This is a genomic window from Rhodovulum sp. DZ06, from assembly GCF_050586345.1.
Classification (GTDB): Bacteria; Pseudomonadota; Alphaproteobacteria; order Rhodobacterales; family Rhodobacteraceae; genus JBOCEF01.
Window position 1 is genome coordinate 1 of sequence record NZ_JBOCEF010000034.1, and the last position, 53,872, is coordinate 53,872.

A 53,872-nucleotide genomic window follows, 5' to 3' on the forward strand; every position below is an offset into this window, starting at 1 on the left:
CCCCCCCCCCCCCCCCCCCCCCCCCCCCCCCCCCCCCCCCCCCCCCCCCCCCCCCCCCCCCCCCCCCCCCCCCCCTTGGGCGCCGCGGCCCCCGGCCGGGCGCAACCCGCCCCACGCAAAGGGGCGCAGCCGAAGCCGCGCCCCCCTCATCTCTCGCTCAAGCCCCGCTCAGGCGGCCGAGCCGAGTTCCATGTACCGCTCGAGGTGGTAGTCGGCGTCGCCCAGCTGGTGGTCGATCATGGTGATCCGCTTGGCGTAGTGGCCGACGGCGTATTCCCAGGTCATGGCGATGCCGCCATGCATCTGGATCGCCTCTTCCGCCACCAGCTTGCCGACGCGGCCGATGGTGTTCTTGGCGGCCGAGACGTTCTTCTCGCGCACCACCCGGTCCTGGTCAAAGCGCCCGGCGGCGTTGATCAGCGCCGAGGTGGCCTGCTCCATCTCCATGAACACGTCCGCCATCCGGTGCTGCAGCACCTGGAACCGGCCGATGATCACCCCGAACTGCTTGCGCTGCTTGAGGTAGTCGAGGGTCATGTCCCGCGCGACGGTCATCGCGCCCACGGCCTCGGCGCAAAGCGCGACGCAGCCGATGGCCAGCGCCTTCTCCAGCGCCGGGAAGGCGCCGCCCTCGGGGCCGACAAGCTCGCCGGTCGCGCCGGTCAGCACCACCTCGGCCACGCGGGTCCCGTCGATGCCGGGAACCTCGCGGATCGACACGCCCTCGCCCTTCGGATCGACGAGGTAGACGGAGATCCCGTCCTCGTCCCACAGGTCCCCGCCGGTGCGGACCGTGACCAGGATCCCGTCCGACGTCCCGCCGTTCAGCACCGCGGTCTTGGTCCCGTGGATCTTGCCGTCCGACAGGTGGGCCGAGACCTCGGAGGCCTCGTAGCGCGAGGTCGGCTCGTAATGCGCCAGCGTCAGCTTCTTCGCGCCGCCGACGATCTCCTCGATCATCGCCTTCTGCGCGTCGCTCCCGATCTCGGCCAGCACCGTGCCCGCCATCAGGTTGGCCAGCACCGGCTCCACGACCAGCGCCTTGCCGAGCTCCTCGAACACCACCGCGACGTCGAAGGCCGCGCCGCCGAAGCCGCCGACCTCCTCGCCGAACAGCGCGCCGAGGATCCCGAGCTCGGCCATCTGGCCCCAGACCTCGTCGGAATACCCGGCGTCGGTCTCGGCGATTTCCAGCCGTTTCTCAATGGGATAGGTGTCCCGCAGGAAGCGCGACAGGGTGTCCGCCAGCATCCGGCGGTCTTCGGTATGGTTGAAGTCCATCTTGTTCTCCTCCCCGGTCCGGGCGGGGGCGGCCGGGCCGCCCCGCGCGCCTCAGAGCCCCAGGATCGCCTTGGTGATGATGCCGCGCTGGATCTCGTTCGAGCCGCCGAAGATCGAGATCTTGCGGTTGTTGAAGTAGCTCTTGGAGATGCCCTGGGCGTAGTCCGGGCCCATCCAGCTCTCGTTCGAGCCTTCTTCCAGCGCCTCGGACACGAAGGGGATCGCGTGCGGCCCGAGGGCCTGGCGCGCGAGCACGTTCAGCTCCTGCCGGATCAGGGTGCCCTTGACCTTGAGCATCGAGGATTCCGCCCCCGGCGCGCCGCCGGCCTGGGCCTTGGCGAGGATGCGCAGGTTGGTGGTCTTCATCGCCTCGAGCTCGATCTCCACCTGCGCCATGCGGGCGGCGAAGATCGGGTCCTCGGCCAGCGGCTTGCCCTTGCGGGTCTGCTGCTGGGCGATCTTCTTCAGGCTCTCCATCGCGGCGTTGGAGTTGCCCACGCCCGCGATGCCGGTCCGCTCATGCGTCAGCAGGTACTTGGCGTAGGTCCAGCCCTTGTTCTCCTCGCCCACGAGGTTCTCGGCCGGGACCTTCACGTTGTCGAAGAACACCTCGTTCACCTCGTGCTCGCCCTCGAGCAGGATGATCGGGCGCACTTCGACGCCGGGGGTGTTCATGTCGATCAGAAGGAAGGAGATGCCTTCCTGCGGCTTGCCCTCCTTCGAGGTGCGCACGAGGCAGAAGATCCAGTCGGCGTGCTGGCCGAGGGTCGTCCAGGTCTTCTGACCGTTGACGATGTAGTGGTCGCCCTCCTTCACCGCGGTGGTCTTGAGGGAGGCGAGGTCCGACCCGGCGCCCGGCTCGGAATAGCCCTGGCACCACCAGTCGGTGCCGTCGAGGATGCGCGGCAGGTAGTGGCGCTTCTGCTCCTCAGACCCGAAGGCCAGCAGCACGGGCGCGAGCATCCCGAGGCCGAACGGGATGATCCGCGGGCCGCCGCGCAGGTTGGAAATCTCGTCGAAGATGTGCTTCTGCACCGGCGTCCATTCGCAGCCGCCGTATTCCTTGGGCCAGCCCGGGGCCAGCCAGCCGACGGAGTTCAGGGTGGCGTGCCACTCCTCCATGTCCGCCTTGGTCAGGGTCTTGCGCGCCTTGACCTTGTCCAGCAGGCGCTGGGGGGCTTTCTCGTCGAAGAATTTCTCGACCTCGGCTTTGAAGGCGAGTTCTTCCTGGGTGTAGTTCAGGTCCATCTTGTCCTCCCGTCTCAGGCGGAAATCCCGCGCCCGGTGATACGGACGCGGGGGGCTGGCCGGATCAGGCTCAGAAAATCTCGAACAGGCCCGCGGCGCCCTGGCCGCCGCCGACGCACATGGTGATGACGGCCCACTTGGCGCCGCGCCGCTTGCCCTCGATCAGCGCGTGGCCGGTCATCCGCGCGCCCGACATGCCGTAGGGGTGCCCGATCGAGATCGAGCCGCCGTTGACGTTGAGCTTGTCGTAGTCGATGCCGAGCGTGTCGGCGCTGTAGAGCACCTGGCTGGCGAAGGCCTCGTTCAGCTCCCACAGGTCGATGTCGTCGACCTTCAGCCCCGCGCGCTCCAGCAGGCGCGGGACGGCGAAGACGGGGCCGATGCCCATCTCGTCCGGCTCGCAGCCCGCGACCTGGAAGCCGCGGAAGGCGCCGAGGGGGTTCAAACCGCGCTTCTCGGCCTCCCTGGCCTCCATCAGGATGCAGGCCGAGGCGCCGTCCGAAAGCTGGCTGGCGTTGCCCGCGGTGATGAAATGCTCCTCGCCGCGCACCGGGGTGAGGCCCGCGAGGCCCTCGAGCGTGGTCGAGGGGCGGTTGCACTCATCCTTCGACAGCGTGACCTCGTGGTAGGAGACCTCCTTCGTCTCCTTGTCCATCTTCGCCATGGTGGTGGAGATGGGCACGATCTCGTCGTCGAACTTGCCCGCCGCCTGCGCCGCCGCGGTCAGCTGCTGCGAGCGCAGGGCGTATTCGTCCTGCCGCTCACGCGATACGCCATAGCGGTGGGCGACGTTGTCCGCCGTGTCGATCATCGGCAGGTAGACGTCGTCCTTGTGCTGCTCCAGCCACGGGTCCTTGCGGTTCTTGCCCGACATGTTGGCCTGGACGAGCGAGATGGAATCCAGCCCCCCCGCGGCCATGACGGGCGAGCCGTTGACGATGATCGCCTGCGCGGCCATCGCGATGGCCTGGAGGCCCGAGGAGCAGAACCGGTTGACCGTCCCGCCCACGGTGGTGACGGGCAGGCCCGCGCGCAGGGCGATCTGGCGGGCGATGTTGCCCCCGGTGGCCCCTTCAGGCAGGCCGCAGCCGATGATGCAATCCTCGACCTCGGCGCCCTCGACGCCCGACCGCTGGACGGCGGCGGCCAGGGCGTGGCCGCCCATGGTCGCGCCGTGGGTGATGTTCAGCGACCCGCGGAACGCCTTGCCGATCGGCGTGCGCGCGGTGGAAACGATGACGGCCTCACGCATTGTTCAGATCCGCGAATTTCTTGCCTTCCTCGACCAGCTGCACCAGGAGCGGCGCAGGCGTCCAGAAATGGCTGTCCTCTTTCTCGAACTCGCGGATGTCGGCGAGGATCTTGTCCAGGCCCACCTCGTCCGCGTAGTGCATCGGCCCGCCCCGCCAGCGCGGGTAGCCGTAGCCGAAGAGCGCGGTCATATCGACGTCGAGCGGGCGCAGCGCGATCCCCTCGCCCACGACCTTGGCCGCCTCGTTGGTCATCGCCGCGATGTAGCGGCGCATGATCTCTTCCTTGGTGAACTCGCGCGGCTCGACGCCGAGCTTCTCCCGCTCCGCCTCGATCAGCGGCATGATGCCCGGGTTCGGCGGGCCGGAGCGCGCGCCGCCGGCATAGTCGTAGAAGCCGATCTCGGTTTTCTGACCCAGCCAGCCCTTGTGGTACATCTCGTCCAGGAAGCCCGCGCCGTAGCGCACGTTGGGGTTCCGGTCGGCGGCCTTGCCCTGGCGGTTGAAGTAGCCGATGTCGAGCCCCGCGAGGTCGCCCATCTGGAACGGGCCCATCGGGTAGCCGAACTCGCGCACCGCCTCATCGATCAGGTACGGCGAGGCGCCGTCCTCGACCATGTAGTTGGCCACGGTCATGTACTTGGCCAGGATCCGGTTGCCGATGAAGCCGTCGCAGACGCCGGAGCGCACGGCGACCTTCTTCATCATCCGGCCCAGCGCGAAGCCGGTCGCGGCGACCTCGGGCAGGGTCTTTTCGCCCACCACCACTTCAAGCAGGCGCATGATATGGGCGGGGGAGAAGAAGTGCAGGCCGAGCACGTCCTGCGGGCGGGACGTGGCCGCCGCGATCTCGTCGATATTGAGGTAGGAGGTGTTGGAGGCGAGCACCGCGCCGGGCTTGGCGATGGCGTCGATCTTGCCGAAGACCTCCTTCTTCACCTCCATCTTCTCGAACACCGCCTCGATGATCAGGTCGCAATCCGACATCGCGGCGTAGTCGTCCGAGAAGGTCATCTTCGAGGCGATCAGCCCGTCCAGCGCCTCCTGCGTCATGCGGCCCTTGGCGACCGAGGACGCGTAGTTGCGGCGCAGGTTGGCCTCGCCGCGGGCGACGGCCTCGGGGTTCATCTCGACCATCACCACCGAGAGGCCGGCGTTGAGCGCCGCCGCGGTGATGCCCGCGCCCATGGTGCCGCCGCCGATCACGCCGATCTGCTTGAGCGGGCGCGGCTCGACCTTCGCCTCGGGCACCTTGGCCACGGCGCGCTCCGAGAAGAAGGCATGGACCATGCCCGCGCGCTGGCTGGACATGTGGCACTTCATGTAGTGCTCACGCTCATGCTTCATGCCCTCGTCCACGGGCATCAGCGCGCCCTCGGCGGCGTTCACCGCCTCGACGAAGTTCATCAGGCCGCGGGCCTTCTTGGCGGCGGCGGCGCGGGCGGCGTCGAACCAGTCCTTGCCCGGGTTCTCCAGCGGCAGGTCGGTGGTGCGGCGGACCCCGGCGCCCTCTTCGAGCAGCTTCTTCGCATAGGCGATGCCGGCGGCCTTGGCGTCGCCGCTCTCGTCCACGACGTCGATCAGGCCCATGCCGAGCGCCTCGGGCGCCTTCACGTGGCGGCCGGAATGCACGATCTCGAGCGTTTTCTCGAAGCCGATCAGCTTCGGCGCGCGGATCATGCCGCCGGCGCCGGGGAAGATGCCGAGATGGATCTCCGGCAGGCCCACTTTCGCGGTGTTCTGCGCGATGCGGTAATGGGCGCCCATGGAAATCTCGAGGCCGCCGCCGAGCGAGGTGCCGTGGATCGAGGCGACGACCGGCTTGGTCGCGCGCTCGATCCGGGTGGCGACGTCGGGCAGCGCGGGGCCGGTCGGCGGCTTGCCGAACTCGCTGATGTCGGCGCCGGCGGGGAAGGTGCGCCCTTCGCCCACGATCACCGCGATCTTCGCCGAATCGTCGGCGTCGAACTGGTCCATCGCGTCCACAAGGCCCTGGCGCACGCCCTGGCCGAGCGCGTTCACCGGGGGATTGTCGATGGAAATCACGGCGATGTCGCCGTCCTTCGCGTAGCTCACCGGTCCGCTCATCTCGCTCCCATCCCTTTTGCAGCATCCGGCCGGGGGTCCGGCCTCGTTTTGCTTTGCGGTTCTGCGTTTCGCAGATTGACGGCGAGTTTTAGAGAAGACGGCGCAGGACGCAAGGGTGGTTTTCGCATCGCCCGGGACCGGAGCGTCGCAGCAGGGCGCCGCGCACGTCAGCACCACCTTCGAAAGAAAGCGTCCCGCGCGCAACAGGCGGCGTCGCGAAATTGCGCGCCGGGGCGCGATAAGATCATTTCGGAAGGGGGAAGGCCGCCCCGGCCGGGGCGGCGCGGATCCGCTCCTCGGGCGGAAGGCCGCCGGGGGCGGGCCCGGAGGGGCGATGCGGGGGGACTGAAGCGGACCTGTCTGGCCCCCCACGGCCACGACCCGACTTCACGAAGGCGGCCGCGCGCACTTCCACGACCACGTCCCCGCCGCATCATCCGTTCTGGAGGGGAGGCGAAATCCGGCGCGCGACGCGGTAATGCATCAAGCGGCGACTCGGCTTCGGCCAAAAGACGCACTTCGGCGCCCGGGACTCGGAACATACAGCGCCCGGCCCGCAGGGCAAGGCACAAGTAATTGAGTTTGCGTGTAAATTCCGGACACCTGTTTACCCGGGATTTACCATGACCGCGAAACGGTCCCGGCGCCGCCCGCTGGGCGGCGCCGGGGGACGCGCGGGATCAGTAGCGGTAGTGGTCCGGCTTGTAGGGGCCTTCCACGGTCACGCCGATATACTCGGCCTGCTCGGCCGACAGCTCGGACAGCGCGGCGTTGAGCTTGGCGAGGTGCAGGCGCGCGACCTTCTCGTCGAGGTGCTTGGGGAGCACGTAGACCTGGTTCTCGTACTGGTCGCCGCGGGTCCAGAGCTCGATCTGCGCCAGCACCTGGTTGGTGAAGGACGCGGACATCACGAAGGACGGGTGGCCGGTGGCGTTGCCGAGGTTCAGCAGCCGCCCTTCCGACAGCAGGATCATGCGCGCGCCCGACGGCATCTCGATCATGTCCACCTGCGGCTTGATGTTGGTCCACTTGTGGTTCTTCAGCGCGGCGACCTGGATCTCGTTGTCGAAGTGGCCGATGTTGCCGACGATCGCCATGTCCTTCATCTCGCGCATGTGCTCGATGCGGATCACGTCCTTGTTGCCGGTGGTGGTGATGAAGATGTCGGCCGTCGGGGCCACGTCTTCCAGCGTCACCACCTCGAACCCGTCCATGGCGGCCTGCAGCGCGCAGATCGGGTCGATCTCGGTGACCTTCACGCGGGCGCCGGCGCCGCGCAGGGACGCGGCCGAGCCCTTGCCCACGTCGCCATAGCCGCAGACCACGGCGACCTTGCCGGCCATCATCACGTCGGTGGCGCGGCGGATGCCGTCCACGAGCGATTCCTTGCAGCCGTACTTGTTGTCGAACTTGGACTTGGTGACCGAGTCGTTGACGTTGATCGCCGGGAAGGGCAGGCGGCCCTTCTCCATCAGCTGGTACAGGCGGTGGACGCCGGTGGTCGTCTCCTCGGACACGCCCTTGAGCATGTGGCGCTGCTTGACGAACCAGCCCGGGTTGGCGGCCATGCGCTTCTTGATCTGGGCGAAGAGGGCGACCTCTTCCTCGGACTGCGGGTTGTCGAGCAGCTCGGTCTCACCCTCTTCGACGCGGGCGCCGAGCAGGATGTAGAGCGTGGCGTCGCCGCCGTCGTCCAGGATCAGGTTCGCGCCGCCCTCGGGGAAGTCGAAGATCTTGTCGGCGTAGTCCCAGTACTCCTCCAGCGTCTCGCCCTTGATGGCGAAGACCGGGATCCCGGCGGCGGCGATGGCCGCGGCGGCGTGATCCTGGGTGGAGAAGATGTTGCACGAGGCCCAGCGCACCTCGGCGCCCAGCGCCACGAGGGTTTCGATCAGCACCGCGGTCTGGATGGTCATGTGCAGCGAGCCGGCGATGCGCGCGCCCTTGAGCGGCTTGCTGTCGCCGTATTCCTCGCGCAGCGCCATCAGGCCCGGCATCTCGGTCTCGGCGATGTCCAGCTCCTTGCGGCCATAGTCGGCGAGCGAGATGTCCTTGACGATGTAGTCGGTCATGAGGGGGCCTCCGGGGGGATTGGGCATGACGGATGGGCCGGGCGGATGCGCCCGGCGGTTGCAGGGGATGTAGCAGCGCAAGGGTGAATGAACAATGCGCCCACGGCGCGCATTCGCCGCGAAACGCGCCAAAGGGCCCCGCGGGACCCTTTTTTCCGGTGTTTCGACGCGCGGCGGGGGGCGCGCCCCGGCTCAGCAGCAGCCGCCCTTCGCCGGTTCCGCCGCCGGGCCGCAGCAGGAGGAGGCCGCCGCCGCCGGCGCCTCGGCCGGCGCGCAGCAGGACCCGGCCGCGGCCCCTTCGCCGGGCGCGCCGAAGGGCTGGTAGGCGGGCGCTTCGGGGAAGGCGCCGCGATGGGGCAGCGGCGGGGTGATCTCGAAATTCGGGGCGAAGCGCGACTGCGCCAGGATCGCCGCGGTGTTGCCGCTGATCGCGATCGGCACGTCCACCGGGAACAGGGTGGAATCGTCGAGGCGCAGCGCCTCCTCGGCCCCGTCGAGCCCGCCGTAATAGCTCGCCGTCTGGCCGTAGGATTCCGCGCCCGGCTCCAGCCCCTCGGCCGCGAACAGCCGCATGGTGACCGAGGCGAAGCGGGCCTCGCCGAGCTTTTCCTCCAGCTTGGGGTTCGACACCGCCAGCGGGCGGCCTTCCAGCGCGCGCGGATCGTCGAAGCCGACGTCGCGGCACAGCGCGAGGAAATCGCCCCAATAGAGCGCCCCCGACAGGCATTCGCCCCAGAGCACCGGGTCCTTCAGCAGCTCTTCCGACATGCGCCGGTCGGCATAGACGTCCGAGAAATGCATCTCGCCGCCCGGTTTCAGCAGGCGGCGGGCGCCCGCCAGCGCCGCGCGCTTGTCCATGCACAGGTTGATGACGCAGTTGGAGACGATGACGTCGAAGCTGCCCGGCTCCAGGTCCAGCTCGTCCAGCTTCTCGAGATACCCGTGCAGGAAGCGGGTGTTGGGATAGCCGAATTTCTCCGCGTGCCAGTCCTGCCGGCGGCGGGCGACCTCGAGCTGCTCCTCGGTCATGTCGACGCCGACCACCTCGCCCTCGGGCCCGACCAGCTGCGCCAGCGCGTAGACGTCGCGCCCCGCGCCGCAGCCGAGATCGAGCACGCGCGCGCCCTTCAGCCCCTCGGGCGCAATCAGCCCGCAGCCGTAATAGCGCGCCAGCACCTCGTCATGGATGTTCGACAGGATCGCCTTCACCCGCGCGGGCATCTCGCCCACCGTGCAGCAGGCGTCGGTCTGAAGGTCGTCCGACCCCTGCAGGGTCTTGCCGTAGTAATCCTGAACCGAACCGTGATCCATCTCGCCTCTCCTTCGCCAGGGGTCCCCCCATCGCTAGCGCGGCGCGGCGTGCGAAGGAAGCGCCCTTCGCGTCACGAAACCGACACGAAAACCGGCCCCCGCGCCGCTCGACAGGGGGGCGCGGCTCTTTTATCTCTGGCCCATCTTCCCCCGGCCCGGAGCCTTCCCGTGACCCAACCCCGCGCCTGGCAACGCATGCTCTCGGGCCGCAGGCTCGACCTGCTGCACCCGTCCCCGATGGACGTGGAGATCGAGGACATCGCCCATGGCCTCGCCTTCGTCGCCCGCTGGAACGGGCAGACCAAGGGGGACTGGGCCTTCTCGGTGGCCGAGCATTCCATGGTGGTCGAGGACATCTTCGCCCGCATGGGGCCTTGCCCGGCGAAATGGCGGCTGGCGGCGCTGCTGCATGACGCGCCTGAATACGTGATCGGCGACATGATCTCGCCGTTCAAGGCGGCGCTGGGGCTCGATTACAAGGCGTTCGAGGCGCGGCTCGAGGCGGCGGTGCATATCCGCTTCGGCCTGCCCGCCTCGCTGCCCAAGACCGTGAAGCAGAAGATCAAGCGCGCCGACCGGGCCTGCGCCTGGCTCGAGGCCACGCAGATCGCGGGCTTCTCGGAGGAGGAGGCGGACAAGTTCTTCGGCAAGCCCCGGTTCGAGGGCTGGCAGGACCTGCGCCTCGCCCCCCTGCCCCCGGCCGAGGCGCGGGCGCGGTTCCTGGCGCGGTTCGAGGCGCTGATCGCCGAGATGGGCGGCCCCGAGGCCCCCGCGCCATGACCCGGGCGGTGGTCGTCGACCTCTCGGCCGTGGTGCTGGCGCTGGCCCCGGACGAGGAGCAGGACGGGGGCCGCGCCGCCCATGCCGCGGCGCTGGTGACCGAGGACGGCCGCCTGCCGACCGTGACCTTCGACCCCGACAGCCAGCGCACGCTGGAGCTGACGCTGCGCGACCGGGTGCGCGCCGATGCGGGGCTGGATCTGGGCTATGTCGAGCAGCTCTATACCTTCGGCGACAGCGCGAGGCGGGCCGAGGGCGGGGACGCCGCCGCCCCCCACGCGGTGTCGATCGGGTACCTGGCGCTCGCCCGCCGCGCCGGGGCGCCGCCGCCGCGCCACGCCTGGTCCCGCTGGGATCGGTACTTCCCGTGGGAGGACCGCCGCCCCGGCGCCGCCCAGCCGCTGGACGCGCTGCGCGCCGCGCTGGCGGACTGGGCCGCGGAGGACCAGGACCGCGCCGACCGCGTGGCCGCCTTCTTCCCCGAGGAAGCCGCCGCCTGGCGGGACGAGCTGGTGCTGGACCGGTACGAGCTGCTCTACGAGGCCGGGCTGGTGGCCGAGGCCTGGCGCGACCGGGGCGAGGAGACCCCCGCCTGGGCCGCGGACGGGGGCGGGGGCGGCCCCGGCGCGCTCTCCACCGGCCGCCCGCTGTGGCGCGACCACCGCCGGATCCTCGCCACCGGCATCGCCCGGCTGCGCGGCAAGCTGAAATACCGCCCCGTGCTGTTCGAGCTGATGCCGCGCACCTTCACCCTGCTCGAGCTTCAGCGCGCCGCCGAGGCGGTGCAGGGCGTGGTGCTGCACAAGCAGAACTTCCGCCGCCAGGTCGAACGCTCGGGGTTGGTGGAGCCGACGGGGACCATGACCTCGCGCCATGGCGGGCGCCCGGCGGCGGAATTCCGCTTCACCGCCGATGCAGGCTGGGAACGGGTGATGACCCCGGTGCGCTTCGGCGGCGCCCGGAAGGGGTGAGACGGGGTGCGGGCGGCCTCGGGGGGCATGAAGCCCCCGCTCGGCCGCCCGGCCGCGCCCGGTGGGCGCGGCGGCGCGTCAGTCCGCCGTCACGCGTTCGTCAGCCCTTGCGGCGCGCGGCGACGCCGAGGCCCGCAAGGCCCAGCAGCATCAGCGGCGCGGCGGCGGGCAGCGGCACGTCGGACACGCCCTCGGCCGAGTATTCCACGAAGTACCCGCGCGTGGCGATCGACTGCAGGTCGTTCCAATTGCCGCCGTTGATATGAATGACATCCTCGTCGCCAAGGTTGTTCGGCTCGTTGCTGTTCCAGCTGGCGTAGGTGGGCGAAGACCCGCCGGTCCCGCCGTTCCAGAACACGTCCCCCGCCTCGGGCCCGTCCAGCCAGGTCCAGACGCCCTCGGTCGCCGCGTCGGAGCCGCCGAGGAAGCCGTCGCCGTTGAGCGTCAGCAGGAAGGCGTTCTCCTCGGCGCTGGTGACGGTGGCGAGATAGCCCGACAGCGGGACCCCGCCGCAGGTGGTGCAGGTCGAGGCCAGCGCGAAACCGCGCGCGTTCTCGAAGAGCGTGACCTGGTCGATATATTCGTACCAGTGGCCATTGCCGGACCATTGCACCGGAACAGCCGCCGCGGGCGTGGCGAGAAGGGCGGCGAGGGCCGCCGCGCAAAGCGATCTGTGCATCAAGGATCCCCCGTGGATGAAAATATGCCCGTGCGCGGCGCCGCGCACGGGTGCTTAATACACCATTCACCAAGCGAAGTCTCGCTGATTCAACCCTGGGTGGAGTCCTCAGGCGTCCGGCCCCTTGGCCTTGCGCCGCGCGCGGGTCTTCTGGAACGCGTCCGAGAAGGCGGCGGCGAGGATGCCCGCCGGCAGCGCCACGATGGCGATCGAGGTCAGCGCCGCGAAGCCGGCGATGATCTTGCCCATCCAGGTCACCGGGTAGACGTCGCCATAACCCACCGTGGTCAGCGTCGCGATGGCCCACCACATGGCGCGCGGGATCGACCCGAAGGCCTCGGGCTGCGCCTCGGCCTCGACGATATAGAGGGCGATGGCCGCGAGGATCAGCACCAGCCCCGCCAGCACCGCGGCCAGGAACAACTCCGTCGACCGCTCGCGCACCGCCGACCACAGCTCCCGCACCGCCTCGCCGACCGAGGAGCTGCGGGTGAGCCAGAAGATGCGGAACAGCCGCGCCAGCCGCAGCACCGCGATCCAGCCCTCGCCCATCCCGAACACGTCGAGCCAGAGCGAGGCGACCGCCACCAGGTCGACCAGGCTGTGCCAGGCGAGGAAATAGCGCATCCGCCCGCCCGGATCGGCATAGAGCGGGTTCTCGGGCTTGGCCCAGAGGCGGGCGGCGAACTCGGCGCTGAAGGCGACGGCGAAGACGAGGTTGAACGACCGGAACAGCGGCGACCAGGCGGCCAGGGTCGGCTCGGTCTCGAGCACCGAGACGGTCACCGAGGCGAGGACCAGCACCAGGATCAGGCGGTTGACGGGCGACACCCCGCCGCCGGTCCAGGCGTCGAGGTCGAGCTGGGTCCAGACGCGGCGTCGGAAGGTCACTTGGACGGTCCTCTCGGGCGGCGGCGCGGCGGCGCAGGCGGGCCGGGCGCCGCGGCGGCATGCGGTGCAGGGGGGCGGAGCGTTGCGCGGCGGCGCGGGCGCGTCAACCACGTGCGGGCCGCGCGGGGGGGCCGCCCGCACCGGCCGCAGGCCCCGCCACGCGGCGCCCCTGCCGGATGCGCCGCGCGGGCGCCCCGTCGCCACGGGCGCGCCGCCGGACGCGCGGCCCCGGCGGCGCGGCCCTGCGCCCTCAGCAGGCCCCCGACAGGTGACCGGCGGCCCCGGGAGATCCCGGCGCAGCGGCGGCGGCGCGGCGGCTCAGCCCTTCCTGCGGGTCGGGGCGGGGGGCGTGCGGCTGGTCAGCCGGGCGATGATGCGCCCGCCCGCGCCCTCGCCCAGGGTGTAGGCCGGGTCCTCGGCCAGGATGCGGTGCAGCTCGGCCCCCGGGCGCCCGGTCTCCAGCGCCAGGCGGTCGAGGCTGCGCCAGGTGAAGCGCCGGTCGCCCAGCGCGGCGTCGAGCAGCGCGCGCAACTCGGGCGCGGGCGCGGCGGAAGCGGGCGAAGGTGAAGGTGAAGGCGCGGTCGGCGACGCGACGCCCGGCGTCCCGCCGGGAAAGGTCGCATCGGCGCCGCGCGCAAGGCCCTGCGGCGGCGGCGCGGGCGCCGGGGCGAAGGGGTCGGGCGCGGAGGAGTCTGGCGCGAAGGGATCGGGCGGCGGGGGCGGCGTCTCCGGCGGGGACCCGGCGGCAGGGTCGGCGTCGCCAGGCCCGCCGCCGCTTTCCTCGCCCGCCGTCGCCCGGGGGTCCGCCTCCTCGAAGGGGATGTGCACCCGCGGATGGCGCGAGGCGCCCTCGACCAGTCCGCGCGCCGAACCGCCGCCCCCCGCGCCCGGCGACGGGGTCCCGGAGGGCGCGGGCGCGGAGGCCCCGCCCCCGGCCGCCTCCAGCCGCGCGCCCAGCGCCGCGACCTGCGCCTCCAGCGCCTGCACCCGCTCGGCCATCGCCAGGGTCTCGTCCTCGACCCGGCCGACCTCGCTGTCGACCTTGGCCTCGACCTTCTCCACCTCGCGCTCGATCTCCACCCCGAAGCCCGAGAACTTGCGCAGCCCCGAGAACATCTCCGGCCGCCGCCAGCCCGCCAGCGCCAGCAGGACAAGAAAAAGGAGGGGCCACCACCCGGGCCCCTCCTTGATCCACAGCGCGTAGTAATCGGTGGCCGGGGCCGCCGCCGTCGCCTTCTGGGCCGCCTCCTGGGCCGCCTCCCCGGCCGCCCCCGCGGCGCTTGCCGCGAGGGCCCCGAGACCGGCGAGCGCCCCGGCCCGCCGCATCAGTCCAGCGCCTTCGCCTGCTCGCGCAGCGCGAATTTCTGGATCTTGCCGGTCGAGGTCTTGGGCAGCTCGCCGAACACCACCGTGCGCGGGGCCTTGAAATGCGCCAGCTCGCTGCGGCAATGGGCGATCAGCGCCTCCCGGGTCACCTCGGCCCCCGGTTTCAGCTCGACGAAGGCGCAGGGCGTCTCGCCCCATTTCTCGTCCGGGCGGGCGACCACGGCGCAGAAGGCGATGGCGGGGTGGCGGTACAGCGTCTCCTCCACCTCGATCGAGGAGATGTTCTCGCCGCCCGAGATGATGATGTCCTTGGACCGGTCCTTCAGCTGGACATAGCCGTCCTTGTGCTTGACCGCGAGGTCGCCGGACCAGAACCAGCCGCCCTTCAGCGCCTTCTCGGTGGCCGAGGGGTTTTTGAAATAGCCCTTCATCACCACGTTGCCGCGGAACACCACCTCGCCCAGCGTCTCGCCATCCGCCGGGACCGGCGCCATCGTCTCGGGGTCCAGCACGTCCAGCGCCTCGAGCGCGGCGTAGCGCACGCCCTGGCGGGACTTGAGCCGCGCCCGCTCGGCCGCCGGAAGGTCGTCCCATTCGGGGTGCCAGTCATTGACCACCGAGGGGCCGTAGACCTCGGTCAGCCCGTAGACATGGGTGACGTTGAAGCCCGCATCGGCCATCGCGGCCAGCACCGATTCCGGGGGCGGGGCGGCGGCGGTCAGGAACTCGACGGTGTGGGGCAGCGGGCGCTTCTCCGCCTCAGGCGCGTTCAGAAGCGTGCTCATGACGATGGGCGCGCCGCACAGGTGGGTGACGCCATGCTCGGCGATCAGCTCGAAGATCGCCCCGGCGCGGACGGCGCGCAGGCAGACATGGGTCCCGGCCTTGACCGAGATGGTCCAGGGGAAGCACCAGCCGTTGCAGTGGAACATCGGCAGGGTCCAGAGATAGACGGGCGCCTTGCCCATGTCGGCCTGGATCACGTTGCCGGTGGCCAGCAGCATCGCGCCGCGGTGGTGATAGACGACGCCCTTCGGGTCCCCGGTGGTGCCGGAGGTGTAGTTGAGGCTGATCGCGTCCCATTCATCCAGCGGCCCGGGGCCTTCGAAACCCGGATCGCCGGTCTCCAGGAACGCCTCGTAATCCTCGGCGTCCCCGGCCGCGTCATGCGTCTCCGGCACCGTGGGGTCGCGCCAGCAGATCACCCGCGGGCTCACCTGCGCCCGGGCCAGCGCCGCCTGCGCCAGCGGCATCAGCTCGGCGTCCACCAGCAGCACCTTCGCCTCGGCATGGTCGAGGATGAAGGCGATCCCGGCGGCGTCGAGGCGGGTGTTCAGCGCGTTGAGCACCGCGCCCAGCATCGGCACGCCGTAATGCGCCTCGAGCATCGGGGGGGTGTTGAGCAGCAGCGCCGAGACGGTGTCGTTGCGCCCCACCCCCGCCGCGTCCAGCGCCGAGGCGAGGCGCTTCGCGCGGGCGTCGAATTCGCGGTAGCTGTAGCGCAGGTCGCCATGGATCACGGCGGTGCGGTCGGGGAAGACCGAGGCGGCGCGGTCCAGCAGGCTGAGCGGCGTCAGCGGCTGGTGGTTCGCCGGGGTGCGGTCGAGGCCGAGCGTGTAGGGAGACGTCATTGCGGCGGATCCTCCTGGCGCGCCGGTCCGGGCCACGGGGGCCCGGCGCGGCGCGCGGTGTTGTGCCCTGGGCCCTGGGGCCATTGGTCTTGCGGCTTGGGCGCGCCGCCGGGCCGGGCCGCGCGCCTGTCGAAACCCATATCAATCCAAGCCGCCCGGCGGCGCAAGAAGGCGGCGCGGCGCAGCCGGGCGGTTCTGCGCGCCGGGGCCGCGCGCAAACCCGCCGGGGCCGCGCGGCGTTGCCCTTCCCCGCCCGTCATTGCATGATCCGGCGAACCGCGGGCCGTGCGCGCCCGCCCCGGACCACGAGCATCAAGAGACGATCCATGCCCAAGGGACTTGAAGGCCGCGTCGCCATCGTGACCGGCGCAGGCGGCGGCGTGGGCCGCGCCACCGCGAGGCGCCTCGCCGCCGAGGGCGCGAAGGTGCTGATCGCCGACCGCGACGAGGCCGAGCTGCGCAGCGTCGCGGTCGAGATCGAGGATGACGGCGGCGAGGCGATCGCCTTTCCCTGCGACGTGACCGAGCCGCTGACCGCCTCGAACATCGTCGCCTCGGCGCTGGACGCCTGGGACCGGATCGACATCCTGGTGAACGGCGCCCGGCAGGTGATCCCCGGCGCGATGATGGAGACGGACCACGACGCGCTGGCCCAGACCTTCGACGTCAACGTGCGCGCCACCTTCCGCCTGTCGCAGGCGGTGGCGAAGCGGATGATCGCCCAGTCCGAGGAGCCGGATTTCGACGGCCGCCCGCCGGGGACGATCATCAACATCTCCTCCATCGCCGCGCGCCGGACCCTGCCCGAGCTGCTGACCTACTCGGTCGGCTGCGCGGCGCTGGACCAGCTGACGCGCTCCATGGCGGTGGCGCTGGCGCCCTACAAGATCCGGGTGAACGCCGTCGCCCTCGGGTCGGTCATGACCCGCAACCTGCGCGAGGCGCTGCGCGACCACACCTCGCTGCGGGCCGAGCTGACCAAGGTCACGCCGCTCGGCCGGGTCGGGGAATCGGGCGAGGCGGCCGAGGCGGCGCTGTTCCTGGTCTCGGACAAGGCGAGCTTCATCACCGGGCAGATCCTGGCCGTCGACGGCGGGCGCACGACGCTCGACCCGCTCGCGACCCCGGCTCTCTAGGCGCCGCCGCGCCCGGCGCGGCGCGGGCGGGCGAGCGGGGGGCCCTGCGCCCCCCCGAGGCCGGCCGCCCCCCGGCGAAACGGTTCCCAGACGCGAAAGGCGCGCGCCGGTCCCCCGGCGCGCGCCTTTTTGATCCCTGCCCAAGGCCCGAAGGCCGGGAAGATCAGGGCTGCTCGTCCTCGTCGTCGCCCCCGCCCTTGGGCAGGTTGAACAGCGCGTCCGGGTCCATCACGTCGCTCGAAGAGCCGCGCGGATCCTCGTCGGCGTCTTCCTCGACCAGGCTGAAATTCTCCAGCTCGGACAGGCGGCCGGGGATGCGCGGCTCGGGCTTGGCCATCAGCGACTCGTCGGTCGACAGAAGGTTCATCCGCTGCTCGGCGGACATCACCTCCTCCTGCTCGCGCCGCTTGCGCTCGGCCGCCTTCTGCACCGCCTCGTCCAGCGCCGCCTGCTTGCACAGGCCCACGGCGACCGGGTCGACCGGCTGGATGTTGGCGCTGTTCCAGTGCTTGCGCTCGCGGATCGACTGGATCGTCGGCTTGGTGGTGCCCACCAGCTTCATGATCTGGCCGTCGGTCAGCTCGGGGTGGTAGCGCACCAGCCAGGCGATGGCCGCCGGGCGCTCCTGGCGCTTGGACAGCGGGGTGTAGCGCGGGCCGCGGCGCTTCTCCTCGCCCTCGGCGGCGCGGGTCTTCTTCAGGCGCAGGCGGCGGGTGGGATCATCCTCGCACAGCTTGATCTCTTCGGCCGTCAGCTGGTTGTTGGCGATGGGATCGAAGCCCTTCATGCCCGGGGCCACCTCGCCGTCGGCGATCCCGTTGACCTCGAGCTCGTGCAGCCCGGTGAAGGCCGCGATCTGGGTGAAGGAGAGGGTGGTGTTGTCGACCAGCCAGACGGCGGTCGCCTTGGGCATCAGAGGCAGCGTCATCGCATCGTCCTTTCGGCAAGAGAATACACGTGTCCCCTCGGGTCCGAAGAACCGGGGCCGGGGGCCGTGGGGCGGTCTTTGGAAAGGGGGAGTCGGCAGTGGATATATTCGAGACGTCCAGCGAAGGAAACCCCTTGGACGCGCGCGAATCACCGATTCAGGGACTCGCCTTTAAACTCAGAGATTCTCAAAGAAATTGAAGGATGGTGGCTTTACGCCAAGGTCATTCATACAGGTAAACAACCGCGTGATTGCGTGCAAACTGTGAAAATGGCGCAAAAAGGAACTTTCCCTTTGCCATGGTACATCTTTTCAGCGCATTTCTCGATCATCGGCCGGCGCGCAGGATGAACGACCGGCAGCACTGGCGACAGTACGTCGCGGGAGGGTAGAGGACGGGCCATGCTCACCACCAGTGACCACAGCGGCGCCGAGGCGCTGCGCAAGATGACCGAAAGCCATGACGAGCGGCTCGCGCTCGCCCGGATGCTGCTCTGGGCCGAGCGGGAGGCCGCGTCCCTCGGGGCCGCCGACGCCGCGGGCTGCATCCGCAAGGCGATCTCGGCGCTCGGCGCCGACTGAGGGCCGCCGGGGGCCGCGCCCCATGTCCGGCGCAGGCCCGGGGGTCGCCCCCCGGACCCATGGCCGTTGCGATCACACGTCCAGCATGATCTTGCCCATGTGGGCCGAGCTTTCCATCAGCGCATGCGCCTCGGCCGCCTGCGCCAGCGGGAAGCTCTTGTAGATCTTCGGCCCGATCTTGCCGGCCGAGATCAGCGGCCAGACCTGCGCTTCCAGCGCCTTGGCGATACGGGCCTTCGATTCCACCGACTGCGGCCGCAGGGTCGAGCCCGTCAGGGTCAGCCGCTTGGCCATCACCAGGTTGAACGCCAGTTCCGCCTTGGGCCCGCCGAGGAAGGCGATGAACACCAGCCGTCCCTCGAGGCCCAGCGCCTTGACGTTGCGCGGGATGTAGTCGCCGCCGACCATGTCGAGGATGACGTCCAGCCCCTTGCCGCCGGTGAAGTCCTTGGCCGCCTCCACGAAATCCTCGTCGCGATAGTTCACCACCCGTTCCGCGCCCAGGTCGGTGCAGAAGGCGGCCTTCTCGGCGTTGCCCACCGTGGTCATCACCCGCGCGCCGAAATGGCTCGCCAGCTGGATGGCGGTGGACCCGATGCCGGAGGAGCCGCCATGGACCAGGAACGTCTCCCCCGCCTCGAGCCGCCCGCGTTCGAACACGTTGGTCCAGACGGTGAAATAATTCTCCGGCAGCGCCGCGGCCTCGGTCATCGACAGGCCCTCGGGGATCGGCAGCGCGTGCTCGGCGGGGCAGGTCGCGTACTCGGCATAGCCGCCGCCGGGCAGCAGGGCGCAGACCTTGTCGCCCACGGCCCAGCGCGAGACGCCGGCGCCGACGGCCGCCACTTCGCCCGCGGCCTCGAGCCCCGGCAGGTCCGAGGCGCCGGGGGGCGGCGGATAGGCGCCCGAGCGCTGGATCGCGTCGGGCCGGTTCACGCCCGCGACCCTGATGCGGATCAGGATCTCGCCCGCCGCGGGGGCCGGGACGGGGCGGGTGCAGGGGACCAGCGCCTCGGGGCCGCCGGGGGTCTGGATCTCCACGGCGGTCATGGTCTCGGGGATCGCGGTCATGGGTCGGCCTCCTGCGACTTGATCGGGGAGGCGCAGCCTGCACCGGGCGGCCTGCGGGGGCAAGACGCTGCGGACCGGCGGCCCGCTGCGCGGAACGGGCCGGGGGGCGCGCGGGAAGGGCGGCGTCGCCCCGCGCCTCAGGCCTTCCTGACGATGGTGAAGAAGTGCCAGTCCTGCGCGTCCACCCAGGCGTAATAGGCGGCGGTGGCGAGGCCTTCCATCTCGGCCGCGCGTTCCCGCGGGCAGAACAGGCGGCACAGGAACCGCACCTTGCCGCCCTCGGTGCTGCGGATATGCACCTCGGGGCAGACCTCGGGCAGGTCGATCGTCAGCCGCGCCTCGATGAACTGGGCGTAGCGTTCGGCCAGCTCGCGGAACTCGGCGCTGGCGTCGTCCAGCGCGGCGCGGATCGCCTCCTGCGCCAGCGGGGCGTCGGGGTGCATTTCCGTGGTGATCGAGAATTCGTGGTGGATGAAGCGCCGCCGGTGACGGTGGTTCACGACCGGCTGGGTCAGGAAGATCGCGTTCGGCACGGTGACGGAGCGGCCCGTCATCGTGAAATCCTCGCGGTCCACCTCCATCAGGGTGGTGGTGACCAGGGTCTGCTCCACCACCTCGCCGGAATGGGGGCCGATCTCGATCCAGTCGCCCGAGGCGAAGCTGCCCGACAGGCCCCGCACCACGCCGCCGGCGAAGCACATGATCAGCTCTTTCGTCGCGATCACGATGGCCACGGCGAAGGCGGTGAGCGAGAGGGCGAATTCCGACAGCTCGGGCGACCACAGCCCCAGCAGCCCCAGCAGGATGGCGATGGAGGTGCCGTTGCGCGCGAACGCGATGCGGCGGCGGTCCACGTCCGACAGGAAGGTCGCCCGCCGATGGACCAGCGAGACGACCAGCCAGCGCGTCGCCAGCATCAGCACGATCAGCGCGCCGGTCAGCACCAGCCGCGCGTCCACGCCGCCGTACCAGTTCAGTTCGGCCTGCACGCCCAGCATTTCGGGCGTGATGATCGAGGCGGTCGGCTCCATGACGGGGTCAGGCCAGCCCGGCTTCGGCCGCGATCTGCGCCCTGGTCTTGCGCGCCCGCTCGGTCGCCGATTTCAGCTGCCCGCAGGCGGCCATGATGTCCTGCCCGCGCGGGGTGCGCACGGGCGAGGCGTAGCCGGCGCGGTTCACGATCTCGGCGAAAGCCTCGATCCGGTCCCAGTCGGAGCGTTCGTAAGGAGAGCCGGGCCAGGCGTTGAACGGGATCAGGTTGATCTTGGCCGGGATCCCCGCGATCAGCTTGACCAGCCGCAGCGCGTCCGCGTCGCTGTCGTTCACGCCCTTGAGCATCACGTATTCAAACGTGATCCGCTCGGCGTTGGACAGCTTGGGATAGTCGCGGCAGGCCTGCATCAGCTTGGCGATGTTCCACTTCTTGTTCACCGGCACCAGCTTGTCGCGCACCTCGTCGGTGGTGGCGTGGAGGGAGATGGCCAGCATGGACCCGATCTCCTCGCCCGCGCGGGTGATCTCCGGGACCACGCCCGAGGTGGACAGCGTGATGCGGCGGCGGGAGATGCTGATCCCCTCGTTGTCCATCGCGATCTTCATCGCGTCGCGCACGTTGTCGGTGTTGTAGAGCGGCTCGCCCATGCCCATCAGCACGATGTTGGAGAGCATCCGGCGCTCATCCGGCCGCTCGCCCGCGCGGGGCCATTCGTCGAGGTCGTCGCGGCAGACCAGGATCTGGTCGACGATCTCCCCGGCGGTCAGGTTGCGCACCAGCTTCTGGGTGCCGGTATGGCAGAACGAGCAGGTCAGCGTGCAGCCGACCTGGGAGGAGACGCAGAGCGTGCCGCGGTCTTCCTCGGGGATGTAGACGGCCTCGACCTCGTGCCCGCCATCGATGCGCAGCAGGTACTTGCGGGTGCCGTCGGTGGACACCTGGCGGGTGACGATCTCGGGGCGCTCGAGGCGGAAATTCTCGGACAGCTGGGCGCGGAAGGTTTTCGACAGGTCGGTCATCTCGTCGAAATCGGCCACGCCGCGGGCGTAGATCCAGCGCCAGACCTGGCCGACGCGCATCTTGAGCTGCTTTTCCGGCACGCCGACCGCGGCGAAGGCGTCCTTCATCGCGTCGCGGGTCATGCCGACCAGGCGCTGCTTGCCCGCGGGCTTGAGGCGCGGGAGCACCTTCACGTCCGGCGCCGCGGCCTCGCCCTGGCCCGGGCGGTCGGGCGCGTCGATGGCCGCGTCGGGCGCCGCCTCGGCGGCCGCGTCGTCACGCGCAGAAGCCTCGGAACGCTCGGTCGCGAAATCCCGCTCGGTCATGGTCGGCTCTCCTCGGCGCAGGCCCTTGGGGGGCGCATGTCGAAAAACGTCAAATGGCCCGCCGGGAGTCCCCCCGGCAGGCCGTTCGCCCGTCCCTTGCCAGCGATCCGCCCCGCGGTCAAGCGCCGGGGCGGCGCCGGATCACTTGCACAGGTCCTGCGCCAGGGTGATCGCGGCGGTGAAGCCGCGCAGCGAGAAGGTGTCCTCGGTCTGCGTCCCGCGGGACGAGACGCCCACCAGCTTGGCGGTGATGCCCTTCTTCATCGCGACGACCATGCGGTCGTCGATCGACGGGTCGTCCAGCCAGGCGTTCTCGCCCTTGGTGAACATCTCGTAGGTCTGGGACCCGATGGTCGCCTTCACCTCCGAGCCGGGCTTGAAGGGATAGCCCGCGACCATGCTGATCTCGTTCTTCACGCCCTGCCCGGGGCGGACCGAGACCATCAGGTAGATGTCGCCGCGGCGCACCTGCACCACCTTGCCGCCCTTGCGGGCGGTCGAGGTGGTCGGCTCGCTCACGATCCAGCAGACCTTGCCGTCCACGTCCGCGGTGAAGATCGACCACGCGTCCTTCGCGTCGACGCGGCTCGCCACCTGCTGCTGCGCCTGCGCCGCGCCCAGCGGGGCCGCGGCCATACCCGCCGCAACCAGCGCGCCCAGGGCGCCGGCGCGGAAAGCGCGGGAAATGCTTGCACTCATCATCGCCTCTTGCTCGTTCTCACCGGCCCTGTCCGGGAAACGGCGCCTGCCGCCGCACCCGCCATGCCCTCGCGTCTTTTCAGCCGTCGCGTTAGGCCGTAACCTAACCCCGAAATCGGGTGCGGCGCCACCCCTTCCCGCCCGCGGACCCGCAGGCGGTGGAAGGGGCGCATCCAGCGCGAAGACTGACCGGTGAAAGACCTGAATTCTTAATGAATGTCCCGATCCCAGGAGGCGCAGCCGGGGGCCCTGAAAAGGACCCCCCGGGATCCCGCGCCGCGGATGCGGCGGCGGACGCCGCGCTCCTCGCGCGGATCGCCGGGGGCGACCGCGCTGCATTCGCCGACCTGTTCGGGCGCTACGCGGGCCGGGTGAAGTCCTTCCTGATCGCCGGCGGCGCCGCCCCGGACCAGGCCGACGAGGTCGCGCAGGAGGTGATGGTCACCGTCTGGCGGCGCGCCGCGCTCTATGACCCCGCCAAGGCCGCGCCCTCGACCTGGATCTTCACCATCGCCCGCAACCGGCGCATCGACATGATCCGCCGCGCCAGGCGGCCCGCGCCGGATCCCGAGGACCCGTTGTTCCAGCCCGAGGCGGAGCCGGACCCGGAGGAGAGCGCCGCCGCCTCGGCCCGCGACGCGCGGGTGCGCGAGGCGCTGTCGGAGCTGTCCGAGGACCAGCGCGAGACGGTGCGCCTGGCGTTCTTCGCCGGGCTGACCCAGACCGAGATCGCCGAGCAGATCGGCGCCCCGCTCGGCACCGTGAAATCCCGGCTGCGTCTTGCCTTCCGCAAGCTGCGCGACGCGCTGGGGGACGAATTTTCCGAGGAACTGCGCGATGACTGACGCCCCCTTCGACGCCCCCTTCTCCGTGCCGCTGGTCGAGACCACGCGCGGCCCGATCACCGAGAACGTCCACCACGGCGCCGCCGTCGTCTGCACCCCCGCTGGCGAGATCGTGATGAGCTGGGGCGACCCGGAACGGACGATCCTGCCCCGGTCGTCCTGCAAGATGCTGCAGGCGCTGCCGCTGGTCGAATCAGGCGCCGCCGACGCGATGGGGCTGGGGGTCGAGCATCTCGCGCTCTCCTGCGCCTCGCACACCGCCACCGCCGCGCACGTGTCCCGCGTGAACGCCTGGCTCGAATCGCTGGGCCTGGCGGAGCCCGACCTGCGCTGCGGCGTGCAGGTCCCGCAGGACAAGGCGGCCCGCGACGCGATGCGCGCGGCGGGCGGGACCCCGGACCAGGTCTGCAACAACTGCTCGGGCAAGCATACCGGGTTCCTCACCCTGGGCCGCCGTCTCGGCGGCGGGGCGGAGTATCACGAGATCGACCACCCCGTGCAGAAGGCGGTGGAGGAGGCGATCCACGAGGCGACCGGCGACCCCGCGCTCGGCTGGGGGATCGACGGCTGCTCGGCCCCGAACCACGCCACGACCCTGCGCGGGCTGGCCGCCGCCATGGCGCGATTCGCCCGCCCCGAGGAGGGGTTCGGCCCCGGCGTGCGCGCCGCGGCCGCGGGCCGGCTGCGCGACGCGATGATGGCCCGGCCGGAGCTGGTCGAGGGCCCGGGCCGCGCCTGTTCCGAGCTGATGAAGGCCGCGCCCGGGCGGCTGGCGGCGAAATCCGGCGCCGACGGCATGTTCACCGCGATCCTGCCCGAAAGCGGCTATGGCGTCGCGGTGAAGATCGACGGCGCCAACGAGGCCGCCGCGGCCTGCGCCATGGCCGCGATCCTGGCGAAGCTGGGGGTGATGGACGCCGCCGACCCGGCGATCCGCCGCTGGACCGCGCAAGAAATCAGAAACCGTCGCGACACCCTCTGCGGCGAGGTCCACCCTTCGGTAACGCTGATAGGCGGCTGACGCAGTCGAATCCGGCTGAAAACCCCCTCCGTTTCAACGCGTGATTCACGCCCTCGGGCCAAGTTCGTCCCCGGGTGCGTGACTGCGTCTTGAAAGGGAGTGATCCGATTATGGAAGTCGTCGAACTGAGCGCCCGCCGTGGGCGGGAGCGTGCAGGCCTGTTCTTCAGCCCCGACGTGCTGGCCGAACTGGGCGCCGCCGTGGGGCCGGACATGTGCCGGGAGATCGTCGAGGACGCCATGCTGATGGTGACCGAGCGGCTGATCTCCATCGACCACGCGCTGCGCCGCGCCGACATGGCGAAGATCGAGCGGCTGTCCGGCGACGTCGCCGCCTCGGCCGCGCGCGTCGGCATGTCCACCGTGGCCGCCCAGGCCGAGGCGCTGCGCGACTGCGCCCGCCGCGCCGACGACGTGGCCTGCGCCGCGGTCGGCGCGCGCCTGCTGTCGACCGGCGAGGCGTCGCTGCTGGCCCACGCCGCCAACTGCGTGGGCTGATCCCGGCCCGCGTCCCCCCCGCCGCCCCGGCCCGCGGGGCCGGTCCGCTCTTTCCCCCCCGCGCGGCGCAAGCGCCCGACCTGGCCCGGGTCCGGCGCGCGCCGCCGGGGGGCCGGACGCCCTCCCCGCCCCTCGCGCAGAGATGAGCGTCCCGCGCCCGCCCCGCCTTGCCCCCGGGGCCGCGACGCGCAAAGCTTCTCCCAACCCCGGCGCCCCCCGGCGCCGCGTGCAGACCGCGCAGACCGCCGCGCACAAGACGGCGACGCGCGTTGGGGGAGAGAGAAGCGCCCATGCCCATCACCACCTGCGTCTTCGACGCCTACGGCACCCTTCTGGATGTCGCCGCCGCCGCCCGCACCCTCGCGGCGCGCCCCGAGGGCGCGCGGCTGGCCGAATGCTGGCCGCAGCTGGCCGAGACCTGGCGCGCCAAGCAGCTGGAATACACCTGGCTGCGCGCGACCGCCGGGGTCCATACCGATTTCCGCTCCGTCACCCGCGACGGGCTCGACTACGCGGCCGAGACCGTGGGCGGGCTGACCGAGGCCGAGAAGACCGAGCTGATGGCCCTCTATGACCGGCTCGAGGCGTACCCCGAGGTCCCGGCGATGCTGGCCGCGCTGAAGGGCCGGGGCCTGCGCACCGCGATCCTGTCCAACGGCTCGCCCGAGATGCTGCGCAGCGCGGCGGATGCGGCGGGGATCGCGGACCGGCTGGATGCGCTGATCTCGGTCGAGGGCTGCGGCGTGTTCAAGCCCAACCCCCGCGTCTACGACCTGGTGGGCCGGCAGTTCGGGACCTGCGCGCAGGAGGTGCTGTTCGTGTCCTCCAACGGCTGGGACGCGGCGGCGGCGAGCGGCTACGGCTTCCGCACGCTCTGGGTCAACCGGATGGGCAAACCGATGGACCGCCTGCCCTGGCGCCCGGACCGGGTGGCGCAGGACCTGACCGGCGTGCCCGCCATCGCGGAGGCGCCGTGATGCCGTTCTTCCACGCCCCCGACGGCCTGCGCCTGCATTTCGAGGATACCGGCAACGACGCGCCCCCGGTCCTCTGCCTCGCCGGGCTGACCCGCAACGTCGCGGATTTCGCGCACCTGCCCGCGCTGCTGCCCGAATACCGGGTGATCCGCCTGTCCACCCGCGGGCGCGGGGCGTCCGGGCACGCGGCGGACCCGGCGACGGAATACCAGGTGGGGGTCGAGGCGGGGGACGCGCTCGCGCTGCTCGACCATCTCGGGATCTCGCGCGTCGCCGTCATCGGGACCTCCCGGGGGGGCATCCTGGGGATGCTGATGCACGCCATGCGGCCCGGCCTGCTCTCGGGCCTCGTGCTCAACGACGTGGGCTCGAAGGTCGAGGTCGCGGGGCTGACGCGTATCGCGGGCTATGCGGGCAAGCAGGTGAAGGCCCCCGATTTCGCCGAGGCCGCGCGGCGGATGCAGGAGGTCCACGCGGCGGACTTCCCCGGCGTGTCCGAGGCCCGGTGGGAGGCGTACGCGCGGGCGATCTACGACGCGGACGAGGACGGGCGGCCGGTCATCTCCTACGACCCCGCCATCGCCGAAATCTCCCTGGCCGGGCTGGCCGAGGCGCCGCCGCAGATCGACCTCTCGGCGCTCTGGACCCCCTGCGCCGGGCTGCCGGTGCTGGCGCTGCGGGGGGCCAATTCGGACATCCTCTCGGCCGAAACGCTGGCGGAGATGGCGGGACAGGAGGGCTGCACCACCGCCGTGATCCCGGATCGCGGCCACGCGCCCTTCCTGGACGAGCCGGAGGCGGCGGCGGCGCTGCGCGGGTTCCTCCCGGGCCTCTGACCGGCCGCCCGGGGGGGGGGAGCGGCCGGGCTTGGGGGGCCAGGGCCCCCGCGCCGCCCGGCCGCGCCGCGCCCGGCAGGCGTTTGCGCGGGGTGGCGCGCGGGGCGCGGGCGCGGCAGAGTGCCGGTCGCGCCCCGCCCCCGGGGCCGCGTCAGCCGCCGGAGCTTCCCATGACCGACATCGCCGCCATCCGCGCCGCCGCCGCGCGGCTCGCCCCCGTCGCCGTGCGCACGCCGCTGCTGGAAAGCCCCTTCCTGGACGAGATCGCCGGGCGCCGGGTGCTGGTGAAGGCCGAATGCCTGCAGCGCACCGGCAGCTTCAAGTTCCGCGGCGCCTGGTCGGCCCTGACCGCCCTGCCCGACGACGCGCGGGCGCGCGGCGTGCTCGCCTATTCCTCGGGCAACCACGCGCAGGGGATCGCCTGCGCGGCGCAGATGCTCGGGGTTCCCGCCGTCATCGTCATGCCCAGCGACGCGCCGGCGCTGAAGCTGGCCAACACCGCCTTCTACGGGGCCGAGGTGGTCACCTATGACCGCCCCGGGGGCGAGAGCCGCGAGGCGATCGGCGAGGCGCTCTGCGCCGCGCGCGGGCTGACCCTGGTGCGCCCCTATGACGAGCCGATGGTGATCGCGGGCCAGGGGACCGTGGGGCTCGAGCTCGCCGCCCAGGCGCGGGAGGCGGGGGTGACCGGGGCCGACGTCTTCGTGTGCTGCGGCGGCGGGGGCCTGTCCGCGGGGGTCGCGCTGGCGCTGGAGGCGGAGGCGCCGGGCCTGCGGATGCGGCCCGTCGAGCCGGAGGGGTTCGACGACATGGCCCGCTCGCTCGACGGCGGGGCGCGGGTGGCGAACCCGGCGCTCTCGGGCTCGATCTGCGACGCGATCCTGACGCCGAGCCCCGGCGAGATCACCTTCCCGATCCTGCAGCGGCTGGCCGGGCCGGGCGTGGCGGTGTCGGACGACGAGGCGCTGCGGGCGATGGCGCTGGCGATGCTGCGCCTGAAGATCACGCCCGAGCCGGGCGGCGCCGCGGCGCTGGCCGCCGCGCTGCGCCCGGGGATGGGCGAATCCCCCGTCATCGCGGTCGTCACCGGCGGCAACGCCGACCCCGCGATGCTGATCCGGGCGCTCGAAACCCTCTGAACCCGCCCCATTTCCGCCCAAATTGGGGCATTTCGGCCTTTGTCACGGGTTGTCACGCGATTTCACGCATTTTCACGCCCCGCGTCACGCGGCCTCGCGATGCTGTCACAGGGCCGTCACGTGCGGGGTGGTTAATGGTTCGTGTTGCACAACGGTGTGTGTGTGACGGCGTCCGAACCGGACGCGGCGCGCATCCCGGACCCGGGGCGAGGCGGGCATTACGGCCCGCACCGTCCATTCAACGGGGATGGGATGAAAAGGCGGTCGATGGGGTTGACCGCGTCCGCGCCGCATCCTCCGGCCCAGGACGGACGGGTCCGCTTCGCCAGGGGTATTTCGTGCGGAGCGGACCCCTTTTTTCCGACCGGCGGTTCAGCTGCCGGTCATCTTTGAGGAAGCATTTCGAGGCATACCTTTCTCACTGTCCCTCGTTCCGAGATCACTGGGGCCGGAATTTTCCCGGCCCCATTTTTTTCGTCGGTTTTCGTCGGGATGGATGGCCGGAGACCGGCGCGGGCGCCGCCTCCCCGGACGGGCGCCCCGACCCCGCCCGCGGCGCGGGACGTCAGCCCAGCGCGTCCGCGGCCCGCCGGGCCAGGCGGTCGTAGATCGCCCGCGCCTCCTCCAGCGCCGCCGGAGAGACGCCCTCGGCCTGCGCCCCGCGGCCGAGCGAGAACGGCTCCTCGTCCGAGCCGCCCTCGACCCCGACGATGCCGGCGAGCCGCTCCCAGACCGAGGGATCCTCGCAGAGCGTCTCGTAACACACGAAGATCGCGTCCGCGGGGGCGGTCTGCTCGACATGGGCGTAGGTCTGTCGCCAGACCTCCAGCCAGTAGTCGAGCGTGCCGGGATCCAGCGCCGCCAGCCGCGCCGCTTCCGCATCGCCGAAGCGGAACGGGCGGTGGTCGCGGCCGAACTCGTGATGGCCGAGCCAGGTCATGTAGGACGCCACGAACGGATCGCCCCGCTGCTGGTCGAGGAAGTTCTCGTGCTGGCGCATCAGCGACCTGGCATGGGTCAGCGGGTCGCGGAACGGCACGAGGATCAGCGCCTCGGGGAAGGTCGCGCGCAGGGCCGGAAGCCGCAGCACGTTGTTGTTGTTCTTCGACAGGTATCGCGACCCGCCGCCGGACTTCAGGATCGCGCCGACATAGGCCGCGAACCGGCCGCGCAGCTCCTCGTCCGGGCGATGCGGCAGAAGGTGGTCGGGGGCGATGTAGCTTTCCCCGTCGAACACCCGCCAGAACACCTCGTCGAGGCTTTCGGGGCTGTCGACGCTGACCTTGATGCGGTCGCCATGGGCGCGCTCGGCGGCCTCGGTCCCGGCCTTCGCGGCGCCGATCTTCGCGCCCCACAGGTTGGGGGCCAGCACGAAGGGCATGTCGCGATAGGTCAGCGACCGGAAGCCCCCGCCGCCATGGATCCGGCGCATCAGGATGGTGGTGCCGGCCCGGGCCAGCCCGGTCACGAACACGTGCCGCCCGGCGCGGACCGCCGCGACGTCCGGCTTCGCCTGGCCCTGGTCCAGGTCGAAGCTCATCTCCGCGATCGGGCGGGCGCCCAGCGCGGCGCGGTGCAGCAGCTTGTCCAGCGCGCTGTAATCGGACGCGCCGCCGAGCTTGCGGCGCGCCACCGCGTAGCCGGTCGCCAGCACGAGGGTGGCGATGATCCCGGTCCAGGACAGCAGGAAAGCCTCGAACCCGCCCGAGACGGCGTCGAACAGCAGCACGAGCGCATAGGCCGCCGCGAAGATCAGCCCGAGCAGGAGGGCCAGCCTGCCGGTCGCCGCGAAGGTCGCCCGGGCATAGGCGCCCATCGCCTTCTCTTTCCAGTGGTCGGAGACGCCCTTCGCGGACACCACCCGGGCCGCCTTGCCCGCCGAGCGGGTCAGCGCCCGCAGCGGCGCGGCCAGCGGCAGCGCCATGAACATCTCGACCAGCGCGACGCAGAGCGCCGCGGCGAGCAGCCAGTTCACGCGTCGGGCCCGTCCGTCTTCGGCGCCTCGGTCCGGGCCGCCTTCTTCTTCTTCAGCATCCGCTTGATCGGGTAGTAGAGGATGGCGAAGAACGCCATCACCACCGAGGCGAGGATGCCCAGCACCACGGCGATGGTGCCCGCGCCCGCGCCGGGGCCGATATAGGCCGCGGCCGGCGCGGCGGCGAGGATCAGCGGCAGGGCCGCGAGGGCGACGGTCAGCCGGGGGTCGGGCATGTGAAAGCCTCCTTGTCGAAATAATCGGTCGGCAGCCATTTCAGCTCGGACAGGGTGTAGACCTGGTCCGTGCCGCCGGGCTTGAGATTGATCAGCTCCAGCGCCAGGGTCCCGTCGGGCGCGCGCTCGAAGGCGCGGCCCTGCTGCGGGCTGGTCACCGCCAGCGACCCGTCGGGCATCAGCTGCTGCTTGCCGCGGACCCGGGTGTAGAAGTCATACCCGTCCCCGTCCAGCACGGTTCTGACCGCCATGGACGCCGGGTCGAAGGCGACGATCCGGCTGTCGTCCATGCTCATGCGGTTGTCGAACACCAGGATCTCGCCGTCCTCGGTCCAGTCGGGGTCATGCTGGCGCCGGGTCGCGCCCGCGCGCCACCACTTGACCTTCAGGTCGTCCGGGTCGAGCACGAAGACGAGGTTGAGCGAGCGCACCGAGACCAGCAGGTCCTCTTCCTCGAACATCGGGAAGCGGTCCACGAGGCTGGGCGGCAGCGGGTCGACGTCGTTGAAATGGTGCGGGTCCGCCATCCAGCGGCCCTCGGTGTCGCGGCTGTTGACCCCGTGGTCGGTGGAATGCTCCATGCGCATCTCGAGGATGTCGATCATCGGGTTCGCGTCGATGATGTCGAAGACCGGGATCTCCTGCACCACCTCGCCATCCGCCACGCGCACCTTGCCCAGGCTCTGGTAGTCGTTGAAGGTCCAGACATGGCGCTGGTCCTCGGTCAGCGTCACCGCGTGGTGATAATGGCCGGGAATGGCCCAGTCGCGCCCGCCGCAGGCGTTGAATTTCTGCAGCGAGATCGAGCCGTCATAGGTGAACACGATCGACCCGTCCCGGGTGATGTCGATGCCGTGCGGGAACTTGCGGTAGCGCGGCTTCATCGGCACGTCGCCGACCTGGATCTCCTCCAGCACCCAGACCCGCGCGACCGACAGGTCGGGGGCGAGCAGCAGCGCCGCGTTCTTCACGTCGCCGTCGAGGCCGAAGGTGCCCGCCAGCAGGCGCCAGCCCGGCAGCGCGCGCCCGGTGTCGCCGCGCAGCATCAGCCCCGGCAGCGCCGCATCCGCGGAGACGATCGGCGTCAGCCCCGAGAAATCGAGCTCGGGGTCGCGCTTCACCGCGATGGCGTGATCCTTGAAGGAGCCGTCGACCTGCTGCTTGAGCTCCTTCAACGCGCGGCGCGCGGTGTCCGGGAAGGTCGCGACCTCGACCGCCGCCTCGCCCACGGCCCCGAAGCGGGGAATGCCCATCGTGTTGCTGCGCACCACCCAGCCGAAGGCGACCATGAGCAGCAGCCCGGTCAGAAGGCACAGCAGAAAGACCCAGGTGGGCACGGATCGCATTGAAATTCCTCCACTTCCGCCCCACCCGGAGCCGTCGGGCATGGGTGGGAGGGACCGTCCTGAATGGACGGACCATCGCCCCGATGCCCTGCTGGATCAACGAATTTGAGGCCCCGGCGGGCGCCGCGTTGCGTCACAGCAGCTTCTGCATCAGCACCAGGTCCATCCAGCGCCCGAACTTCCATCCCGCGCGCGGCAGGCGGCCGACCTCATCGAAGCCCAGCGCCGCGTGGAAGGCGATGGCGGGGGCGTTCTCGCCCGAGATGCCGCCGACGAGGCTGCCCAGCCCCTCGGCCCGCGCCCGGCCCCCGAGCGCGTCCATCAGCGCCCGGCCAACGCCGCGGCCCCGCGCGTCCCCGGCCAGCAGGATGGTGTGCTCGGCGATTCGCGCATAGCCCGGCCCGCCGCGGAACGCGCCCCAGCAGGCGAAGCCCAGCAGGCGCCCGTCCTCCTCGGCCGCCAGCCGGGGCGGGCCTGCGGCCAGCCAGGCCGACAGGGCCTCCGGCGTCTTCTCGTCGCTCGTGAAGGTCACGGCGCTGTCCCGGATCAGCGGGTTCCAGATTTCCGCGACGGCGCCCAGGTCCGCCTCTTCAAGCTCTCGTATCCGCACGTCCGCTCCCCTTGCCGCAGCCCTGCGTTCAGGGATACGCAGGTTGCCTGACGACAGCCAGCAGGAAGGCGGGACACGCATGACCCAATGGGATTTCTGGATCGACCGCGGCGGCACCTTCACCGACGTGGTGGCGCGGGACCCCGAGGGGCGGCTCTCCACCGCCAAGCTGTTGTCCGAGAACCCCGAGCAGTACCGCGACGCCGCGCTTGAGGGGATCCGGCGCTTCCTGGGCCTGTCCGGCGACGACCCGATCCCGGCCGGGCGGGTTCAAAGCGTCAAGATGGGCACCACGGTGGCCACCAACGCGCTGCTGGAGCGCAAGGGCGACCGCACGGCGCTTGTGATCACAAAGGGGCTGGGGGACCAGCTGCGCCTCGCCTACCAGGCGCGGCCGCGGCTGTTCGACCGGCACATCATCCTGCCCGAACAGCTTTATGAACGCGTGATCGAGGCGGATGAGCGGGTGCGCGCCGACGGCACGGTGGAGACGCCGCTGGACGAGGCCGCCCTGCGCGCGGCGCTGGCGGCGGCCAAGGCCGACGGGATCGACGCCTGCGCAGTGGTCTTCGTGCACGGCTATCGCTTCACCGAGGCCGAGAAACGCGCCGGCGCCATCGCCCGCGAGGTCGGCTTCACCCAGGTCAGCGTCTCCCACGAGGTCTCGCCGCTGATGAAGATGGTCAGCCGCGGGGATACGACCGTGGTCGACGCTTACCTGTCGCCCATCCTGCGCCGTTACGTGGACCGCGTCGCCGCGGCCTTCGACGGGGACATGGCCGGGAAACTGATGTTCATGCAGAGCAGCGGCGGGCTGACCGACGCGCGCATGTTCCAGGGCAAGGACGCCATCCTCTCGGGCCCCGCGGGGGGCGTGGTGGGCGCGGTGCGGACCTCTGAGATCGCCGGAGAGCCGAAGATCATCGGCTTCGACATGGGCGGCACCTCCACCGACGTGTGCCACTATGCCGGGGAATTCGAGCGGGTCCTGCATACCGAGGTCGCGGGCGTGCGGATGCGCGCGCCGATGATGCATATCCACACGGTCGCCGCCGGGGGCGGCAGCCTGTTGATGTACAAGGACGGGCGGCTCCAGGTCGGGCCGGAATCCGCGGGGGCCGACCCCGGCCCGGCGGCCTACGGGCGCGGCGGGCCGCTCGCCGTCACCGACGCCAACGTGCTTACGGGGCGCCTGCGCCCCGAGTTCTTCCCGGCGATCTTCGGACCCGACGCGGACCGCCCGCTCGACGCCGCCGCCACCCGCAAGCGCTTTGAGGCCACCGCCGCCGAGGCGGGCCTGACCCCCGAGGACGCCGCCGAAGGCTTCCTGCGCATCGCGGTGGAGAACATGGCGAATGCCGTGAAGACCATCAGCGTCCAGCGCGGGCATGACGTGTCGGGCTATTGCCTCACCGTCTTCGGCGGGGCGGGCGCGCAGTTCGCCTGCGCCGTCGCCGATGCGCTGGGGATGGAGCGGTGCCTCATTCACCCCATGGCCTCGCTGCTGTCCGCCTACGGCATGGGCCTCGCCGACATCCGCGCCAGCCGCCAGCAGGCGGTGGAAGCGGTGCTGGGCCGCGAAACCCGCCTCCAGGCCGCGGCCGATCTCGACCGCCTGACCGGCACCTGCGCGGATGAGATCGAGGCCCAGGGCGTCCACCAGCGCGACATGAGCTTCGTGCCGCTGCTGATGCTGAAGGTCCAGGGCACCGACACCGCCCTGCCGATCCCCTTCGACACCGAGGCCGCCATGCGCGCCGCCTTCGCCGAGGCGCACAAGGCAAGGTTCGGCTTCGATCCCGGCGACAAGCCGCTGGTGATCGAGGCGATCTCGATGGAGGCCATCGGCAAGGCCGCGGACCTCTCGGAACCGACGCTGGCCGTGGAAGAACGCCCCGAGGACGCCTTCCCCACCGCCCTCTCCGCCCCGATCTATGCCGGCGGCGCCTGGCAGGAAGCCCGGTTCGTGAAGCGCGAGGACATGCGCCCCGGCGACCGCCTCACCGGTCCCGCGGTGCTGGTGGAACACCACACCTCCATCGTCATCGAGCCGGGCTGGCAGGCCCGCGTCACCGCCCATGACCACGTCATGCTCCACCGCATCGAGGCCCGCCCCACCGCCTTCGCCGCGGGGACCGAGGCCGACCCGGTGCTGCTCGAGGTGTTCAACAACCTCACCATGTCGATCGCCGAGCAGATGGGCGCGGTGCTGGAAAACACCGCCGTCTCCGTGACGATCAAGGAGCGGCTCGACTTCTCCTGCGCCATCTTCGACCGCGCCGGGGACCTGGTGGCGAACGCGCCGCACATGCCGGTGCATCTCGGGTCCATGTCCGCCTCGGTGAAGGCGATCATGGCGCAGAATCCGGTGATGAAACCCGGCGACGCCTGGTGCCTGAACGCGCCCTACAACGGCGGCACCCACCTGCCGGACGTCACCGTGGTGGCCCCGGTCTGGGACGAGAGCGAGACCGAGATCCTGTTCTACGCCGCCGCCCGCGGCCACCACACGGATATCGGCGGCCTCACCCCCGGTTCCATGCCGCCGGATTCCCGCGTCGTGGAAGACGAGGGCGTGCTGATCGACAACTGGAAGCTGGTCGAAAACGGCGTGTTCCGGGAGGAGGCGACGCGCGAACTGCTCCTCTCCGGCAAGCACCCCGTGCGGGCGGTGGACGTGAACATCGCGGACCTGAAGGCCCAGGTCGCCTCCTGCGCCAAGGGCGCGGCCGAGATCCGCAAGATGGTCGCCCAGTTCGGCCGCGAGGTGGTCGAGGCCTATATGGGCCATGTCCAGAAGAACGCCGAGGAATGCGTGCGCCGCGCCATCGCGCAGCTTTCGGACGCCGAAATCACCTATCCGATGGACCCCGATTTCGACGGCAACCCGCGCGAGATCCGGGTGAAGCTGACCGTCGACCGCGCGGCGCGCGAGGCGGTGGTGGACTTCACCGGCGCCACCGGGCAGCTCGCCACCAATTACAACGCGCCCGAGCCGGTGACCCGGGCCGCCGTCCTCTATGTCTTCCGCCTGCTGGTGCAGGACGGCATCCCGATGAATGAAGGGGTGATGGCGCCGCTGAAGGTGGTGCTGCCCGAAGGCACCATGCTGTCGCCGAAATACCCCGCCGCGGTGATCGCGGGGAATGTGGAGACGTCTCAGGCGGTTACCTCGGCGCTGCTGCTGGCGACGGGGGTTCAGGCGGCGGCGCAGTCGACGATGAACAACACCACCTGGGGCAACGCCCAGTGGCAGTATTACGAAACCGTCTGCGGCGGCTCGGGCGCCGGGATCGACCATGACGGCTCCGGCCACCCCGGCACGTCGGGGGTGCACACGCACATGACCAATTCCCGCCTCACGGACCCCGAGGTGCTGGAATGGCGCTTCCCGGTGCTGCTGGAGGAGTTCTCGATCCGTCGCGGCTCGGGAGGCGAGGGGGCGTTCCGCGGCGGCGACGGCACGCGGCGCAAGATCCGGTTCCTCGAGCCGATGACGGCGGCGATCCTGTCCGGGCACCGCGTGACGCCGCCCCCGGGGCTGGGCAAGGGCGGGCCGGGCGCGCTGGGGCGCACGCGGGTGATCCGCGCAGGCGGCGCGGTCGAGGAGCTGCGCAGCGCCGACAAGGTGGAGATGGCGGCCGGGGATGTGTGGTGGCTCGATACGCCGTCGGGCGGCGGCTACACGCCCGAATGACCGGGCGGCGGGGGGCTTTTGCGCCCCCCGCCCCTCCGCTCAGACCTCGTAGCCGAGCTTGTCCCAGGCGCCGGCGCCGTAGCGGGCGCCCTCGTGCATCTCGAAATACTTGGCGTTGGAGTTGCGCAGCTCGCTGTGCCGGTCCTCGACCTCGGCTTCCGCGGGGCGCTCGGGCGCGCCGATGAAGGCGCCGAGGCGGGCGATCTCGCCTTCCGGGTCCTCCACCAGGTCCTCGTAGCGCACCAGGATGCAGTCCTCGTCCCGGAAATCCGCCAGCGCCCTGGTGTAGGCGGCGTCCCAATGGGCCATCATCTCGGCCAGCGTGCTGTGGGTCCACTTGTGCGTCGCTCCCGCCACCGCCCGCGGATCGCGGGACATGATGACGAAGCGCGCGCCCGGGAACACCTGCCGCAGCCACCAGATCTTGGTGAGGTTCGGCGGCGATTTCTCCAGCAGGATGGGCGAGGTCCCGACCCAGAACCGCTTCCAGTCGGCCAGCATCTTCGCGCGGCACGCCTCGGCCCCCGGCAGGGCGCGCAGGTCCTCCTGAGCCTTCTCGCTCAGCGCGAAGCGGCCCGGCCCGCCATAGGCGGCGCCCGGGGCGTAGACCGACTGCATGTGCTGGCCCTCGCTCTCGGGCACGTTGGCGCGCAGGACCGAGACGTCGTAGCGCGCCGCCAGCATCCGTTCCAGCAGGGTGGTCCCGCTGCGATGCAGGCCGCCGATGAACACGGCGCGCGCGAAATCGGGGGCGTCGTTGTAATCGTTGCCCTCGACGCGGGAGATGGGCGGCGACCGCCGCATCATGCTCTTCGCCTTCAGGACGGCGCGCTTGAATACCGCCATGTTCGGCCCCTTTTCCGTTCCGGGCGGGGGCCCGTGCGGCGCACGCGGCCCGCCCTGCCTGCGGGGGCGGAGTCTTCCGCATCCCCCATGCCCGTGCAAGGGGCCGGGGCCGGGCCAAACGCCGCGCGGATCGCGCGGAGACGACCGGCGCGCGGGCTCAGATCAGCAGGCCGCCGTCGAACCAGTGCGTCTCGCCGCCCGGCGCCTCGTCCAGCACGCCGCCGCCCATCGAGAGCAGGTCGCACCAGTCGTCGCCATGGCCGCCGTCGCCCGTGCTGGGGAAGGGGCGGTCGTCATCGACGATCAGCCCGTCGCCGCCATCCTTGCTGAAATCGGCCGCGGCCTTGAAGATGAACGCATCGAAAGACATGGGATTACCTCCTGAATTACAAATGAACAGCGCAATGCGCCGGTGGACTCAGAATGGAATCCCCGGCGTTACCGCGTTGTGACAGGAGGTTTTCGGCGGGATGTCCCGGGGCCGCGGGGGGACTCGCGCCCCGGGCGCGCATCGTGTATGCCCCGCCCGACCGCAACCCGCCCCCGGAGAGGCAGGCCCATGATCATCCTCGTCTATATCGGCGTCGTCATCGCCGTCGCCGGGCTCGGCGGCATCATCTGGTGCATTCTCGAGGGGCTGGCGGTGAAGAAATCCGGCCTCAGCCTCGGGGAAGCGCAGCCGCGGCTGCGCAAGATGGCCACGGTCAACCTCGCCTCGGTCTGCCTCGCCTTCCTCGGGATGGGCGTGGCGGCGGCGGGAATGATCCTGGCCTGACGCGCCCCTGGCGGGGCCGGCGCGCCGGGCGCGCCCGCGGGGTCAGGTCCGGCGGGCGGCGAGGCGCATCGCGATCCCGCCCATGATCGGCGCGTAGATCGCCGACAGCACGAAGGCGAACGGCCAGGCCATCAGCCAGTGGCTGAGCCACATGCCGAGCGTCGGCACGCCGGGCATGAAGATCACCGCCATGATGCCGGACATGGTCAGGGACATGGTCCCGGACATGAGGAAACCGGCGATCAGGCGGGCGCGGGTATCGGTGGGCATGTAAGGTCTTTCCTCGCGATCAGGCCCCGGACCGGATGGCCGGAAACGGGCGCGCAGGCGCGGCCCGGGGGGGATGGGTCTGGTCGCCGCGGCCGCTGCGCGGCGCGTCGATGCGCGCCGCCAAGCCCTGCGGAGCCGCGCGCGTCCTGCGAGGGACATCGGGGACGCGCGCGGGGCCGGGCTGCCAACCGGCCTGCTCCATACGGCTGCCTTATGAAATATGCTGCACCGCGGCGCCCGGCAAGGGGCGCGTCGGTCATGGCGGACATGCATTGGCCGAATGGAAAACGCGCGCCGCCGCAAAAGGCGCGCAAAAGGGGAGCAGGGCGGGCCGGATGCGGACCGCCGCAGGCGGGCCGCGATGGGCCGGTCTGCGCCCCCGGAAAGCAGAAGGGGGGGCCGAAGCCCCCCCGCCTCAGGCCACCTTGTGACCCGCCCTGACCAGCGCATCCGCCGTCAGGTCCAGCGCCTTGCGGGCGCGGACGCCCAGCTCCTCGATCTCCGCCTCGGTGATGCTCAGCGGCGGCGAGACGATCATCGTGTCGCCCACCGCCCGCATCACCAGCCCGGCGTCGGACACGCAGAAGTCCCGCGCGAGGGTCCCGGCCCCGGCGCCTTCGAACCGCGCGCCGGTCTCCTTGTCGGCCGCCAGCTCCAGCGCGCCGAGGACGCCCTTGGTCCGCGCCTCGCCCACCAGCGGGTGATCCGCCAGCGCGGCCCAGGTCTCGGCCAGCTTCGGCGCCAGCACCGCCCCGGCGCGCTCCACCACCTGCTCCTCGTCCATGATCTTCAGCACCTCGAGCCCCGCCGCGCAGGCCGCCGGGTGCCCGGACCAGGTGTAGCCGTGGTAGAACTCGCCCGCCTTCTCCATCACCGGCCCGGCCACGCGGTCCGAGATGAAGACGCCGCCCATCGGCAGGTAGCCGCCGGTGATGCCCTTGGCGATGGGCATCAGGTCCGGCTCGATCCCGTAGGTCTCGGAGCCCCACCATTTCCCCGTGCGCCCGAAGCCGCAGATCACCTCGTCGGCGATCAGCAGGATCTCGCGTTCGCGGCAGATGCGGGCGATCTCGGGCCAGTAGCTCTCGGGCGGGATGATGACGCCGCCGGCGCCCTGGATCGGCTCGGCGATGAAGGCGCAGACATTCTCCTCGCCGATCTCGTCGATCTTCGCTTCCAGCTGCCGGGCGCGTTCGAGCCCGAATTCCTCGGGAGTCATGCCGGTCGCAAGCCCCTCGCCGTACCAGTAGGGCTGGTCGATATGGACGACGCCCTCGATCGGCAGGCCGGACTGCGCGTGCATCCCGCCCATGCCGCCGAGGCTGGCGGCGGCGACGGTGGAGCCGTGATAGCCGTTATGCCGCCCGATGAAGACCTTCTTGGAAGGCTTGCCGAGGCTGTCCCAGTAGACCCGCGCCAGCCGGAACACGGTGTCGTTGGATTCGCTGCCGGAGTTGGTGAAGAACACCCGGTTCATATGCGCCGGGGCCTTCTCGGCCAGCGCGGCGGCGAATTCCACCACCGGCGGATGGGCGCACTGGAAGAAGGCGTTGTAGTAGGGCAGCTCCTTCATCTGGCGGGAGACGGCGTCGACGATGCGGTCGCGGCCATAGCCGAGATTCATGCACCACAACCCCGCCATGCCGTCGAGCAGGCGCTTGCCGCCCAGCTCCTCGATCCACACGCCCTCGGCCCGGTCGATGATCCGGGTCCCGGTGCGGTTGAGGTCGGCGGTGTCGGTGAACGGGTGCCAGTGATGGGCGGCGTCCATGGCCTGGTAGTCGGAGAGCGGGCGGGGATTGAGCAGGGTCATTCTGGGAACCGTCGATTGGCGCGCCGGTCGTCGGCGCGGGGAGATCTGGGAAGGGGGGGCCGCGCCCCGGGCCGCGCGCGCAGCTCGGGCGCGGCGCCGGCGCGGCCGGTCAGGCGTGGGCGCGCGTGGCGCGGGCCAGGCCCGGCGGGCGCCACAGGGTCCAGAGGGCGGCGCGGGTCATATCGCGGGTCATGCGGCGTCGAGCCCCTCGGAGCCGAGCATCGACAAGCCCTGGCGCACATCGGCGCGGATCGCGAGGCGCAGCCCCGCCTCGTCGCCCGCCGCCAGCGCCTGGATGGCCTTGCGGTGGTAATCGGCGACGCGGCCCATGCCGATGCGTTCGTACAATTGGCGCATCGACGGCCCGGTCTGCAGCCACACCGTTTCCGCCAGCGCCAGCATCGCCGGGGCGTGGGCACGCAGGTAGAGGGTGCGGTGGAATTCCAGGTTCGCCTTCACATAGGACGCCGCGTCGCCGTGGCGGAGCATGGCGTCGATCTCCTGGTCCATGCGCTTGAGGCGCTCGATCAGGCTGAAATGCGCGCGCGGCAGGGCGCGGGCGGCGAGCTCGGGTTCAAGCAGGGAGCGGATCGCCGCCAGCTCCTCGATCCGCTGCGGCGTCAGGATGGGGGTCGACACGCGCCCCGAGGCGGAAATGGCCAGCGCGCCCTCGGCGGCCAGCCTGCGCACGGCTTCCCGCGCCGGGGTCATGGACACGTCGAGCGATTCCGCCACGCCGCGCAGGGTGACGGCCTCGCCCGGGCCCATCTCTCCGTGCAGGATCCGGCGGCGCAGGTGCTTGTAGACCCGGTCATGGGCCGGGCCGGCGTTCTCATCCCCCACCTGGGGACGCGCGAAGGAAGTCGGCGGCACGGTGAGCGGCATGGCGGGGTCTCCGGCAGGCGGGCGCGCATGGGACTTTCCCGCGCGCCCGGCGACACCCCCATTTGTGATCGCAAAGCGCCGGGCAGGCAAGCGTTGTGATCGCAAATCGCCGAGGCGTGATCGCAAACGCCCCCTTGCGCGGCGCGCATGGCCGGGCCTAATGGCCGGGACGCCCCCCCAGAGACTCCCGGAGCCGCCCGATGACCGACAAGCACCGCAAGGATTACGCCTTCCTCGCCGACGACCCCCATGCCATGACCCATGACGAGCAGATGTTCGCCGGGGCGCTTTCCTTCTGCCGCCGCAAATACGCGCGCGACCTGAAGGGCGTGGACGTGGCGGTGGTGGGCGTGCCCTTCGACACCTCGGTCACCAACCGCCCCGGCTGCCGCTTCGGCCCGCGGGCGATCCGCGCGGCCTCCAGCCAGCTCGGCTGGTCCCGCGCCTGGCCCTCCTCCTTTGATCCGTTCGAGAAGCTGAGCGTGGTGGACTGGGGCGACGTGCACATCCCCCATGGCCGCCCCGAGCAGGTGCCGGAGCATATCCAGGACGCCTTCTCCCGCATCATCTGGTCCGGGGCGACGCCGCTGGGCCTCGGGGGGGATCATTTCACCACCTATCCCGCCCTGCGCGCCCATGCCGAGAAGCTGGGGCGGCCGATCTCGCTCGTGCAGTTCGACGCCCACACGGATACGTGGGAGGCGGAGAACGACTGGATCGACCACGGCACCATGTTCGGGACCGCGGTGCGCGAGGGGATCATCGACCCGGCCACCTCGATCCAGGTCGGCATCCGCACCACCAATGACGACCCGATGGGGATCGAGATCTGGGACGCGGTGAAGGTGCACGAGAGGGGCGTGCAGGCGGCGATCGACGCGATCCTGGCGCGGGTCGGGGACAACCCGTGCTACATCACCTTCGACATCGACTGCCTCGACCCCGCCTTCGCGCCGGGCACCGGGACGCCGGTCTGCGGCGGGCTGGCCAGCTGGCAGGCGCTGGCGATCCTGCGCGGGCTGGCGGGGATCGACGTGGTGGGGATGGACGTGGTCGAGGTCTCGCCCGCCTATGACGTGGGCGAGATCACCGCGCTGGCCGGGGCGACCGTGGCGCTGCAGCTGCTCTGCCTCTACGCCCAGCGCGACATGTGATCGGGGCGCGCGGCGCGGGCGCGCCGCTCCGTGGCCGAACGGGGGGCATCGCCCCCCTGAGGGCGCGGATCCCCCCGGCCCTGCCCCTCCCCCCCCCTGCGTCCCGGCGGCGCGGGGACGCGCCGCGCCGCGCCCGCTATCTCTTTTGCCCATGAGCCAGGGAAAAACCATCAACCCGCTGCTGAAGATCGCGCTCGAGATCGGCCCGCTGGTCGTCTTCTTCGTGATCTACCAGCGCGCCGACATCTACACCGCGACCGCGGTGTTCGTGCCGCTGATCCTCGCCACCCTCGGCGTGTCTTGGAAACTGTCCGGCAAGCTGCCGCGCATGGCCGCGGTCACCGCCGTCATGGTCACCGTGTTCGGCGGCCTGACGCTGTGGCTGCAGGACGCGACCTTCATCAAGATGAAGCCGACGGTGGTCTACGTGATCTTCGCCGGCGCGCTCGGCTGGGGGCTGCTGCGCGGGCGCTCCTACCTGCGCGACCTGATGGGCGAGACGATGCCGATGACCGACGAGGGCTGGCGCATCTTCACCCTCCGCTGGGCGCTGTTCTTCGTCGCCATGGCGGCGCTGAACGAGGCGGTCTGGCGCAATTTCACCGAATCCGACTGGGTCACCTTCAAGACCTTCCTCGCCCCCGCCGCGACCTTCCTGTTCGTGATGACCCAGATGCCGCTGCTGAAGCGCCACGGGATCGAGCAGGCCCGCGCCGAGGGCGACGCGAAGGACGACGACGGGGCGGCGGGCTGAGCGCGCGCCTGCGCCTCGCCGCCGCCTTCGCCGCCCTCGGCGGCCCCGCCGCGGCGGAGGTCTGCAACGAACGCGCACCCGGCTGGGACCCGGCGACCGGCCCGGTGAGCGAGGCGGCGCACCTCCTCCTCCTCGCCCAGGGCAGCGGCGGCGTGCTGCTGATCGGCGGCTGGTGCGCGGCGGTGCTGATCCCGCGCGCGCTGCCCGCGTTGCTGGCCGCGAACCTGAACCTGCTGGCCGTGATCGCGCTGTGGCTGGACGCCTCGGACCCCGAGGGGCCGACGGCGCAGGCGATCCGCGAAGGCTGCGCCCGCCCGCCCGGCGTCGCGATCCTGGCGCTGGTCGGGGTGTCGGTCGGGCTGTACCTGCTCGGGGCCCTGCGCCTGAAGCGGCGGATCGCGGCGAAACTGGCGGAGGAGCGGGCGCTGATCGCCCAGGCGCAGGCCCAGGCCCAAGCCCGGGCGGCGGCGCAGGAAGATAGCGGTCCCGACGATCCCCCGCGGCCCTGAGCCTCAGATCTCCCGCAGAACCACCCCCGGGGTGATCCGCGCCACGTCCTCGGCCGTGCACAGCCGCGTGTCCGGCGTGGTCACCGCGGCGGCGGCGGCGGCGACGCCGACCCGCAGCGCCTCGGGGCCCGGGGCGCCCGCCGCCAGCGTCATGGCGAAGGCCCCGACGAAGCTGTCCCCCGCCCCGACCTTCGAGACGACCTCGACCCGCGGCGGGGCGGCGTGGAAGACGCCCTCGGCGCAGGCCAGCACCGTGCCCTCGGCCCCCGCGGCGGCCAGAACCGTGCCCGCGGCGCCCGATGCGCGCAGGTCGGCGGCGAAGCGGCCCAGCGCGGCGATCTCCGGCAAGGCGCGGCCCGCCAGCGCCTCCGCCTCCTCGTGGTCCATGCGCAGGATCAGCCCCCGGCCCACCTTGCCCGCCGCCGCCGCCTCCAGCGCCGGGCCGGAGGTGTCGAGCAAGCCCACCGCCCCCTTCGCCTTCGCCCCGGCGGCGAGCCGCGCGGGCAGCTCCGCCGGGGCGCCGGGCGGCAGCGAGCCGGAGACGATCAGCAGGTCGCGCGCGCCCAGCTCGTCCGCCACCGCCGCGGCGGCGGCGTCGACATCGGCGGCGCTCCATTCCGGCCCGGGCATCAGGAAGCGGTACTGCTCGCCGTCGCTCTCATCGATCACCGAGAGGGAACGGCGCGTGTCCCCCGGGGCGGGGATCAGGCGGGTGCGGATGCCCTCCGCCGTCAGCAATTCATGCATCCGCGCGCCCGTGGCCCCGGCGAGGGCGGCGAGCGCGAGGCTGTCGCCGCCGAGGAACCGGATCGCGCGCGAGACATTGACCCCGCCGCCGCCCGGATCCTCGTGCGGGGGGGCGCAGCGCAGCTTGGCGCCGCCGCCGCGCAGCTTCGGCACGGTGGTGGAGACGTCGAGCGCGGGGTTCAGGGTGACGGTGAGGATCGCCATGCGGCCTCCGGCAAGGCGCGCCGCCCTGGGCGTGCGCGGGGGGAGAGCCATGATGCGAGGGGGGGCGGCGGGGCCTCAACCCCGCCGGGGCCGCCTGCGCCGGTGCGCCGCGGCAAGGCCGCGGGCGGATGGCGCGACGCGGATGGGGCCGGGCGCCTGCCGCGCCCAGCGCGGCGCGGGCGGCGGAGCGGGGGCTTCATGCCCCCCGAAGCCGCCCGCCCCCCGGCCCGGATGGCGGGGGGAGAGCGGCGCGGCGCTCAGCCCTCCCAGCCCGCGTTGCGCAGGGCGGGGAGGATCTTCTCCTCCAGGTCGTTCACCTGGATCGGGCCGACATGCTTGTAGGCGATGGTCCCCTCGCCCGTGATCACGAAGGTTTCGGGCACGCCGTAGACGCCCCACTCGATGCCCATGCGGCCCTTCTCATCCGCGCCGACCAGGGCGAAGGGATCGCCGAGATCGGCCAGGAAGGCGCGCGCCTTCTCGGGGTCGTCCTTGTAGTTGATGCCGTAGACCGTCACGCCCATCTCGGCCAGCTTCATCAGCTCGGGGTGCTCGACCCGGCAGGGGCCGCACCAGCTGGCCCAGATGTTCACCAGCTTCGGGCCGGGGCGCCGGAGGACGGCGGTGGACAGGTTCTCCTCGCCCGGGCGCAGCGAGGGCAGGTCCATCTGCGGGACCGGCTTGGCGATCAGCGCCGAGGGCAGCGCCTCGCGCTCGGCCTGCGGGGTCAGCAGCACCTGCCAGGCCAGCAGGCCGAAGCCGAGCACGATGGCCAGCGGCAAGGCGAACACCCAGGCGCCGCGGGATTTCGGCGCGCCTTCGGGATCGGTCTGCGGATCGTTCTGAGACATCGCTCACAGCTCCTGCGGATCGAAAATCGGGATATGGGGGGCCTGGCCGGGCGTCAGCGCCGGGGGCCGCCGCGCTTCTCCAGCGCGTCAAGCTCGGCCCGCGTCTTCGCATTGGCGCGCATCGACCAGGCGATCAGGCCGAGGATGCCGCCCAGGCCGACGCCATAGGAGGACAGCACCGCGAAGGTGTATTTGCCCAGGTCGGGCCAGAGATCAGCCATGCGCCGCCCCTCCTTCCACCGCGCCCGGCTCGGCCGCCTCGGCCGACGCATGGGCGGCCATGCGCAGCGCGCGGATGCGGCGGCGGCGGATGCCGGTGCGGGTGCGCAGCAGCAGCAGCGCCAGGAACAGGAAGAAGAACCCGGCCATCGTGATCACGAGCGGCTGCCAGAACACGTCCGAGATGTTCTCCTCGGCGTCCATCGACAGCGTCGCGCCCTGGTGCAGGCCCTGGTTCCAGAACAGCACCGCGTAGCGCGAGACGATGGCGAAGACCGAACCGACGAGGCAGAGCACCGCGGTCAGGTCCGAGGCCGCGTCCGGGTCGTCGATCGCCTCCCACAGGGCGATGTAGCCGACGTAGAACAGGAACAGGATCAGGAAGCTGGTCAGCCGCGGGTCCCATTCCCAGGGCGTGCCCCACATCGGCGCGCCCCAGAGCGCGCCGGTGATCAGCGCGATCAGCGTCATCACCGCGCCGATCGGCGCCGCCGCCCGCCCGGCCAGCGCCGAGACATGGTGCCGGCGGATCAGCCAGATCAGCGACATCACCCCCATCATCCCGTAGATGTTGATGGCCATCGTGGCCGCCGGGACGTGGATGTAGATGATCTTGACGGTCGAGCCCTGCTGGTAGTCGTCGGGGGTCAGGAAGAACCCCCAGCCCAGCCCGACCCCGAGGCACAGCCCTGCCAGCACGGCTGCGAAGGGCAGCACGCGGCCGGAGAGCTTCATGAAGCGCGCGGGGTTGGCGAATTCCCAGATCGACATGGTGGAATGAGATAGACGCGCGCGCGGCTTTGGGCAATGGGCCGCGGCGCACGACTCTGCGGGCGCGGCGTCGCGCCCCGGGGGCGCGCCGGGAGAGGTGCGCCCCGGGGGCGCGCGGGAAGAGGTGCGCCCCGGGGGCGCGCGGGCAGAGGGGCGCCCCGGGGGCGCGCGCGGCGAGGTGCGCCCCGGGGGCGCGCGGGAAGAGGGGCGCCCCCGGGGGCGCGCAAGCGAAGAGGCGCCCCGGGCGCGCAGGCGGCGGCGCGCCGTCGCTCGCCGCCCGGTGGCGCAAGCCGGGCGGATTTTCACCGGATGGTCGAAAAATCACTGGCATTTCGGAACGAACACGGGCCTTCTAGGCGCCGTATTTGATGCCAAAAGACACTGGAGCGGCGACCGTGCGCCTGACGCGATATTCAGACTACGCCCTGCGCACCGCGCTGTACCTTGCGGCGCAGACGGATCGGCTGAGCGCCATCGCCGACGTCGCCGCCGCCTATGACGTGCCCGAGAACAACCTGCGCAAGGTGGTCAACGACCTCGTCCGCGCGGGCTTTTTCGAAAGCGTGCGCGGGCGGTCCGGCGGCGTGCGGCTGGCCCGCGACCCGTCCGAGATCCGCGTGGGCGAAATGCTGCGCGTGACCGAGGGCCACCAGGCCATGGTCGACTGCACCGGCTGCTTCCTCGCCCCCACCTGCGGGCTGATCCCCGGCCTCGCCGATGCGCGCGAGGCGTTCTTCGCCGCGCTCGACGGCAAGACCCTGGCCGACCTGGTGGACGAGCGGGTGCGCTGCCTGCCCGCGCTGGCGCAGAAGCGCCGCGCCGCGCAGGCCATGGCGCTGACCGCGGAAGACGCCGACTGACGGCGCCCGCGCCCCGGCGCCCCGCGCCGGGCGGCCGCGCGAGCGGGGGGCCCGCCCCCCCCGAGCGGGGCCGCACCCCGGCCCGCCCCTTCCCCGCACCCTCCGATCTTCCCCGCCCGCCCCCGCGGCCCGCGGCCCCGTTCCCAACCTTCGCGCCCTCTGGTAAATCCCGCTCCCGCACCCCGAAGGCCGCCACAGGATCCGCCATGCCCCGCGCCCGCCATGCCGTCGCCGCCGGCCACGCCCTCGTCGCCGAAGCCGCGGACGAGGTCCTGCGCGCCGGGGGATCCGCCGTCGACGCCGCCGTCGCCGGCGCCCTGACCGCCTGCGTCGCCGAACCGGTCCTCGCCTCGCTGCTCGGCGGCGGGTTCCTCACCGCCCGCCGCGCGTCGGACGGCGCGGTCAAGGTGCTCGACTTCTTCGTCCAGACCCCGCGCCGTCCCCGCCCGGCGGGAGAGCTCGACTTCCACGTCGCCACCGCCGATTTCGGGGCCGTGACCCAGGACTTCCACATCGGCGCCGGATCCATCGCGACCCCCGGCGTCGCCCCGGGCCTGTGGGAGGCGCACCGCGCCCTGGGACGCATCCCCTTCGCGGAACTGGCGAAAAACGCCGCCGCCCTCGCCCGCCGCGGCGCGCCGCTGTCCGAATTCCAGGCGAAGGTGTTCGGAATCGTCCTTCCGATCTACCTCTCCACGCCAGACAGCCGCCGCCTTTTCCTCGGCGGCGACGACGCGCCGAAACCCGGCGCCGCCCTCCCCAACCCCGAACTTGGCGACGTGATCGAGACCTTCGCCCTCGAAGGCCCCCGCTTCATGCAGGAGGGCGAGGTGGCGCAGGCGATCCTGTCGCTGACCGAAGAGGGCGGCCACCTGGAAGCGGCCGACCTGCGCCGCTACGCCCCGGCCTGGCGCAGCGCGCTGACCGTCCGGCGGGGGGCGGCGCGGATCTCGCTCAACCCCGCCCCTTCGCTGGGCGGCGCCCTCATCGCCTTCGCGCTGGAGCTTCTGGAGCGCGGCGCGCCCCCCGCCGAGGTGGCCCGCGCCTTCGAGATGACCGCCCGCGCGCGGCTTGAAAGCGGCATCGACGGCGACGCCGCCGCCGGGGCCAGGCGCCTCCTGTCGGAAACCAGCCTCAAATACTGGCGCGAGCGGCTGGCGGGCCGCCCCGCCGCCACCCGCGGCACCACCCATGTCTCCGTCGTCGACGGCGCCGGGAACGCCGCCGCGCTGACGCTTTCGAATGGCGAGGGCTGCGGGCTGGTGGCCCCCGGCACCGGCCTGATGCCCAACAACATGCTGGGCGAGGAAGACCTGATGCCCGGCGGCTTCCACCCGGTGCCCGCCGACGTGCGCCTCGGCTCGATGATGGCGCCCGCGGTGATCTCGGGCGATGACGGCTCGGTCTGCGCCATCGGCTCGGGCGGGTCCAACCGCATCCGCACCGCCATGACCCAGGTGATCGCGCGGGTGCTGGACGGGGGCGCGCGGCTCGAAGACGCCGTCGCCGCGCCGCGCATCCATGCCGAAGCGCAGGTCCCGGACCGGGAGCGGGACATCCCCGACCTCGCCGTGGATTTCGAGGACCGCATCCCCGAGGGCGCGCGCGAGGCGCTGCTGGCCGCCTATCCGCAGGCCCGGGCCTGGCCCGAGGATTCGATGTTCTTCGGCGGCGTCCATGCCGTGCGCCGCAGCGCCCGCGGCGATGTCGAGGCCGCGGGGGACCACCGCCGCGACGGCCGGGCGCTGGTGGGCTGAGCCGCCCCCCTCACGCCTTCGCGCGCGGCGGTTGAAAGCGGCGCGAGCGATGCACAGGTGGGGCGCTCCACGTTCCCGGAGACCCCCATGCGTCACCCCCTCGCCGCCGCCGCCCTCGCGCTGGCGCCGCTCCTCGCCGCCTGCACCACCCCCGCGCCCGAAGCCCCCGCCCCCGCGCCCGGCCCGAGCCCGGCCGCGTGGTGCCCGGCCTGGCATGATCGGGCGATCCCGCTGGTGCTGGAGGCGGACGCGCAGGGGCTGGAGGGGGACGCGGCCGAGGCCTGGCTCCTCGCGCGGCTGGAGGTGGAGTCGGACCCCTACCCCGAGCGCTCGCTGGCGCTGGCCGAGGCGCTGCACGGCGTCCTGCCGCAGCTGCGCGCGGATGCCGAGGGGCTGACCCCGTCGCTGGTCCGCGCCTGCATCGACACCTGGCCGTAAGGCGCGCGGCGGCTAGCCCATCAGCCCCCGGCGCAGCAGGTTCAGCCCGGCGAGGCACAGCACGAACAGCGTCGCGCGCCGGAACGCCACCGGGTCGAGCCGGTCCTGCAGCGCCTGCCCCAGCGCCATCCCGGCGACTCCCGGCGCCACCATCGCCGCCGACCACGCCAGGTTCGCCCCCGACAGCAGCCCCGACTGCAGGTGCGCGGCCACGAGGATCAGCGAGCCGAGCAGGAAGCTGATCCCCTGCGCCCGGACCATGTCACGCTTCGGCATCTCGAGCGCGAGGAAATAGAGGACGATCGGCGGCCCCCAGACCCCGGCCAGCCCGCCGAAGAACCCGGCGATCACCGCCGCCAGCGCCTCGGCCCGCCGCCGCCCGCCGGGGGGGATCGACGGGCGCCAGCCCAGGAGCTGCACCAGCCCGAAACAGGTGACCCCGCCGCCCAGCGCCAGGAACAGCACCCGCTCGGGCAGCACCGTCACCAGCTGCGCGCAGAGCGCGATCATCGCGAACAGGATCGCGTTCAGCCGCCAGTGTTCGCGCAGCGCGCCCCAGGCCGCCGCGCCGCCGCCGCGGAAGGTCTGCCAGATGTTGGTGACCACGCCCGGCAGGATCATCCCCGCCACCGCCATCGTCGCCGGCAGCGCCGATCCGCCCACCGAGACCGAGATCATCGGCAGCGCGAATCCCACCGCGCCCTTGGCGAATCCCCCCGCCAGCATGCCCAATCCGCCCACGAGAAGGGCGATGGCGGAGTGCTCGGAGATCAGCGCGGCGAAGTCCATGGACCCGATTACCCCGCCCCGGCCCCCGGCGCCAGCGGAAGCCCCCGGCGATTTCGGCAAGATAATTCGCCGCATGGCCCGAATGGCCTACGAATCTTGCGCAGAAGCCATTGACCCCCCGTGATCCCGGCTCTAGCTTCCGGCGCGATGCAACATGACCCCATTGCGGCGCAGCAATCCGCCCGCCCGGGGCGTATACTGTCAGGCGCGCCGCAGCCCTCCTTCCCGGGCCAGGGGCGCAGCGCCACCAGGAGGACGACATGAACCAGGCCGCTCCCATCGACGCCCCCGCCCTGATCCCCGATCTCGCCGCCCTCGTCGGCCCCGCGGTCGAGGCCGCCGAGGCCGCGCTGATGGATGCGCGCCGGGCGCTCGCCGACAAGGTGGTGGTCGACGGCCGCCCCTCCTCGAAGAAGATCGAGGAGAACCAGTTCGCCGCCCACGCCCTGTCCTGGGTCGCCACCTACGTGGAATCGCTGCGCGAGATGAAGGGCTGGTCCGAGCGCCTGGCCGCCGAGGGCCGCGGCGGCGAGATGGAGCAGCTGATCCTGCAGATCGCGTTCGGCGAATATCTCGGGCAGCTGCGCGGCGGCGTGATGATGTCCCAGAACGAGTTCGCGCGCCTCACCGATATCGGCGCCGACGCCTCGGCGCTGAACACCCCCGAGGTCGACCGCCTCGTGGCCTTCGGCAACACCGACGCCGCGCGCAAGCGCCTCGCCGACCTGATGGTCGAGCGCCAGGGCGCCGCCACCTTCGGCGATTGCGGCCTCGAGGAAGAGTACGAGATGATCCGGGACCAGTTCCGGCGCTTCTCGGATGACAAGGTCGTGCCCTACGCCCACGAGTGGCACCTGAAGGACGAGCTGATCCCGATGGAGATCCTCGAGGAGATGGGCGAGCTGGGCGTGTTCGGCCTGACCATCCCCGAGGAGTTCGGCGGCTTCGGCATGGGCAAGACCTCGATGTGCGTCGTCTCCGAGGAGCTGTCGCGCGGCTATATCGGCGTCGGCAGCCTCGGCACCCGCTCCGAGATCGCCGCCGAGCTGATCCTGTGCGGCGGCACGGAGGAGCAGAAGAACGAGTGGCTGCCGAAGATCGCCTCGGCCGAGATCCTGCCGACCGCGGTGTTCACCGAGCCGAACACCGGCTCCGACCTCGGCTCGCTGCGCACCCGCGCGGTGAAGGAGGGCGACGAGTGGGTCATCACCGGCGCCAAGACCTGGATCACCCACGCCGCCCGCGCCGACGTGATGACCATGCTGGTGCGCACCGATCCCGACACCTCGAACTATTCGGGCCTGTCGATGATCCTGTGCCCCAAGCCCCGCGGCACGGATGAGAACCCGTTCCCGGCCGAAGGCATGACCGGCGGCGAGATCGAGGTGCTCGGGTATCGCGGCATGAAGGAATACGAGCTCGGCTTCGACGGCTTCCGCGCCCCGGCGGCGAACCTGCTGGGCGGCCAGGAAGGCCAGGGCTTCAAGCAGCTGATGCAGACCTTCGAGAGCGCCCGCATCCAGACCGCGGCCCGCGCCATCGGCGTGGCGCAGTGCGCGATGGAGCTGGGCCTGCAGTACGCCCTCGACCGCAAGCAGTTCGGCAAGGCGCTGATCAACTTCCCGCGCGTCTACTCCAAGCTCGCCATGATGGCGGTGGAGATCATGGTCGCGCGCCAGCTGTCCTATTACTCGGCGCGCGAGAAGGACGCGGACCGGCGCTGCGACCTCGAGGCCGGGATGGCCAAGCTGCTCGGCGCCCGCATCGCCTGGGCCTGCGCCGACAACGCGCTGCAGATCCACGGCGGCAACGGCTTCGCGCTGGAATACCAGGTGTCGCGCGTGCTGTGCGACGCGCGCATCCTCAACATCTTCGAGGGCGCGGCCGAGATCCAGGCCCAGGTCATCGCCCGGCGGCTGGTCGAAAAGGCCAACTGACGCGAGACCGCGCTTCGAAACGCAAAAAGGCCGGGCGGCGACGCCCGGCCTTTTTCATTGCGCCGCCCGGGGGATCAGAAGCCGGTGGACTTCGCGCCCTCGGTCTCGCCATAGACGGCGCGGGCGCGCTCGAGGTCGATGCCGAAGGTCACCGCGCCGATCGCCTCGCCCGTCTCGGGGTCGGTCACGGTCATGGAGACCTGGGTCTGCACCATGCCGGTGCTGTCGTCCCGCGCCAGCTCCGAGACGTGGATCGCGCCCGGGCCCTTGGGGAAGGTCTCGAGGAACTTGGCCTCGTCGCCCTGCCACACGTCCGAAGTGATGTCGGAAATGGCGGCGTTCAGGCCCTTGCCGTCCATCAGGATGATCTCGGTGATCACGCCCTGCGCGTCCTCGCGCCGGCGGCGCAGCGCGTCCGAGCCGGGGCGGGCGAGCATGTCGCGCACCAGCGGGCTCTTGGTTTTGCCGCCGTGCCAGGACAGCTCCAGCGCCTGGAAATCGGCCTCGGCGGCGCCGGCGCTGAACGCGTTCTGGGCGCGCAGCGGCTCGATCAGGATCGGATCGTCGATCCAGGCGCTCAGCTCGTGCTCGACCACGTCGATCACGAGGGCGCGGAAGGACTCGGGGGATTCGTAGGCCGACGCGCCCGGGGCGGAGACGACGAGAGCGGCGAGGGCGGACAGAAGCAGGGAGCTGCGCATGGCGTCAGGTCCTTCATGGCGGTCTGGGTCACGGGGGCCGCTGGGTCACGGGGCGCGGGCGCGTCGCCCGCATGCGGCAGCGTCGGTATAGAACCGCCTGCCGCCTGCGTCACCCGAACTGCATCGCGCCATCATCTGCGCAGGTCGTTTGTGGTCCTTCTGACAACAGTACCGCGATGGTTGAGGGATTCTGAACCGGATCGCCCCTTGCGCTGCATTGCTGCAAGACGGGTGGGCGGCCCGCGCCGTCCCGCCCGTCCGCCGCGGGACCCGGGCCCGCGCCCGGGCCCGCCTGCAGCCCGCGCCCGGACCGTCAGGCCGGGTCCTGCAGGTGCTCGGTCCCGGCCTCGCCGACCGCGCTTTCGCCCGCCTTCTCCAGCGCCCGTTCGACGTCGATCCCCACGGTCAGCGCGCCGATGGGCGCGCCCGTGTCGGGCGCGGCGATGGTCACGCTGACCTCGACCTGCACCCGGTGGAGGTGATCGTCGGTATTGGGGGCCGAGACATGGATCGCGCCGACGCCCCTGGGGAAGGTCTCGAGGAACATCGCCTCGTCGCCCTGCCACAGGTCCGAGGTGTAGTCCGAGATGGCGACGTTGAGGCCGAGCCGGTCCATCACGATGAATTCCGTGATCACGCCGTCCGATTTCTCGCGCCGCTCGTGCAGGAAGAAGCTCTCCTGGCGGCCCATCAGCTCCCTCGCCATCAGCGAATGGCTGTCCCCGGCCTGCCAGGCGCGGTCGAGCCGCTCGATCCGGCGCTGGGTCAGGCGGGCGTTCAGGCCGTTCTGCTCCTCGATGGCGTAGATCACGCCCGGATCCTGGCTGAAGGCGTCGAGTTCGGCGAGGGCGTATCCCTTGATGATGGTGAGCTGGGCCTCGGTCAGGGGCGGGATCGGCCCGGCGGCGGCGACGAGAGGGGCGGCCGCGCAGAAACCAAGGACTGCGGCGGTGAACAGATGTCGGGCCATGACAAGCGGCTTCTGTGACTATACGGGGTGAACGCGGACCGCGGGCCCGAATGACCGGTGGCCGAGGGGGGAGGCGTCTCCGTTCTTCAAATATACTGGAATTCAACATGCTTTTGAACGGAGACCGCGCGGGACCTTCGCGAAGAATGCGGTATGATCCGATATTTCTACTTCAAGATGCTGGGCCGCATTCCGATATCTCGAAATGTCCGCGCGACGTTTACTGATATGCTGCACCGCCCCGGCGCGGGTTTCAGCGGCGCACCTCCGGCCCGCCGCCGCACCCCAGGGGCGATTCGCACGCCCGCCGCTCTGCGCCCGCGTGTTCCGCGGCGCGGGGGCCGGCGCCCGCCCGGCGCGCTCCATTGCAATCCTGCGCGGCCGCGCCCATATTTTTGTGAATGGGGCGGGAATGCCGATGCCGGGTTGCCGCCGCCGCACGTCGCTTGATTGACCGAGGACGCGAGACATGGCGCGGATGACATTCGCTTCGCACCCCTTCCTGCTGGGCTTCGACCAGCTCGACCGCCTGGTCGAGCGGACGGCCAAGAGTGGAAATGACGGGTATCCCCCCTACAATATCGAACAGATGGACGAGAACGCGTACCGCATCACCCTGGCGGTGGCGGGCTTCTCGGAAGACGACCTGGCGATCACCATCGAGGACAGCCAGCTGGTGATCCGCGGGCGGCAGGCCGAGGACGCCGCCGACCGGGTCTTCCTGCATCGCGGGATCGCCGCGCGGCAGTTCCAGAAAAGCTTCGTGCTCGCCGACGGGATGGAGGTGCGCAACGCCTCGCTCGAAAACGGGCTGCTGCATGTCGACCTGACCCGATGCCTGCCGGAAACGGTGGTGCAGACGGTGAAGATCACCCGCGCCTGAGGGCGGCGGGACTGCGTATCGGGGACCAAGAAGGAGCATCACGTCATGCCGAAGACCAACGACCCCACGCTGATGGCGGGCCTGCCGGGCCAGATCGTCTACGTGCGCGAAGTGCGCAGCGAGGAGCTGCCGGACAGCGTGCCGACGCCGCCCGCGGGCGCCCGCATCTACGCGATCCATGACGGCGCGGGGGCGCGGCTCGCGCTCACCGACGACCGGGGCCTCGCGTTCCGGCTGGCGCGCGAAAACGACCGGATCCCGGTCAGCGTGCACTGATCCCGCAGAGTGACGACGGCC

General features: G+C 71.4%; 52 protein-coding genes. 21 read left to right on the forward strand and 31 right to left on the reverse strand.

Annotation, left to right across the window (positions count from 1 at the left end; genetic code table 11):
* Window positions 1-168: 168 nt before the first annotated feature.
* The 6 genes from ACQ5SO_RS14425 to ACQ5SO_RS14450 all read right to left on the reverse strand — a co-directional run bounded on the left by ACQ5SO_RS14425 (window position 169) and on the right by ACQ5SO_RS14450 (window position 9,250).
* The gene (locus ACQ5SO_RS14425) at window positions 169-1,281 is read right to left on the reverse strand and encodes an acyl-CoA dehydrogenase family protein (protein ID WP_430942317.1); all 1,113 of its coding nucleotides are present in this window, start codon (window positions 1,279-1,281) and stop codon (window positions 169-171) included.
* A gap of 51 nt (window positions 1,282-1,332) precedes the next feature.
* Window positions 1,333-2,529: an acyl-CoA dehydrogenase family protein gene (locus ACQ5SO_RS14430; RefSeq protein ID WP_430942318.1), complete on the reverse strand. Its 1,197-nt coding sequence runs from the start codon at window positions 2,527-2,529 to the stop codon at window positions 1,333-1,335.
* 70 nt (window positions 2,530-2,599) lie between these two features.
* The gene (locus ACQ5SO_RS14435; RefSeq protein ID WP_430942319.1) at window positions 2,600-3,781 is read right to left on the reverse strand and encodes an acetyl-CoA C-acyltransferase; all 1,182 of its coding nucleotides are present in this window, start codon (window positions 3,779-3,781) and stop codon (window positions 2,600-2,602) included.
* Window positions 3,774-5,867: a 3-hydroxyacyl-CoA dehydrogenase NAD-binding domain-containing protein gene (locus ACQ5SO_RS14440; protein ID WP_430942320.1), complete on the reverse strand. Its 2,094-nt coding sequence runs from the start codon at window positions 5,865-5,867 to the stop codon at window positions 3,774-3,776. The genes ACQ5SO_RS14435 and ACQ5SO_RS14440 overlap by 8 nt, the downstream gene beginning before the upstream one ends.
* A gap of 680 nt (window positions 5,868-6,547) precedes the next feature.
* A complete protein-coding gene (ahcY, locus tag ACQ5SO_RS14445) occupies window positions 6,548-7,939 on the reverse strand; it encodes an adenosylhomocysteinase (protein ID WP_430942321.1) in 1,392 nt (463 codons plus the stop codon).
* Window positions 7,940-8,131: 192 nt separating this feature from the next.
* Entirely contained in the window at window positions 8,132-9,250 is a 1,119-nt protein-coding gene (locus tag ACQ5SO_RS14450; protein WP_430942322.1) for a methyltransferase domain-containing protein, read from the reverse strand.
* A gap of 195 nt (window positions 9,251-9,445) precedes the next feature.
* Here ACQ5SO_RS14450 and ACQ5SO_RS14455 point away from each other — a divergent pair, with 195 nt between their 5' ends.
* Window positions 9,446-10,030: a hypothetical protein gene (locus ACQ5SO_RS14455; protein ID WP_430942368.1), complete on the forward strand. Its 585-nt coding sequence runs from the start codon at window positions 9,446-9,448 to the stop codon at window positions 10,028-10,030.
* A complete protein-coding gene (locus tag ACQ5SO_RS14460; RefSeq protein ID WP_430942323.1) occupies window positions 10,027-11,001 on the forward strand; it encodes an NUDIX hydrolase in 975 nt (324 codons plus the stop codon). Before ACQ5SO_RS14455 ends, ACQ5SO_RS14460 begins: the two co-directional genes overlap by 4 nt.
* A gap of 100 nt (window positions 11,002-11,101) precedes the next feature.
* On the opposite strand, the gene ACQ5SO_RS14465 is transcribed toward ACQ5SO_RS14460, so the two are convergent.
* The 4 genes from ACQ5SO_RS14465 to ACQ5SO_RS14480 form a co-directional block, all read right to left on the reverse strand.
* Window positions 11,102-11,680 (reverse strand): VPLPA-CTERM sorting domain-containing protein, encoded by a 579-nt coding sequence (locus ACQ5SO_RS14465; protein ID WP_430942324.1) that lies wholly within the window; start codon window positions 11,678-11,680, stop codon window positions 11,102-11,104.
* Window positions 11,681-11,788: 108 nt separating this feature from the next.
* Complete coding sequence (locus tag ACQ5SO_RS14470) at window positions 11,789-12,571, reverse strand: ion transporter (RefSeq protein WP_430942325.1); 783 nt, start codon at window positions 12,569-12,571, stop codon at window positions 11,789-11,791.
* A 318-nt stretch (window positions 12,572-12,889) separates the two neighbouring features.
* On the reverse strand, window positions 12,890-13,897 hold the full coding sequence (locus ACQ5SO_RS14475; protein ID WP_430942326.1) for a hypothetical protein: 1,008 nt from the start codon (window positions 13,895-13,897) through the stop codon (window positions 12,890-12,892).
* Window positions 13,897-15,528 carry an acyl-CoA synthetase gene (locus ACQ5SO_RS14480; RefSeq protein ID WP_430942327.1) on the reverse strand — a complete coding sequence of 544 codons (1,632 nt, stop codon included), beginning with the start codon at window positions 15,526-15,528 and terminating at the stop codon, window positions 13,897-13,899. Before ACQ5SO_RS14480 ends, ACQ5SO_RS14475 begins: the two co-directional genes overlap by 1 nt.
* Before the next feature lie 326 nt (window positions 15,529-15,854).
* Here ACQ5SO_RS14480 and ACQ5SO_RS14485 point away from each other — a divergent pair, with 326 nt between their 5' ends.
* Window positions 15,855-16,664 carry an SDR family NAD(P)-dependent oxidoreductase gene (locus ACQ5SO_RS14485; protein ID WP_430942328.1) on the forward strand — a complete coding sequence of 270 codons (810 nt, stop codon included), beginning with the start codon at window positions 15,855-15,857 and terminating at the stop codon, window positions 16,662-16,664.
* 163 nt (window positions 16,665-16,827) lie between these two features.
* Here the strand turns inward: ACQ5SO_RS14485 and ACQ5SO_RS14490 are convergent, their stop codons facing one another.
* Window positions 16,828-17,592 carry a DUF1013 domain-containing protein gene (locus ACQ5SO_RS14490; protein WP_430942329.1) on the reverse strand — a complete coding sequence of 255 codons (765 nt, stop codon included), beginning with the start codon at window positions 17,590-17,592 and terminating at the stop codon, window positions 16,828-16,830.
* A 402-nt stretch (window positions 17,593-17,994) separates the two neighbouring features.
* On the opposite strand from ACQ5SO_RS14490, the gene ACQ5SO_RS14495 reads away from it, so the two are divergent.
* Complete coding sequence (locus ACQ5SO_RS14495) at window positions 17,995-18,174, forward strand: hypothetical protein (protein WP_430942330.1); 180 nt, start codon at window positions 17,995-17,997, stop codon at window positions 18,172-18,174.
* 72 nt (window positions 18,175-18,246) lie between these two features.
* Here ACQ5SO_RS14495 and ACQ5SO_RS14500 read toward each other — a convergent pair whose 3' ends face one another.
* The 4 genes from ACQ5SO_RS14500 to ACQ5SO_RS14515 all read right to left on the reverse strand — a co-directional run bounded on the left by ACQ5SO_RS14500 (window position 18,247) and on the right by ACQ5SO_RS14515 (window position 22,263).
* Complete coding sequence (locus ACQ5SO_RS14500; RefSeq protein ID WP_430942369.1) at window positions 18,247-19,236, reverse strand: NAD(P)H-quinone oxidoreductase; 990 nt, start codon at window positions 19,234-19,236, stop codon at window positions 18,247-18,249.
* A gap of 146 nt (window positions 19,237-19,382) precedes the next feature.
* Window positions 19,383-20,276 carry a mechanosensitive ion channel family protein gene (locus ACQ5SO_RS14505; protein WP_430942331.1) on the reverse strand — a complete coding sequence of 298 codons (894 nt, stop codon included), beginning with the start codon at window positions 20,274-20,276 and terminating at the stop codon, window positions 19,383-19,385.
* 7 nt (window positions 20,277-20,283) lie between these two features.
* A complete protein-coding gene (gene rlmN / locus ACQ5SO_RS14510) occupies window positions 20,284-21,564 on the reverse strand; it encodes a 23S rRNA (adenine(2503)-C(2))-methyltransferase RlmN (protein WP_430942332.1) in 1,281 nt (426 codons plus the stop codon).
* 141 nt (window positions 21,565-21,705) lie between these two features.
* On the reverse strand, window positions 21,706-22,263 hold the full coding sequence (locus ACQ5SO_RS14515; RefSeq protein WP_430942333.1) for an invasion associated locus B family protein: 558 nt from the start codon (window positions 22,261-22,263) through the stop codon (window positions 21,706-21,708).
* A gap of 212 nt (window positions 22,264-22,475) precedes the next feature.
* Here ACQ5SO_RS14515 and ACQ5SO_RS14520 point away from each other — a divergent pair, with 212 nt between their 5' ends.
* The 6 genes from ACQ5SO_RS14520 (at window position 22,476) to ACQ5SO_RS14545 (ending at window position 27,578) form a co-directional block, all read left to right on the forward strand.
* On the forward strand, window positions 22,476-23,108 hold the full coding sequence (locus tag ACQ5SO_RS14520; protein ID WP_430942334.1) for a sigma-70 family RNA polymerase sigma factor: 633 nt from the start codon (window positions 22,476-22,478) through the stop codon (window positions 23,106-23,108).
* Window positions 23,101-24,129: an asparaginase gene (locus ACQ5SO_RS14525; RefSeq protein WP_430942335.1), complete on the forward strand. Its 1,029-nt coding sequence runs from the start codon at window positions 23,101-23,103 to the stop codon at window positions 24,127-24,129. The genes ACQ5SO_RS14520 and ACQ5SO_RS14525 overlap by 8 nt, the downstream gene beginning before the upstream one ends.
* A gap of 110 nt (window positions 24,130-24,239) precedes the next feature.
* A complete protein-coding gene (locus ACQ5SO_RS14530; RefSeq protein ID WP_430942336.1) occupies window positions 24,240-24,626 on the forward strand; it encodes a hypothetical protein in 387 nt (128 codons plus the stop codon).
* Window positions 24,627-24,916: 290 nt separating this feature from the next.
* Window positions 24,917-25,603 (forward strand): haloacid dehalogenase type II, encoded by a 687-nt coding sequence (locus tag ACQ5SO_RS14535; RefSeq protein ID WP_430942337.1) that lies wholly within the window; start codon window positions 24,917-24,919, stop codon window positions 25,601-25,603.
* Window positions 25,603-26,439, forward strand: a complete 837-nt coding sequence (locus tag ACQ5SO_RS14540) for an alpha/beta fold hydrolase (protein ID WP_430942338.1) — start codon at window positions 25,603-25,605, stop codon at window positions 26,437-26,439. Before ACQ5SO_RS14535 ends, ACQ5SO_RS14540 begins: the two co-directional genes overlap by 1 nt.
* Before the next feature lie 170 nt (window positions 26,440-26,609).
* Window positions 26,610-27,578, forward strand: coding sequence for a threonine ammonia-lyase (locus tag ACQ5SO_RS14545; protein WP_430942339.1), 969 nt, complete (start codon window positions 26,610-26,612; stop codon window positions 27,576-27,578).
* Between the two features lie 565 nt (window positions 27,579-28,143).
* On the opposite strand, the gene ACQ5SO_RS14550 is transcribed toward ACQ5SO_RS14545, so the two are convergent.
* The 4 genes from ACQ5SO_RS14550 to ACQ5SO_RS14565 form a co-directional block, all read right to left on the reverse strand.
* Entirely contained in the window at window positions 28,144-29,553 is a 1,410-nt protein-coding gene (locus ACQ5SO_RS14550; RefSeq protein ID WP_430942340.1) for a sulfotransferase, read from the reverse strand.
* Window positions 29,550-29,789: a hypothetical protein gene (locus ACQ5SO_RS14555; RefSeq protein WP_430942341.1), complete on the reverse strand. Its 240-nt coding sequence runs from the start codon at window positions 29,787-29,789 to the stop codon at window positions 29,550-29,552. Before ACQ5SO_RS14555 ends, ACQ5SO_RS14550 begins: the two co-directional genes overlap by 4 nt.
* A complete protein-coding gene (locus ACQ5SO_RS14560; protein WP_430942342.1) occupies window positions 29,771-31,135 on the reverse strand; it encodes an arylsulfotransferase family protein in 1,365 nt (454 codons plus the stop codon). The genes ACQ5SO_RS14555 and ACQ5SO_RS14560 overlap by 19 nt, the downstream gene beginning before the upstream one ends.
* A 133-nt stretch (window positions 31,136-31,268) precedes the next feature.
* Window positions 31,269-31,745, reverse strand: a complete 477-nt coding sequence (locus ACQ5SO_RS14565; protein ID WP_430942343.1) for a GNAT family N-acetyltransferase — start codon at window positions 31,743-31,745, stop codon at window positions 31,269-31,271.
* Window positions 31,746-31,824: 79 nt separating this feature from the next.
* Between ACQ5SO_RS14565 and ACQ5SO_RS14570 the strand changes: the two genes are divergently transcribed.
* Entirely contained in the window at window positions 31,825-35,442 is a 3,618-nt protein-coding gene (locus ACQ5SO_RS14570; RefSeq protein ID WP_430942344.1) for a hydantoinase B/oxoprolinase family protein, read from the forward strand.
* A gap of 39 nt (window positions 35,443-35,481) precedes the next feature.
* Here the strand turns inward: ACQ5SO_RS14570 and ACQ5SO_RS14575 are convergent, their stop codons facing one another.
* Together ACQ5SO_RS14575 and ACQ5SO_RS14580 are read right to left on the reverse strand one after the other, a co-directional pair.
* A complete protein-coding gene (locus ACQ5SO_RS14575) occupies window positions 35,482-36,288 on the reverse strand; it encodes a sulfotransferase family protein (RefSeq protein ID WP_430942345.1) in 807 nt (268 codons plus the stop codon).
* A gap of 157 nt (window positions 36,289-36,445) precedes the next feature.
* Window positions 36,446-36,658 (reverse strand): hypothetical protein, encoded by a 213-nt coding sequence (locus ACQ5SO_RS14580; protein ID WP_430942346.1) that lies wholly within the window; start codon window positions 36,656-36,658, stop codon window positions 36,446-36,448.
* Window positions 36,659-36,847: 189 nt separating this feature from the next.
* Between ACQ5SO_RS14580 and ACQ5SO_RS14585 the strand changes: the two genes are divergently transcribed.
* The gene (locus tag ACQ5SO_RS14585) at window positions 36,848-37,063 is read left to right on the forward strand and encodes a hypothetical protein (RefSeq protein WP_430942347.1); all 216 of its coding nucleotides are present in this window, start codon (window positions 36,848-36,850) and stop codon (window positions 37,061-37,063) included.
* A 42-nt stretch (window positions 37,064-37,105) separates the two neighbouring features.
* On the opposite strand, the gene ACQ5SO_RS14590 is transcribed toward ACQ5SO_RS14585, so the two are convergent.
* The 3 genes from ACQ5SO_RS14590 to ACQ5SO_RS14600 all read right to left on the reverse strand — a co-directional run bounded on the left by ACQ5SO_RS14590 (window position 37,106) and on the right by ACQ5SO_RS14600 (window position 40,031).
* Window positions 37,106-37,333, reverse strand: a complete 228-nt coding sequence (locus tag ACQ5SO_RS14590) for a DUF2798 domain-containing protein (protein ID WP_430942348.1) — start codon at window positions 37,331-37,333, stop codon at window positions 37,106-37,108.
* Between the two features lie 415 nt (window positions 37,334-37,748).
* Entirely contained in the window at window positions 37,749-39,146 is a 1,398-nt protein-coding gene (locus tag ACQ5SO_RS14595) for an aspartate aminotransferase family protein (RefSeq protein ID WP_430942349.1), read from the reverse strand.
* A 189-nt stretch (window positions 39,147-39,335) separates the two neighbouring features.
* Window positions 39,336-40,031 (reverse strand): GntR family transcriptional regulator, encoded by a 696-nt coding sequence (locus ACQ5SO_RS14600; RefSeq protein WP_430942350.1) that lies wholly within the window; start codon window positions 40,029-40,031, stop codon window positions 39,336-39,338.
* Between the two features lie 200 nt (window positions 40,032-40,231).
* Here ACQ5SO_RS14600 and speB point away from each other — a divergent pair, with 200 nt between their 5' ends.
* The 3 genes from speB to ACQ5SO_RS14615 all read left to right on the forward strand — a co-directional run bounded on the left by speB (window position 40,232) and on the right by ACQ5SO_RS14615 (window position 42,448).
* Window positions 40,232-41,185, forward strand: a complete 954-nt coding sequence (speB, locus tag ACQ5SO_RS14605; RefSeq protein ID WP_430942351.1) for an agmatinase — start codon at window positions 40,232-40,234, stop codon at window positions 41,183-41,185.
* Window positions 41,186-41,336: 151 nt separating this feature from the next.
* Window positions 41,337-41,939 (forward strand): septation protein A, encoded by a 603-nt coding sequence (locus ACQ5SO_RS14610; RefSeq protein ID WP_430942352.1) that lies wholly within the window; start codon window positions 41,337-41,339, stop codon window positions 41,937-41,939.
* A 104-nt stretch (window positions 41,940-42,043) separates the two neighbouring features.
* Window positions 42,044-42,448 (forward strand): hypothetical protein, encoded by a 405-nt coding sequence (locus ACQ5SO_RS14615; RefSeq protein ID WP_430942353.1) that lies wholly within the window; start codon window positions 42,044-42,046, stop codon window positions 42,446-42,448.
* A gap of 3 nt (window positions 42,449-42,451) precedes the next feature.
* Here ACQ5SO_RS14615 and ACQ5SO_RS14620 read toward each other — a convergent pair whose 3' ends face one another.
* The 4 genes from ACQ5SO_RS14620 to ACQ5SO_RS14635 all read right to left on the reverse strand — a co-directional run bounded on the left by ACQ5SO_RS14620 (window position 42,452) and on the right by ACQ5SO_RS14635 (window position 45,240).
* Complete coding sequence (locus ACQ5SO_RS14620) at window positions 42,452-43,399, reverse strand: 1-phosphofructokinase family hexose kinase (protein ID WP_430942354.1); 948 nt, start codon at window positions 43,397-43,399, stop codon at window positions 42,452-42,454.
* Window positions 43,400-43,656: 257 nt separating this feature from the next.
* Entirely contained in the window at window positions 43,657-44,250 is a 594-nt protein-coding gene (locus ACQ5SO_RS14625) for a DsbE family thiol:disulfide interchange protein (protein WP_430942355.1), read from the reverse strand.
* Between the two features lie 53 nt (window positions 44,251-44,303).
* Window positions 44,304-44,471 carry a heme exporter protein CcmD gene (gene ccmD, locus ACQ5SO_RS14630; RefSeq protein ID WP_430942356.1) on the reverse strand — a complete coding sequence of 56 codons (168 nt, stop codon included), beginning with the start codon at window positions 44,469-44,471 and terminating at the stop codon, window positions 44,304-44,306.
* On the reverse strand, window positions 44,464-45,240 hold the full coding sequence (locus ACQ5SO_RS14635; RefSeq protein WP_430942357.1) for a heme ABC transporter permease: 777 nt from the start codon (window positions 45,238-45,240) through the stop codon (window positions 44,464-44,466). Before ACQ5SO_RS14635 ends, ccmD begins: the two co-directional genes overlap by 8 nt.
* 395 nt (window positions 45,241-45,635) lie before the next feature.
* Here ACQ5SO_RS14635 and ACQ5SO_RS14640 point away from each other — a divergent pair, with 395 nt between their 5' ends.
* The 3 genes from ACQ5SO_RS14640 (at window position 45,636) to ACQ5SO_RS14650 (ending at window position 48,295) form a co-directional block, all read left to right on the forward strand.
* On the forward strand, window positions 45,636-46,100 hold the full coding sequence (locus ACQ5SO_RS14640) for an RrF2 family transcriptional regulator (RefSeq protein ID WP_430942358.1): 465 nt from the start codon (window positions 45,636-45,638) through the stop codon (window positions 46,098-46,100).
* Between the two features lie 206 nt (window positions 46,101-46,306).
* Window positions 46,307-47,857: a gamma-glutamyltransferase gene (locus ACQ5SO_RS14645; protein WP_430942359.1), complete on the forward strand. Its 1,551-nt coding sequence runs from the start codon at window positions 46,307-46,309 to the stop codon at window positions 47,855-47,857.
* An 87-nt stretch (window positions 47,858-47,944) separates the two neighbouring features.
* Complete coding sequence (locus ACQ5SO_RS14650; protein WP_430942360.1) at window positions 47,945-48,295, forward strand: hypothetical protein; 351 nt, start codon at window positions 47,945-47,947, stop codon at window positions 48,293-48,295.
* 12 nt (window positions 48,296-48,307) lie between these two features.
* Here the strand turns inward: ACQ5SO_RS14650 and ACQ5SO_RS14655 are convergent, their stop codons facing one another.
* Entirely contained in the window at window positions 48,308-49,084 is a 777-nt protein-coding gene (locus ACQ5SO_RS14655) for a sulfite exporter TauE/SafE family protein (protein WP_430942361.1), read from the reverse strand.
* Between the two features lie 260 nt (window positions 49,085-49,344).
* On the opposite strand from ACQ5SO_RS14655, the gene ACQ5SO_RS14660 reads away from it, so the two are divergent.
* Window positions 49,345-51,021 (forward strand): acyl-CoA dehydrogenase family protein, encoded by a 1,677-nt coding sequence (locus ACQ5SO_RS14660; protein WP_430942362.1) that lies wholly within the window; start codon window positions 49,345-49,347, stop codon window positions 51,019-51,021.
* Between the two features lie 74 nt (window positions 51,022-51,095).
* Here ACQ5SO_RS14660 and ACQ5SO_RS14665 read toward each other — a convergent pair whose 3' ends face one another.
* Both ACQ5SO_RS14665 and ACQ5SO_RS14670 read right to left on the reverse strand, forming a co-directional pair.
* Window positions 51,096-51,722, reverse strand: a complete 627-nt coding sequence (locus ACQ5SO_RS14665) for a hypothetical protein (RefSeq protein WP_430942363.1) — start codon at window positions 51,720-51,722, stop codon at window positions 51,096-51,098.
* 313 nt (window positions 51,723-52,035) lie between these two features.
* Window positions 52,036-52,692, reverse strand: a complete 657-nt coding sequence (locus ACQ5SO_RS14670; RefSeq protein WP_430942364.1) for a hypothetical protein — start codon at window positions 52,690-52,692, stop codon at window positions 52,036-52,038.
* Window positions 52,693-53,161: 469 nt separating this feature from the next.
* Here ACQ5SO_RS14670 and ACQ5SO_RS14675 point away from each other — a divergent pair, with 469 nt between their 5' ends.
* Entirely contained in the window at window positions 53,162-53,575 is a 414-nt protein-coding gene (locus ACQ5SO_RS14675; RefSeq protein ID WP_430942365.1) for an Hsp20 family protein, read from the forward strand.
* A 45-nt stretch (window positions 53,576-53,620) separates the two neighbouring features.
* A complete protein-coding gene (locus ACQ5SO_RS14680; RefSeq protein WP_430942366.1) occupies window positions 53,621-53,851 on the forward strand; it encodes a DUF1150 family protein in 231 nt (76 codons plus the stop codon).
* Window positions 53,852-53,872: the final 21 nt, after the last annotated feature.

What these genes read in the sequence shown, in the direction of transcription:
- ACQ5SO_RS14670 (WP_430942364.1), bottom strand. Translation starts at nt 52,692, where the DNA reads ATGGCCCGACATCTGTTCACCGCCGCAGTCCTTGGTTTCTGCGCGGCC.
- ACQ5SO_RS14620 (WP_430942354.1), bottom strand. Translation starts at nt 43,399, where the DNA reads ATGGCGATCCTCACCGTCACCCTGAACCCCGCGCTCGACGTCTCCACC.
- ACQ5SO_RS14675 (WP_430942365.1), top strand. Translation starts at nt 53,162, where the DNA reads ATGGCGCGGATGACATTCGCTTCGCACCCCTTCCTGCTGGGCTTCGAC.
- ACQ5SO_RS14425 (WP_430942317.1), bottom strand. Translation starts at nt 1,281, where the DNA reads ATGGACTTCAACCATACCGAAGACCGCCGGATGCTGGCGGACACCCTG.
- ACQ5SO_RS14520 (WP_430942334.1), top strand. Translation starts at nt 22,476, where the DNA reads ATGAATGTCCCGATCCCAGGAGGCGCAGCCGGGGGCCCTGAAAAGGAC.
- ahcY (WP_430942321.1), bottom strand. Translation starts at nt 7,939, where the DNA reads ATGACCGACTACATCGTCAAGGACATCTCGCTCGCCGACTATGGCCGC.
- ACQ5SO_RS14600 (WP_430942350.1), bottom strand. Translation starts at nt 40,031, where the DNA reads ATGCCGCTCACCGTGCCGCCGACTTCCTTCGCGCGTCCCCAGGTGGGG.
- ACQ5SO_RS14665 (WP_430942363.1), bottom strand. Translation starts at nt 51,722, where the DNA reads ATGCGCAGCTCCCTGCTTCTGTCCGCCCTCGCCGCTCTCGTCGTCTCC.
- ACQ5SO_RS14495 (WP_430942330.1), top strand. Translation starts at nt 17,995, where the DNA reads ATGCTCACCACCAGTGACCACAGCGGCGCCGAGGCGCTGCGCAAGATG.
- ACQ5SO_RS14560 (WP_430942342.1), bottom strand. Translation starts at nt 31,135, where the DNA reads ATGCGATCCGTGCCCACCTGGGTCTTTCTGCTGTGCCTTCTGACCGGG.
- ACQ5SO_RS14590 (WP_430942348.1), bottom strand. Translation starts at nt 37,333, where the DNA reads ATGCCCACCGATACCCGCGCCCGCCTGATCGCCGGTTTCCTCATGTCC.
- ACQ5SO_RS14680 (WP_430942366.1), top strand. Translation starts at nt 53,621, where the DNA reads ATGCCGAAGACCAACGACCCCACGCTGATGGCGGGCCTGCCGGGCCAG.
- ACQ5SO_RS14440 (WP_430942320.1), bottom strand. Translation starts at nt 5,867, where the DNA reads ATGAGCGGACCGGTGAGCTACGCGAAGGACGGCGACATCGCCGTGATT.
- ACQ5SO_RS14645 (WP_430942359.1), top strand. Translation starts at nt 46,307, where the DNA reads ATGCCCCGCGCCCGCCATGCCGTCGCCGCCGGCCACGCCCTCGTCGCC.
- ACQ5SO_RS14525 (WP_430942335.1), top strand. Translation starts at nt 23,101, where the DNA reads ATGACTGACGCCCCCTTCGACGCCCCCTTCTCCGTGCCGCTGGTCGAG.
- ACQ5SO_RS14555 (WP_430942341.1), bottom strand. Translation starts at nt 29,789, where the DNA reads ATGCCCGACCCCCGGCTGACCGTCGCCCTCGCGGCCCTGCCGCTGATC.
- ACQ5SO_RS14430 (WP_430942318.1), bottom strand. Translation starts at nt 2,529, where the DNA reads ATGGACCTGAACTACACCCAGGAAGAACTCGCCTTCAAAGCCGAGGTC.
- ACQ5SO_RS14660 (WP_430942362.1), top strand. Translation starts at nt 49,345, where the DNA reads ATGAACCAGGCCGCTCCCATCGACGCCCCCGCCCTGATCCCCGATCTC.
- ACQ5SO_RS14455 (WP_430942368.1), top strand. Translation starts at nt 9,446, where the DNA reads ATGCTCTCGGGCCGCAGGCTCGACCTGCTGCACCCGTCCCCGATGGAC.
- ACQ5SO_RS14585 (WP_430942347.1), top strand. Translation starts at nt 36,848, where the DNA reads ATGATCATCCTCGTCTATATCGGCGTCGTCATCGCCGTCGCCGGGCTC.
- ACQ5SO_RS14575 (WP_430942345.1), bottom strand. Translation starts at nt 36,288, where the DNA reads ATGGCGGTATTCAAGCGCGCCGTCCTGAAGGCGAAGAGCATGATGCGG.
- ACQ5SO_RS14545 (WP_430942339.1), top strand. Translation starts at nt 26,610, where the DNA reads ATGACCGACATCGCCGCCATCCGCGCCGCCGCCGCGCGGCTCGCCCCC.
- ACQ5SO_RS14465 (WP_430942324.1), bottom strand. Translation starts at nt 11,680, where the DNA reads ATGCACAGATCGCTTTGCGCGGCGGCCCTCGCCGCCCTTCTCGCCACG.
- ACQ5SO_RS14625 (WP_430942355.1), bottom strand. Translation starts at nt 44,250, where the DNA reads ATGTCTCAGAACGATCCGCAGACCGATCCCGAAGGCGCGCCGAAATCC.
- ACQ5SO_RS14650 (WP_430942360.1), top strand. Translation starts at nt 47,945, where the DNA reads ATGCGTCACCCCCTCGCCGCCGCCGCCCTCGCGCTGGCGCCGCTCCTC.
- ACQ5SO_RS14515 (WP_430942333.1), bottom strand. Translation starts at nt 22,263, where the DNA reads ATGAGTGCAAGCATTTCCCGCGCTTTCCGCGCCGGCGCCCTGGGCGCG.
- ACQ5SO_RS14580 (WP_430942346.1), bottom strand. Translation starts at nt 36,658, where the DNA reads ATGTCTTTCGATGCGTTCATCTTCAAGGCCGCGGCCGATTTCAGCAAG.
- ACQ5SO_RS14595 (WP_430942349.1), bottom strand. Translation starts at nt 39,146, where the DNA reads ATGACCCTGCTCAATCCCCGCCCGCTCTCCGACTACCAGGCCATGGAC.
- ACQ5SO_RS14535 (WP_430942337.1), top strand. Translation starts at nt 24,917, where the DNA reads ATGCCCATCACCACCTGCGTCTTCGACGCCTACGGCACCCTTCTGGAT.
- ACQ5SO_RS14540 (WP_430942338.1), top strand. Translation starts at nt 25,603, where the DNA reads ATGCCGTTCTTCCACGCCCCCGACGGCCTGCGCCTGCATTTCGAGGAT.
- ACQ5SO_RS14505 (WP_430942331.1), bottom strand. Translation starts at nt 20,276, where the DNA reads ATGGAGCCGACCGCCTCGATCATCACGCCCGAAATGCTGGGCGTGCAG.
- ACQ5SO_RS14655 (WP_430942361.1), bottom strand. Translation starts at nt 49,084, where the DNA reads ATGGACTTCGCCGCGCTGATCTCCGAGCACTCCGCCATCGCCCTTCTC.
- ACQ5SO_RS14570 (WP_430942344.1), top strand. Translation starts at nt 31,825, where the DNA reads ATGACCCAATGGGATTTCTGGATCGACCGCGGCGGCACCTTCACCGAC.
- ACQ5SO_RS14475 (WP_430942326.1), bottom strand. Translation starts at nt 13,897, where the DNA reads ATGCGGCGGGCCGGGGCGCTCGCCGGTCTCGGGGCCCTCGCGGCAAGC.
- ACQ5SO_RS14435 (WP_430942319.1), bottom strand. Translation starts at nt 3,781, where the DNA reads ATGCGTGAGGCCGTCATCGTTTCCACCGCGCGCACGCCGATCGGCAAG.
- ACQ5SO_RS14485 (WP_430942328.1), top strand. Translation starts at nt 15,855, where the DNA reads ATGCCCAAGGGACTTGAAGGCCGCGTCGCCATCGTGACCGGCGCAGGC.
- ACQ5SO_RS14490 (WP_430942329.1), bottom strand. Translation starts at nt 17,592, where the DNA reads ATGACGCTGCCTCTGATGCCCAAGGCGACCGCCGTCTGGCTGGTCGAC.
- rlmN (WP_430942332.1), bottom strand. Translation starts at nt 21,564, where the DNA reads ATGACCGAGCGGGATTTCGCGACCGAGCGTTCCGAGGCTTCTGCGCGT.
- ACQ5SO_RS14480 (WP_430942327.1), bottom strand. Translation starts at nt 15,528, where the DNA reads ATGACGTCTCCCTACACGCTCGGCCTCGACCGCACCCCGGCGAACCAC.
- speB (WP_430942351.1), top strand. Translation starts at nt 40,232, where the DNA reads ATGACCGACAAGCACCGCAAGGATTACGCCTTCCTCGCCGACGACCCC.
- ACQ5SO_RS14450 (WP_430942322.1), bottom strand. Translation starts at nt 9,250, where the DNA reads ATGGATCACGGTTCGGTTCAGGATTACTACGGCAAGACCCTGCAGGGG.
- ACQ5SO_RS14635 (WP_430942357.1), bottom strand. Translation starts at nt 45,240, where the DNA reads ATGTCGATCTGGGAATTCGCCAACCCCGCGCGCTTCATGAAGCTCTCC.
- ACQ5SO_RS14530 (WP_430942336.1), top strand. Translation starts at nt 24,240, where the DNA reads ATGGAAGTCGTCGAACTGAGCGCCCGCCGTGGGCGGGAGCGTGCAGGC.
- ACQ5SO_RS14610 (WP_430942352.1), top strand. Translation starts at nt 41,337, where the DNA reads ATGAGCCAGGGAAAAACCATCAACCCGCTGCTGAAGATCGCGCTCGAG.
- ACQ5SO_RS14460 (WP_430942323.1), top strand. Translation starts at nt 10,027, where the DNA reads ATGACCCGGGCGGTGGTCGTCGACCTCTCGGCCGTGGTGCTGGCGCTG.
- ccmD (WP_430942356.1), bottom strand. Translation starts at nt 44,471, where the DNA reads ATGGCTGATCTCTGGCCCGACCTGGGCAAATACACCTTCGCGGTGCTG.